This is a genomic window from Alkaliphilus transvaalensis ATCC 700919, assembly GCF_000621485.1.
GTDB lineage: Bacteria > Bacillota > Clostridia > Peptostreptococcales > Natronincolaceae > Alkaliphilus > Alkaliphilus transvaalensis.
The window spans coordinates 346,030-403,700 of the sequence record NZ_JHYF01000001.1 but is presented as its reverse complement, the minus strand read 5'-3'; the positions used below and the strand labels follow the sequence as shown (position 1 = coordinate 403,700).

Annotated in this window: 62 protein-coding genes (2 of these 62 only partly in view); 1 reads left to right on the top strand and 61 read right to left on the bottom strand. The window is 34.3% G+C overall.

The features are described 5' to 3' along the window. The 43 genes from T335_RS0101825 to T335_RS0101615 all read right to left on the bottom strand — a co-directional run. Nucleotides 1-339: the 5' portion of a chemotaxis protein CheW gene (locus T335_RS0101825; protein ID WP_026476024.1), read on the bottom strand. Its footprint begins 108 nt before the window's first position; the window shows 339 of its 447 coding nt (coding positions 1-339); its start codon is at nucleotides 337-339; the stop codon falls past the left edge of the window. Nucleotides 340-351: 12 nt separating this feature from the next. After that, nucleotides 352-2,427: a chemotaxis protein CheA gene (locus tag T335_RS0101820; RefSeq protein ID WP_026476023.1), complete on the bottom strand. Its 2,076-nt coding sequence runs from the start codon at nucleotides 2,425-2,427 to the stop codon at nucleotides 352-354. Between the two features lies 1 nt (nucleotide 2,428). Beyond that, on the bottom strand, nucleotides 2,429-3,580 hold the full coding sequence (locus tag T335_RS0101815) for a protein-glutamate methylesterase/protein-glutamine glutaminase (protein WP_026476022.1): 1,152 nt from the start codon (nucleotides 3,578-3,580) through the stop codon (nucleotides 2,429-2,431). Further along, on the bottom strand, nucleotides 3,581-4,234 hold the full coding sequence (locus T335_RS0101810; RefSeq protein ID WP_026476021.1) for a flagellar brake protein: 654 nt from the start codon (nucleotides 4,232-4,234) through the stop codon (nucleotides 3,581-3,583). An 11-nt stretch (nucleotides 4,235-4,245) separates the two neighbouring features. Then, a complete protein-coding gene (locus T335_RS0101805) occupies nucleotides 4,246-5,142 on the bottom strand; it encodes a MinD/ParA family protein (RefSeq protein ID WP_026476020.1) in 897 nt (298 codons plus the stop codon). A 2-nt stretch (nucleotides 5,143-5,144) separates the two neighbouring features. After that, entirely contained in the window at nucleotides 5,145-6,365 is a 1,221-nt protein-coding gene (flhF, locus tag T335_RS0101800; protein ID WP_026476019.1) for a flagellar biosynthesis protein FlhF, read from the bottom strand. Then, nucleotides 6,366-8,390, bottom strand: coding sequence for a flagellar biosynthesis protein FlhA (flhA, locus tag T335_RS0101795; RefSeq protein WP_026476018.1), 2,025 nt, complete (start codon nucleotides 8,388-8,390; stop codon nucleotides 6,366-6,368). An 11-nt stretch (nucleotides 8,391-8,401) separates the two neighbouring features. After that, nucleotides 8,402-9,487: a flagellar biosynthesis protein FlhB gene (gene flhB / locus T335_RS0101790; RefSeq protein WP_026476017.1), complete on the bottom strand. Its 1,086-nt coding sequence runs from the start codon at nucleotides 9,485-9,487 to the stop codon at nucleotides 8,402-8,404. A 4-nt stretch (nucleotides 9,488-9,491) separates the two neighbouring features. Further along, the gene (fliR, locus tag T335_RS0101785) at nucleotides 9,492-10,283 is read right to left on the bottom strand and encodes a flagellar biosynthetic protein FliR (RefSeq protein WP_026476016.1); all 792 of its coding nucleotides are present in this window, start codon (nucleotides 10,281-10,283) and stop codon (nucleotides 9,492-9,494) included. A 13-nt stretch (nucleotides 10,284-10,296) separates the two neighbouring features. Then, nucleotides 10,297-10,566, bottom strand: coding sequence for a flagellar biosynthesis protein FliQ (gene fliQ, locus T335_RS0101780; RefSeq protein ID WP_026476015.1), 270 nt, complete (start codon nucleotides 10,564-10,566; stop codon nucleotides 10,297-10,299). Nucleotides 10,567-10,580: 14 nt separating this feature from the next. Then, nucleotides 10,581-11,372, bottom strand: a complete 792-nt coding sequence (fliP, locus tag T335_RS0101775) for a flagellar type III secretion system pore protein FliP (protein ID WP_242837234.1) — start codon at nucleotides 11,370-11,372, stop codon at nucleotides 10,581-10,583. Beyond that, nucleotides 11,362-11,763 carry a flagellar biosynthetic protein FliO gene (locus T335_RS0101770; RefSeq protein ID WP_026476013.1) on the bottom strand — a complete coding sequence of 134 codons (402 nt, stop codon included), beginning with the start codon at nucleotides 11,761-11,763 and terminating at the stop codon, nucleotides 11,362-11,364. Before T335_RS0101770 ends, fliP begins: the two co-directional genes overlap by 11 nt. A gap of 13 nt (nucleotides 11,764-11,776) precedes the next feature. After that, nucleotides 11,777-12,139 (bottom strand): response regulator, encoded by a 363-nt coding sequence (locus T335_RS0101765; protein WP_026476012.1) that lies wholly within the window; start codon nucleotides 12,137-12,139, stop codon nucleotides 11,777-11,779. Between the two features lie 166 nt (nucleotides 12,140-12,305). Beyond that, on the bottom strand, nucleotides 12,306-13,466 hold the full coding sequence (gene fliY / locus T335_RS0101760) for a flagellar motor switch phosphatase FliY (RefSeq protein WP_026476011.1): 1,161 nt from the start codon (nucleotides 13,464-13,466) through the stop codon (nucleotides 12,306-12,308). Continuing rightward, nucleotides 13,459-14,457 carry a flagellar motor switch protein FliM gene (fliM, locus tag T335_RS0101755; RefSeq protein ID WP_026476010.1) on the bottom strand — a complete coding sequence of 333 codons (999 nt, stop codon included), beginning with the start codon at nucleotides 14,455-14,457 and terminating at the stop codon, nucleotides 13,459-13,461. The genes fliY and fliM overlap by 8 nt, the downstream gene beginning before the upstream one ends. Before the next feature lie 12 nt (nucleotides 14,458-14,469). After that, entirely contained in the window at nucleotides 14,470-14,886 is a 417-nt protein-coding gene (locus T335_RS0101750; protein ID WP_026476009.1) for a flagellar basal body-associated FliL family protein, read from the bottom strand. Nucleotides 14,887-14,901: 15 nt separating this feature from the next. Continuing rightward, nucleotides 14,902-15,648: a flagellar motor protein MotB gene (locus T335_RS0101745; RefSeq protein ID WP_034327506.1), complete on the bottom strand. Its 747-nt coding sequence runs from the start codon at nucleotides 15,646-15,648 to the stop codon at nucleotides 14,902-14,904. Next, nucleotides 15,641-16,432 (bottom strand): flagellar motor protein, encoded by a 792-nt coding sequence (locus tag T335_RS0101740; RefSeq protein WP_026476007.1) that lies wholly within the window; start codon nucleotides 16,430-16,432, stop codon nucleotides 15,641-15,643. Before T335_RS0101740 ends, T335_RS0101745 begins: the two co-directional genes overlap by 8 nt. Nucleotides 16,433-16,447: 15 nt before the next feature. After that, nucleotides 16,448-16,657, bottom strand: coding sequence for a flagellar FlbD family protein (locus tag T335_RS0101735; protein WP_026476006.1), 210 nt, complete (start codon nucleotides 16,655-16,657; stop codon nucleotides 16,448-16,450). Between the two features lie 80 nt (nucleotides 16,658-16,737). After that, nucleotides 16,738-18,174, bottom strand: a complete 1,437-nt coding sequence (locus T335_RS0101730; RefSeq protein ID WP_051569081.1) for a flagellar hook protein FlgE — start codon at nucleotides 18,172-18,174, stop codon at nucleotides 16,738-16,740. Nucleotides 18,175-18,206: 32 nt separating this feature from the next. Next, a complete protein-coding gene (locus T335_RS0101725) occupies nucleotides 18,207-18,584 on the bottom strand; it encodes a TIGR02530 family flagellar biosynthesis protein (RefSeq protein WP_051569080.1) in 378 nt (125 codons plus the stop codon). 29 nt (nucleotides 18,585-18,613) lie between these two features. Beyond that, a complete protein-coding gene (locus tag T335_RS19625) occupies nucleotides 18,614-19,057 on the bottom strand; it encodes a flagellar hook capping FlgD N-terminal domain-containing protein (RefSeq protein ID WP_084280850.1) in 444 nt (147 codons plus the stop codon). 15 nt (nucleotides 19,058-19,072) lie between these two features. Continuing rightward, nucleotides 19,073-20,386, bottom strand: a complete 1,314-nt coding sequence (locus T335_RS0101715) for a flagellar hook-length control protein FliK (RefSeq protein ID WP_026476003.1) — start codon at nucleotides 20,384-20,386, stop codon at nucleotides 19,073-19,075. 70 nt (nucleotides 20,387-20,456) lie between these two features. Next, nucleotides 20,457-21,695, bottom strand: a complete 1,239-nt coding sequence (locus tag T335_RS0101710; protein WP_026476002.1) for a hypothetical protein — start codon at nucleotides 21,693-21,695, stop codon at nucleotides 20,457-20,459. A gap of 10 nt (nucleotides 21,696-21,705) precedes the next feature. Beyond that, on the bottom strand, nucleotides 21,706-22,149 hold the full coding sequence (gene fliJ, locus T335_RS0101705; protein ID WP_026476001.1) for a flagellar export protein FliJ: 444 nt from the start codon (nucleotides 22,147-22,149) through the stop codon (nucleotides 21,706-21,708). A gap of 18 nt (nucleotides 22,150-22,167) precedes the next feature. Continuing rightward, nucleotides 22,168-23,484 carry a flagellar protein export ATPase FliI gene (gene fliI / locus T335_RS0101700; protein WP_026476000.1) on the bottom strand — a complete coding sequence of 439 codons (1,317 nt, stop codon included), beginning with the start codon at nucleotides 23,482-23,484 and terminating at the stop codon, nucleotides 22,168-22,170. A gap of 5 nt (nucleotides 23,485-23,489) precedes the next feature. Beyond that, nucleotides 23,490-24,266: a FliH/SctL family protein gene (locus T335_RS0101695; RefSeq protein WP_026475999.1), complete on the bottom strand. Its 777-nt coding sequence runs from the start codon at nucleotides 24,264-24,266 to the stop codon at nucleotides 23,490-23,492. Next, a complete protein-coding gene (gene fliG, locus T335_RS0101690) occupies nucleotides 24,259-25,278 on the bottom strand; it encodes a flagellar motor switch protein FliG (protein WP_026475998.1) in 1,020 nt (339 codons plus the stop codon). Before fliG ends, T335_RS0101695 begins: the two co-directional genes overlap by 8 nt. Nucleotides 25,279-25,288: 10 nt before the next feature. Next, nucleotides 25,289-26,830, bottom strand: coding sequence for a flagellar basal-body MS-ring/collar protein FliF (fliF, locus tag T335_RS0101685; RefSeq protein WP_026475997.1), 1,542 nt, complete (start codon nucleotides 26,828-26,830; stop codon nucleotides 25,289-25,291). 25 nt (nucleotides 26,831-26,855) lie between these two features. Then, a complete protein-coding gene (gene fliE / locus T335_RS0101680) occupies nucleotides 26,856-27,164 on the bottom strand; it encodes a flagellar hook-basal body complex protein FliE (protein ID WP_026475996.1) in 309 nt (102 codons plus the stop codon). 13 nt (nucleotides 27,165-27,177) lie between these two features. Then, nucleotides 27,178-27,621: a flagellar basal body rod protein FlgC gene (gene flgC, locus T335_RS0101675; protein ID WP_026475995.1), complete on the bottom strand. Its 444-nt coding sequence runs from the start codon at nucleotides 27,619-27,621 to the stop codon at nucleotides 27,178-27,180. Between the two features lie 3 nt (nucleotides 27,622-27,624). Further along, nucleotides 27,625-28,023 (bottom strand): flagellar basal body rod protein FlgB, encoded by a 399-nt coding sequence (gene flgB / locus T335_RS0101670; RefSeq protein ID WP_026475994.1) that lies wholly within the window; start codon nucleotides 28,021-28,023, stop codon nucleotides 27,625-27,627. A gap of 537 nt (nucleotides 28,024-28,560) precedes the next feature. Further along, nucleotides 28,561-29,340 (bottom strand): GTP-sensing pleiotropic transcriptional regulator CodY, encoded by a 780-nt coding sequence (gene codY, locus T335_RS0101665; protein ID WP_026475993.1) that lies wholly within the window; start codon nucleotides 29,338-29,340, stop codon nucleotides 28,561-28,563. Between the two features lie 303 nt (nucleotides 29,341-29,643). Further along, nucleotides 29,644-31,722 (bottom strand): type I DNA topoisomerase, encoded by a 2,079-nt coding sequence (gene topA / locus T335_RS0101660; protein WP_026475992.1) that lies wholly within the window; start codon nucleotides 31,720-31,722, stop codon nucleotides 29,644-29,646. Nucleotides 31,723-31,807: 85 nt separating this feature from the next. Continuing rightward, nucleotides 31,808-32,896 carry a DNA-processing protein DprA gene (gene dprA / locus T335_RS0101655; protein ID WP_026475991.1) on the bottom strand — a complete coding sequence of 363 codons (1,089 nt, stop codon included), beginning with the start codon at nucleotides 32,894-32,896 and terminating at the stop codon, nucleotides 31,808-31,810. A 257-nt stretch (nucleotides 32,897-33,153) separates the two neighbouring features. Then, nucleotides 33,154-33,945, bottom strand: a complete 792-nt coding sequence (locus T335_RS0101650) for a lysophospholipid acyltransferase family protein (protein WP_026475990.1) — start codon at nucleotides 33,943-33,945, stop codon at nucleotides 33,154-33,156. Nucleotides 33,946-34,379: 434 nt separating this feature from the next. Then, nucleotides 34,380-35,000, bottom strand: a complete 621-nt coding sequence (lepB, locus tag T335_RS0101645) for a signal peptidase I (RefSeq protein ID WP_051569079.1) — start codon at nucleotides 34,998-35,000, stop codon at nucleotides 34,380-34,382. A gap of 344 nt (nucleotides 35,001-35,344) precedes the next feature. Beyond that, nucleotides 35,345-35,683 carry a DUF6054 family protein gene (locus T335_RS0101640; protein ID WP_026475988.1) on the bottom strand — a complete coding sequence of 113 codons (339 nt, stop codon included), beginning with the start codon at nucleotides 35,681-35,683 and terminating at the stop codon, nucleotides 35,345-35,347. A gap of 30 nt (nucleotides 35,684-35,713) precedes the next feature. Next, a complete protein-coding gene (locus tag T335_RS19620) occupies nucleotides 35,714-36,304 on the bottom strand; it encodes a YdcF family protein (RefSeq protein WP_051569078.1) in 591 nt (196 codons plus the stop codon). 25 nt (nucleotides 36,305-36,329) lie between these two features. Next, entirely contained in the window at nucleotides 36,330-37,037 is a 708-nt protein-coding gene (locus tag T335_RS21450; protein ID WP_051569077.1) for a hypothetical protein, read from the bottom strand. Nucleotides 37,038-37,065: 28 nt separating this feature from the next. After that, complete coding sequence (locus tag T335_RS0101625; RefSeq protein WP_026475987.1) at nucleotides 37,066-37,269, bottom strand: hypothetical protein; 204 nt, start codon at nucleotides 37,267-37,269, stop codon at nucleotides 37,066-37,068. Nucleotides 37,270-37,404: 135 nt separating this feature from the next. Beyond that, the gene (locus T335_RS0101620; RefSeq protein WP_026475986.1) at nucleotides 37,405-38,931 is read right to left on the bottom strand and encodes a YifB family Mg chelatase-like AAA ATPase; all 1,527 of its coding nucleotides are present in this window, start codon (nucleotides 38,929-38,931) and stop codon (nucleotides 37,405-37,407) included. Nucleotides 38,932-38,992: 61 nt separating this feature from the next. Continuing rightward, a complete protein-coding gene (locus T335_RS0101615) occupies nucleotides 38,993-39,514 on the bottom strand; it encodes a GNAT family N-acetyltransferase (protein WP_026475985.1) in 522 nt (173 codons plus the stop codon). A 652-nt stretch (nucleotides 39,515-40,166) separates the two neighbouring features. Between T335_RS0101615 and eam the strand changes: the two genes are divergently transcribed. Beyond that, nucleotides 40,167-41,432, top strand: coding sequence for a glutamate 2,3-aminomutase (gene eam, locus T335_RS0101610; protein WP_026475984.1), 1,266 nt, complete (start codon nucleotides 40,167-40,169; stop codon nucleotides 41,430-41,432). Between the two features lie 95 nt (nucleotides 41,433-41,527). Here eam and T335_RS0101605 read toward each other — a convergent pair whose 3' ends face one another. From T335_RS0101605 to fabD, 18 genes are all read right to left on the bottom strand, one after another. After that, on the bottom strand, nucleotides 41,528-41,878 hold the full coding sequence (locus T335_RS0101605; RefSeq protein WP_026475983.1) for a YraN family protein: 351 nt from the start codon (nucleotides 41,876-41,878) through the stop codon (nucleotides 41,528-41,530). 11 nt (nucleotides 41,879-41,889) lie between these two features. Further along, nucleotides 41,890-42,507 carry a ribonuclease HII gene (locus T335_RS0101600; protein ID WP_026475982.1) on the bottom strand — a complete coding sequence of 206 codons (618 nt, stop codon included), beginning with the start codon at nucleotides 42,505-42,507 and terminating at the stop codon, nucleotides 41,890-41,892. A 69-nt stretch (nucleotides 42,508-42,576) separates the two neighbouring features. Beyond that, nucleotides 42,577-43,485 carry a ribosome biogenesis GTPase YlqF gene (gene ylqF / locus T335_RS19610; protein ID WP_051569076.1) on the bottom strand — a complete coding sequence of 303 codons (909 nt, stop codon included), beginning with the start codon at nucleotides 43,483-43,485 and terminating at the stop codon, nucleotides 42,577-42,579. A gap of 244 nt (nucleotides 43,486-43,729) precedes the next feature. Then, entirely contained in the window at nucleotides 43,730-44,080 is a 351-nt protein-coding gene (rplS, locus tag T335_RS0101590) for a 50S ribosomal protein L19 (RefSeq protein WP_026475981.1), read from the bottom strand. Between the two features lie 146 nt (nucleotides 44,081-44,226). Then, the gene (gene trmD, locus T335_RS0101585; RefSeq protein WP_026475980.1) at nucleotides 44,227-44,973 is read right to left on the bottom strand and encodes a tRNA (guanosine(37)-N1)-methyltransferase TrmD; all 747 of its coding nucleotides are present in this window, start codon (nucleotides 44,971-44,973) and stop codon (nucleotides 44,227-44,229) included. Then, nucleotides 44,973-45,470: a ribosome maturation factor RimM gene (gene rimM / locus T335_RS0101580; RefSeq protein ID WP_026475979.1), complete on the bottom strand. Its 498-nt coding sequence runs from the start codon at nucleotides 45,468-45,470 to the stop codon at nucleotides 44,973-44,975. Before rimM ends, trmD begins: the two co-directional genes overlap by 1 nt. Nucleotides 45,471-45,681: 211 nt before the next feature. Further along, a complete protein-coding gene (locus T335_RS0101575) occupies nucleotides 45,682-45,909 on the bottom strand; it encodes a KH domain-containing protein (RefSeq protein ID WP_026475978.1) in 228 nt (75 codons plus the stop codon). 26 nt (nucleotides 45,910-45,935) lie between these two features. Next, complete coding sequence (gene rpsP, locus T335_RS0101570) at nucleotides 45,936-46,181, bottom strand: 30S ribosomal protein S16 (RefSeq protein ID WP_026475977.1); 246 nt, start codon at nucleotides 46,179-46,181, stop codon at nucleotides 45,936-45,938. Nucleotides 46,182-46,216: 35 nt separating this feature from the next. Then, a complete protein-coding gene (ffh, locus tag T335_RS0101565; RefSeq protein WP_026475976.1) occupies nucleotides 46,217-47,560 on the bottom strand; it encodes a signal recognition particle protein in 1,344 nt (447 codons plus the stop codon). 26 nt (nucleotides 47,561-47,586) lie between these two features. Next, on the bottom strand, nucleotides 47,587-47,952 hold the full coding sequence (ylxM, locus tag T335_RS0101560) for a YlxM family DNA-binding protein (RefSeq protein WP_026475975.1): 366 nt from the start codon (nucleotides 47,950-47,952) through the stop codon (nucleotides 47,587-47,589). 107 nt (nucleotides 47,953-48,059) lie between these two features. Further along, nucleotides 48,060-49,394: a signal recognition particle-docking protein FtsY gene (gene ftsY / locus T335_RS0101555; RefSeq protein WP_026475974.1), complete on the bottom strand. Its 1,335-nt coding sequence runs from the start codon at nucleotides 49,392-49,394 to the stop codon at nucleotides 48,060-48,062. Nucleotides 49,395-49,405: 11 nt separating this feature from the next. Further along, a complete protein-coding gene (smc, locus tag T335_RS0101550) occupies nucleotides 49,406-52,987 on the bottom strand; it encodes a chromosome segregation protein SMC (protein WP_026475973.1) in 3,582 nt (1,193 codons plus the stop codon). 105 nt (nucleotides 52,988-53,092) lie between these two features. Beyond that, nucleotides 53,093-54,121 (bottom strand): elongator complex protein 3, encoded by a 1,029-nt coding sequence (locus T335_RS19605; protein ID WP_034327409.1) that lies wholly within the window; start codon nucleotides 54,119-54,121, stop codon nucleotides 53,093-53,095. A 1-nt stretch (nucleotide 54,122) separates the two neighbouring features. Further along, entirely contained in the window at nucleotides 54,123-54,833 is a 711-nt protein-coding gene (gene rnc, locus T335_RS0101540; protein WP_026475972.1) for a ribonuclease III, read from the bottom strand. A 372-nt stretch (nucleotides 54,834-55,205) separates the two neighbouring features. Next, complete coding sequence (gene fabF / locus T335_RS0101535; RefSeq protein WP_026475971.1) at nucleotides 55,206-56,447, bottom strand: beta-ketoacyl-ACP synthase II; 1,242 nt, start codon at nucleotides 56,445-56,447, stop codon at nucleotides 55,206-55,208. Nucleotides 56,448-56,503: 56 nt separating this feature from the next. Further along, entirely contained in the window at nucleotides 56,504-56,734 is a 231-nt protein-coding gene (gene acpP, locus T335_RS0101530; RefSeq protein ID WP_026475970.1) for an acyl carrier protein, read from the bottom strand. A gap of 70 nt (nucleotides 56,735-56,804) precedes the next feature. Beyond that, nucleotides 56,805-57,548, bottom strand: coding sequence for a 3-oxoacyl-[acyl-carrier-protein] reductase (gene fabG, locus T335_RS0101525; protein WP_026475969.1), 744 nt, complete (start codon nucleotides 57,546-57,548; stop codon nucleotides 56,805-56,807). A 19-nt stretch (nucleotides 57,549-57,567) separates the two neighbouring features. Next, a protein-coding gene (fabD, locus tag T335_RS0101520; protein WP_026475968.1) for an ACP S-malonyltransferase crosses the window boundary here: on the bottom strand, nucleotides 57,568-57,671 show its 3' portion. The gene runs 835 nt beyond the window's last position; the window shows 104 of its 939 coding nt (coding positions 836-939); its start codon lies off the right edge, out of view; it ends in the stop codon at nucleotides 57,568-57,570.

Sequence of the window (57,671 nt, the reverse complement as noted above, 5' to 3'; positions counted from 1 at the left end):
TACCAAGCTAGATGTGTGGTCAATAGCTTCATTGTCAATTGTTAAAACTTCTGATGAACTATCCACTAAAATACCAACTATCATTTCATCTACTGAAAGAATGATAATTCTTGATTCATCTGTAATCTCTTTTTTAGATAACTGAAATCTCTGTCTTAAATCAATTACAGGAACAACTTCACCCCTTAGGTTAATTACTCCTTTAAGATAAAAGGGAGCATTAGGAACTCTTGTAATCTCAGAAATTCTTTCTATTGTTTCTACATAATTTATTGGTATACCATAATTCTCGTTTTCTAAACGAAATATTACATATTGATTATTTGTTAGATTACTCATTGTTGTCCCCCCCTAAAAAAATGAATTTGTATCTACGATTAACGCTACAGAACCATTACCTAAGATTGTTGCTCCTGCTATTCCTTTAATATTAGACAGGAACTTACCTAAAGATTTGATTACAATTTCCTGTTGACCAATTAGATGATCTACGACAATTCCTACTGTTTTATCACCCTTCTTCACAATTACTACTACATATTCTTCATCATTTTCAGTAGTAGATGTACCGTGGAGAAGATTTGATAACTTTAATATTGGTAAAGTTGTGTTACGATATAAAACAACTTCATTGTTTTGTACTTTACGGATGGCATTTGATTGTATTGTGGTAATTTCTTTAATAGTGTTTAGTGGTATTGCATATTTTTCAGGTCCTACATTTACTAGTAATGCCTGAATAATTGCAAGTGTTAGAGGTAGGCGAATCGTAAATTTACTTCCATTACCTGCCTTAGTATCCACCTCTACTACACCACCAAGGGACTCTATTTTTGTCTTAACAACATCTAAGCCTACACCCCTTCCAGAGATGTCGGAAATTTTATCGGCTGTACTAAAGCCTGGGTGGAAAAGAAGTTGAATAATATCTTTATCTTCCATGATTTGACTCTGTTGTGGTGTAATAATGCCTCTTTCAAGTCCTTTATTTTTCACCTTTTCTATATTGATCCCTCTACCGTCGTCTTCTACTTCTATAACAACGCTGTTACCATCTGGATATGCAACCAGTCTAACCGTACCATTCTTTGGCTTGTTATTGTTTAATCTAGTTTCTGGATCTTCTATCCCATGATCAATAGAGTTTCTAATAAGATGGATTAGTGGATCGCCAATTTCATCAATAACCGTTCTATCAACTTCTGTTTCTTCCCCACTTAAGAATAAAGAAATATCCTTTCCTAATTCTTTAGAAAGATCACGAACCATCCTTGGGAAACGATTAAATACTCTTTCAATTGGTACCATTCTAACCTTCATTACGGCATCATGAAGACTAGTTGTAATTCTTTCTAGATATTCAATTGCATCATGCATATTTTGGCCGGTAGCATTTGTATTGCTGGCACCATCGATATCCTCTAACCTTGTTTTAATGATAATTAACTCACTAACAAGGTTCATGAGGTTATCTAAACGATCGATATCTACCCTAACAGTTTTACCTGTTTTGCCTCTTTTATTTTTAGTTTCTTCGTTTTTATTAGCTGTTGGAACTTCCTCATTATTTTCTAATGTTAGTAATTTTTCAACTTTATTTTCATCTGCTTCTTCTATGGATATTTCTTTATTTACTGAATAATTTTCTTTAAGAGAAATAATATCAAAGGCTTCAATTTCTGAAACATCCTTCAACTCTTTACTTAATAATGAAGCATCTGCCTTCGTAACTAAAATCAACTCAAAATCTAAGTCAAATTTTTCATCCTCTAAATCTTCAATACTGGGATTAGAATAAACAATTTCTGAAACCTTCTCTAACGTATTGATTATGATGTAGGCACGGGCAGATTTCAACATGCATTTAGGGTTTAATGCTACTTTTACTAGATATGGGTTTAACTCATTTTGAATGGCCTTTACAATGACATTGTGGACAAACTCATTTACTTCAACACTAGACCCTTTAGCAGACATTTCCACCTCTTCAAGTACACAAGCAACCTCTTCTACACTGGCAGCGACCTCATCAGGAACATAGGCTTTCCCATCCCGGATAGCTTCTAGTTCTTTCTTTAGTTCTGCAGACGTATCTTCTCCTTCTGACCCTTGAGTCTCAATGTGATTCACGTAACTTTCTAGTTCATCGAAACACTTGAAAAGGATATCAATAATATTACCATTAACAGTAATTTTACCACCTCTAATTAAGTCTAATACGTTCTCCATTTCATGGGTTAGGTGGGCAATGTTTTGGAATCCCATAGTACTTGACATTCCCTTAATGGTGTGGGCAATTCTAAAAATTTCATTAAGCATATTCATATCATCAGGGTTGTTTTCCATTTGAAGCAGTATTTGATTCATGTTTTGCAAATGTTCCTTCGACTCTTCAAAAAATATATCGATATATTGATTCATATCCATATTACAGCACCTCCAGCCTATTTAATATTGATTTATGAATATTCTCTAATGGAATTACTTCATCTACAACTCCTAATCGAACAGCATTTTTCGGCATCCCATAAACAACACAGGTTTCCTCGTTTTGGGCAATTACAAAGGCATTTCTTGTATCCTTTAATGATTTAAGGCCCTTAGATCCATCGGCCCCCATCCCTGTCATAATCACACCGATAATAGGTCTATTTCTAATTACTGTTAAAGACTCAAACATGGCATCGACAGAGGGTCTATGGCCAGAAACAGGCGGACTTTGGGAAAGCTCTATATATAAATCTTGATTATGTCCTTCTCTAACACCTAAGTGGTAACCTCCAGGGGCAATATAGGCAGTTGATGGAAGAATGATTTCTCCATTTTCTGCTTCCTTAACATGAATTTCTGACAAGCTATTTAATCGGTTGGCTAATGACTTTGTGAATCCAGCAGGCATATGCTGAACGATTAAAAAGGAAGCTTCTACTCCAGCAGGAATTAAAGGAATTACTGATTGAAGTGCCCTTGGCCCGCCAGTTGATGTACCAATTGCAACCAAAGGTATATTAGAGGATCCCTTCATTACTCCTATGGGATTATTCTTTGCCTTGGCTTCATTCTTTACCTTGGTTTCATTCTTTACTTTTGCTTCATTTTTTACCTTGGCTCCATTCTTATCTGTTTCTACAAAGGCGGAAGTATCAATTACTGTTTGTTTCTTTTGTTTTAACTTTACGCTTGATGCCACTTGAATTTTTTCAATAAGCTCTTTTTTTACTGCATCGATATTAATTGAAAAAACACTGGAGGGCTTTTGTATAAAGTCAACTGCTCCAGCTTCGAGTGCCATTATGGTGGCATCGGCTCCATCAGAAGTTAAACTGCTGAGCATAATCACTGGTAGGGGTGCTTCAGACATGATTACTTTTAAAGCCTCTAACCCATTCATGATTGGCATTTCAACATCTAATGTTACAATGTCTGGTTTTAACAACTTAATCTTCTCTACCGCTTCTTGACCATTTCTTGCAATTCCTATTACAGATAAAGAGTCTTGGTCCTTCAGCATATCTGAAATTACCTTCCGCATAAAGGCAGAATCATCAACAACCAATACTTTAATTTTTTCTTGTATCATTTATATCAGCCCTTTTTTTCTAAGTAGACGCTGGCGTTCGAAAATAAATGAAATGATCTTACTTCGAACTGGCTCCTGTATACCTCTATAACTTATTCCAACAACAAATTCATTTTTCTGAGGGTCTTTAAAGCATCTAATTACTTCTCCAGCTACATCTATGATCTCCTTTGAGTCATCATGTAAAAAAATCTTACAATCAATTCTACACCCAATGGGAAGGGGTTCTTTAGTGTAGACCTTTACTCCACCACCACTTATATCCTTAGTAACTCCTTCAATTTGGATGGGTTCATCCCTTAATTCAATCAAGACTTTTCTAACTATGTCTAGACGATAATAATATCTTCTTTGTATTTTTTCTGCTTCCCCTATAGGGGTTATCTCGTAGGTGGTAAGATTTTTATTTATTTTCTTTTTTACTTCAGCTACAAATCTGAAAATCCCTTTGTCTTCTCGATTAAAAATAATTCTAATACGTTGACCTGGATAGAGGGGATAGGAAGCCCCCTGTTTTATTGGATTTATAATGAAAACACTACCTTCCTTAACATCTATTACTTGACTTACAATAGTATAATCGTTATCTTCTGAATTTTCTCGTGGCAGTATTTCTAACTTAACTCCAACCTTCAGCTCCGATAATACATCCATCTCCTTCACTCCTATCTGAATAGACTGATCACCTTATTAAAGAATCCTTTGGTGGTCTGTTCTACATCATTTTCAATTTGATCATTCGTCAGTTTATTAGCTATTAACTCGATATTTTTACTAACGGGACTATTGGGAAATTGAATAACAAATGGCTGCTGAAGCTTTACTGACCTGCTAACATGAACATCTTCCATTAAATATCCAAGTTTTTCAAGTTTTACATTAAGAAACTTATCACTGGCATTCTTTAATTTCTCATAGGTCATCTTACCTTCGTTAATACTTTCAGCTCTATTCACCAGCAATTTTAATTGCTTTCCTTTGTCATTTAATCCAATTGTCTTAATCATTGCATAGGCGTCGGTTATGGCGGTTGGCTCTGGCGTACAAACAACAATCACTTCATGGGCTGCTAATACAAATGAAAGAACAGATTTTGATAGACCTGCCCCAGTATCAATTAAGATAATGTCTGCATATTCATTGATGGCCTCAAACTTATCTATTAGGTTAGTAATTTGCTGTTGTGACATATCAATCAAATCTAATAATCCAGACCCTCCCGAAATTATTTTAATACCATTTGGTCCTGTCACCATTACCTCATCTAGTTCTTTATCTCCACGAATCACATTCAGAAGAGTATATTTTGGTAGAACCCCTAGCACAATATCGACATTCGCTAATCCTAAATCTGCGTCAATGACAACTACTTTTTTGTTTTGCTTACTTAATGCAATTGCTAAGTTAAGGGTAAAGTTGGTCTTTCCAACCCCTCCTTTTCCACTAGTTACACATATTATTCTAGCTGAAGGGGTTGTTTCCCTGCTTTTTTCAGCAATACTATTATTAAATATTCTTTTTTGATTAATTATTTCTCTTAATCTAGAGGCTTGGTCTTGCATTTCTACTCCTCCTTCAATAAGAGGCTTAGAATTTTATCGGCACTAATCACCTCTATGTCGTCAGGAACACTTTGCCCAGTCGTTAAATAAGAAATAGGTTTTTGTGTTTGCAATGCTGTATTAAGAATCGTACCATAGGTTGTTGCTTCATCTATTTTAGTAAGAATAATTTTAAAGTTATCAATAAAACCATAGGCCTTCAATATTTCTCGAATATCTTTGTTTTTTGCTGTACAGCTTACGACTAAATAAATTTCTTTTTCATCCAGCTGATTAAGGAGCAACTCAAGTTCCTTAACCTGCTCATGGTTCTTATGACTTCGGCCAGCTGTGTCTACCATAATAATGTCTTTATGGCTAAGCTTACTGACTGCTTGGTGGATGTCACCTGCCTCATAAATTACCTCAACAGGAACATTTAAAATTTCACTATAAATCTTAAGTTGCTCTACCGCTGCAATTCTGTAGGTGTCTGCACTAATAAAACCAATTTTCTTCCCTTCATTTAGCGAGTAATGGGCCGCTAATTTAGCAATGGTTGTGGTTTTACCCACTCCTGTAGGTCCTACAAAGAAAATTATCTTAGATTTTAAACCTTTTTCCTTACTAATGACCAATTGATCAATCATCGTACGCATTTTGTCTAATATAACCTGATCGTCTATCTCTTCTTGGTCATTCTTCATTAGATCGTTAATGATATTGGTTATTATCTCTTCATCTATTTCTTGCTCCTTCAATAGATGATAGAGTTTTTCGATATCCTTATTTTGAAAGTCTCTAATGGAATTTGGTAAGTCTTTTACATTTACTTTCTTTACAACAGTAGAGAGCATATTCTTAATTTCAGAGATTTCCTTAGTCAATCCTTCTTCAGTTGTTTTAGCCCCCCTCTTCTCTTGAGTTATCTGATTAGTATTTTTTTCAATAATGGCCTTTAATGCTTCTTCATGGGCTAGTGAGGGCTTCGGGGAATTATTTGACGCTAGATGATTATGTCGATTAATCGTCTGTACTGGTGGTCTCATTACTGGCTGTTGCGGTCTTACAGCAGTATCTTCCACAGCGGCAACAATTTCGATATAAGGTTTTTTAAACATTCCAAATAATCCTTTAGGCTTAACTTTTCTTTGGTGTAAAATGACTGCATCAGGACCTAATTCCGAACGTACTTTTGTCATTGCCTCGTGATTATTTGCTGCATTAATCTTTTTTACCTTCATCTATGCATTCACCATCCCTATTGATTCAATCTCAACTGTTGGTTCAACTTCATTATAGGATAACACCACTAAATCTGAAGTTAATTGCTCTGATAATCTCTTAAAGTATAATCTTACAATGGGAGCAGTGATAACGATAGGTTGCTCTCCCAAAGAGGTTAATTTTTGAACCTGATAGGATAAGTTATTTAACATCCTTTGAACAATATCAGGGTCAATAGAAACAAAGTTTCCACGATCTGTTTGTTGTATTGACTCTATGATTCTTTGCTCTAGGGTTTGGTCTAAGGTAATTACCTTTGTTGGCTGATTCATTATAAACTGTTTTGTAATGACTCTGGACAATGATTGTCGTACATACTCAGTTAACATGTCCGTATCTCTTGTCATATTTGAATAATCCGCCAAGGTTTCTAAAATAGTTACCATGTTTCTAATTGAGACACCTTCTTTTAGAAGATTCTTTAGTACTTTTTGTACATCTCCTAAAGACAATTGATTTGGTATTAGCTCGTCCACCAATGCTGGCTGATTTTCTTTAACATTATCAATCAATTTCTTAACCTCTTGTCGTCCAAGAAGCTCATGGGAATGTTTCTTAATAATTTCAGTAAGGTGGGTAGAAATAATTGAAGGTGGATCTACAACCGTGTAGCCAAATACTTCTGCCTTCTCTCTTTCCTGTTCGTTAATCCATTTAGCTGGTAATCCAAAGGCTGGTTCTATCGTATCAATACCCTCTAACTCACCATCAGCCATACCAGGGTTCATTGCTAAATAATGATCAAAGATAATTTCTCCAGCACTAATTTCGATTCCCTTAATTTTAATGATATATTGATTAGGCTCTAATTGTATATTATCCCTCAATCTTATCATTGGAACGATAATCCCTAGTTCTAAAGCACATTGACGACGAATCATCACAAGGCGGTCGAAAAGATCTCCCCCTTGACTCGTATCTGCCAAAGGAATAATCCCATATCCAAACTCTAGCTCAATGGGGTCAACATTTAGCAATGGTAGTACATTTTCAGGTTTTCTTTTTTCATCAGCTGCTTCTTCTATAACATCTGGCATGTCAATTTCTTCAGATTTTTTAATTTCTTTTCTAAGTTGAAAACCAAGATATATGAACATCAATGATAAAAAGAAAAACGGGAAAAATGGCAATGGTGTAAGGGCAAACCCAAATAATACTACTGAAATAATGAACATTACCTTAGGCTGATTAAATAGCTGCTTAATAACGTCAGTTCCTAAGTTACCTTCTGAAGCGGCCCTTGTTACAACAATCCCTGTGGCTGTAGAAATTAATAAAGCCGGGATTTGACTAGCTAAACCGTCCCCTACCGTTAATAGGGTGTACTTTTGAATTGATGAGGCAAAGTCTAGTCCCCCCATCCATCCAATAATGAAACCTGCAATAATATTAATAATTGTTATGATGATACCCGCTATGGCATCTCCTTTAACAAATTTACTTGCTCCATCCATAGCTCCATAAAAATCTGCTTCCCTTTGGGTTTTCTTTCTTCTTTCCCTTGCTTCACGATCATCAATTAAGCCTGCATTTAAATCTGCATCAATGGCCATCTGCTTACCAGGCATCGCATCAAGGGTAAATCTAGCTGCTACTTCTGCTACCCTTTCAGAACCTTTAGTTATTACTAAGAACTGAACAATGATAATAATTAAGAAGACGATGAATCCTACTAGGGCATCCCCTTGCATTACAAAGTCTCCAAAAGTATCAATTAGTCCCCCTGCTGTACCACTTGAAAGAATATATCTTGTAGTGGTAATATTTAAGGCTAGTCGGAACATGGTTGTAATTAATAGGATCGACGGAAAAATAGAAAACTGTAAAGCTTCTTCGGTGTACATGGATATAATCAAAATCAGTAGGGCCAATGAGATATTAAAACTTAATAACACATCCAATGCACCTAAAGGGATTGGGATTATAATAATGATTACGATGGCTATTACTGCTAGAACAACTAATATATCTCCAAACTTCATAATTGCCCCCCTTAGTATTTATTGTTAATCTTATAAACGTAGGCTAAAACTTCTGCCACAGCTTGATATAGTTCTGGTGGCACTGGTTCTCCTATTTCTACACTATCAAAAAGTGTTCTTGCTAAAGGCTTATTTTCCACTAATGGCACTTCATTCTCCTCTGCTATTTTCCTAATTTGAAGTGCGATCAGATCTGCCCCTTTAGCTACAACCCTTGGTGCTTGAAACATCTCAGGGCTATATTGTATTGCTATAGCAAAATGAGTCGGATTTGTGATAATAACATCTGCCTTGGGAACATCTTGCATCATCCGCCTCATGGATATTTGTCGTTGTTTTTCTCTAATCTTAGATTTAATCTGCGGGTTCCCCTCCGTTTGTTTATATTCTTCCTTAATCTCTTGTTTAGTCATTTTTAAGTTTTTGTTATGCTCATATTTTTGATAAATATAGTCTAGTATTGCTAAAAAAACTAGTATAATTCCGGCTCTAAATCCAATACCGATGGCAATTGTTCTTAAAGTCCCTACAATTGTTTCAATCCCCATACCAATCGAATTCATAATCGGATCTATTTGTCCTCTTACATAGCTGATGACAACATAACCAATAAAAATAATCTTTACAAAGGACTTACCAAGCTCAACTAAAGACTTCAATGATAAAATTCTCTTAAAACCTTCTATAGGGTTCAATTTACTAAACTTGATTGCTAAAGTCTTAGTAGTAAAGAGATAACCCACCTGCATATAGCTGGCAATTAAACCAATAAGAAAACAAATACCTGCTATAGGAAGGGTAATAATAAACATGTAATACATTGATGTAAGCATTAGTTGATAGATATTTCTTTGGGAGAATAGGTAATCTAAGTTTAAATATTCTTCAAAAATGTAAATGGTTAAACCCCTCATTGTATTTCCCATAAAGGAAGAAAAAAGACTGAAACCTGCAAAAGCCCCTAAAAGCATAAAGGCTGAGTTAACTTCTTTACTCTGTAAAACCTGCCCCTTTTCTCTAGAATCTTTAATTTTTTTCGGGGTAGGTTTTTCAGTCTTTTCCTCTGAAAACAGCTGTAAGTCAATGATAAATTCCATAACATCATCCTCTAGATAGGATTTTCAATACGTCAAATACTGCTGAAAACATTTTATCAAATAGCAACTCTGTAAATGGTAGTAAAAACTGCAATGAAATCATTACAGTAACAATCCCTACTATGATTTTAAGGGGTAGTCCAACAATAAAAACATTCATTTGCGGCATTGTTCTAGCTAATATTCCCAGTAAGATATTTGCTAAAAGTACCGTTATTAATACAGGAGCACTAAACTTAAAGGCTAAAATAAATACTTCAATCATAATATGATTAAGTTGTCCTATCATGTCGCTACCTATTGTAAAAGTAAATCCTACTGGTAAAAGTTGATAGCTGTCTGCTAAGATCCGAATTAATAAATGATGACCGTTCATTACAATGAATAGTAATGATACTAAATTATTATAAAAGTTACCCATTACAGGAACCTGAGTATTTGTTTGGGGATCAAAAACATTAACCATACCAAAACCCATTTGCGTATCAATGATGGTACCTGCTAAATAGAGGGCAGAAAAATACATAAAAGCTATAAAACCTATTATAATTCCTATCATAAATTCGATTATCGTATAATATGTCAATTGCCAAAATCCATTAATTTCAAGTAAAAAACCATCACCTAAAATAGGTAATAAAATAAAGGATATTGCCACAGAAAAACCAATTTTCATTGGCATTGGAAAGTTATTTCGGGCAAAAACCGGTGCTGCAACAAAAATCCCTGTAATTCTTATTAAAATAAGAATAAATAAGTTAAAATTCATTAATACTAAATCTGTTAATTGTTCCATAGTCAACCACGCTTTACTGTATAAAACTGCTTAGATTATTAAACAAAGAAGCAGTAAAATTTAATATTACCGATAACATCCATGGTCCAAATATAACGATTGAAGCAAATATTGCTATAATCTTAGGAATAAAGGCTAATGTAGCTTCCTGTATCTGGGTGGTTGCCTGAAAAATACTAACTGCCAGACCTACAATCAAACCTACTCCTAACATTGGTGCAGATAAAATTAAAATTGTATATAATGTCTGTTGTCCTAATTCTATTACCATTGCTTCATTCATCAAATCACCTCAAATTAGTTAAAACCTACAATTAATGACCTTATTAAAATATTCCAACCATCCACCATGATAAATAAGAGTAATTTAAATGGTAGTGAAATCATTGCTGGTGGTAACATCATCATACCCATCGACATCAGAGTACTTGCTACAACCATATCAATTACAATAAAGGGTATGAATAAGATAAAGCCTAACTGAAATGCTGTTTTAAGTTCACTAATAATAAAGGCTGGAATTAAAGTCGATGTTGGTATGTCATCAAGACTGTCGGGCACTTCGCTATTAGCTATCTCCATAAATAATGCTAGATCTTTTTCTCTCGTTTGTCTGAACATGAACTCCCTAAGGGGTTTCATTGCTGCGTCTAAGGCTTCAGTGTCTGAAATCTCTTCTGCCAAATAGGGCTGTATCGCATTGGCGTTAATTTCAGAGGCTATAGGAGCCATAATAAAAAAAGTTAGAAATAAAGCTAATCCAATTATCACCTGAGTTGGAGGTGTTTGTTGGGTTGATATGGCATTTCTTAAAAAGGAAAGTACAATAATTATTCTTGTAAAGCCTGTCATCATTAATAAAATTGATGGGGCAATAGATAGTATTGTTAAAATAAATAAAATCTGAATAGAAGATGCTACCTGTTGAGGTGAGTCAGCCGTTTCAATATTTAGACCAATACTTGGAAATGGCACTGAAGGCTGTCCGTATGCTTCCATTGGACCAAAAAAGGATATTATCAATAATACTATTATTAATAGGTTTATCTTTGTCATGTATTTTGTTTTAGTTCTATTTTTAGTCTTCATCTGTATGATCCTCATCACCTTTTTTAAGGGTAGATTTTATTCCTACACTCTTTATCTTATTTAACAAAAGTTCTATTGGTATTGGTTGCTGCTGTGGTTTAATTTCTTCTAATACTTTTGACCTTTTTTGATGCCATTCAACAGAATCAAGGGTGTCTAGCAATATTAACTGCTTCCCTTGATTTGCTAAAATATATACTTTAGAGTTAATTTCAATTATTGTGATGCTTACTTGTAACCCAATACTGGATTTTTCAAGTACTTTTATTGTAGAATTTTTTACAAAGCGATTAGATTTTTTTCCGATGATGATGGTTGTAAAGTAGGCAAGGAAAATCACAAAGCCTACTGCCATCAACATCGAAAAAAATGTAAGTATTTGATCAATCATACCTTCACCGGGCTTAGCCCATTACTTTCTTAACTGCTTCGATAACACGGTCCGCCTGAAAGGGCTTTACGATAAAATCCTTTGCACCTGCTTGTATTGCTTCAATAACCATAGCCTGTTGTCCCATTGCAGAACACATAATTACCTTAGCATTAGGATCAATTTTTTTAATTTCTTTAACCGCTTGAATACCATCTACTTCTGGCATCGTAATATCCATAATAGTAAGGGCTGGTTGAAGCTCCTTAAATTTTTCTACTGCCTTTGCCCCATTTTCAGCTTCCCCTAATACTTCAAACCCATTCTTTGATAATACATCTTTTATCATCATTCCCATGAATGCTGCATCATCAACTATTAAAATTCCTTTAGACATCAGAAACTCCTCCTTGTATTTGTTTTAATAAGTACGTCTAAATAAAATCAATTTCGACAGAAAACGTCTCAATAGTATTATATAATTATAGCTAACCTGTTTTCAATGAATTTTAATAGTATATTAAAATTATTGATATTTTTTATTGGCTAATTGTTACAAAAGCCTATATTTTCCCCAATCTTTTGGAAGAATTAACAATATCAGTAATACGAATACCATAGTTTTCATCGATAACAACTACCTCACCTTTAGCCACATATTGACCGTTAACTAAAATATCTAGAGGTTCTCCTACTAATTTATCAAGTTCTAAAATTGTTCCTGGTCCAAATTCTAGAATCTCACTAATTCTTTTGCTTGTTCGTCCAAGCTCTACAGTAATGTTTAGCGGTACATCTTGGATAAGATCTATATTAACTGGAACTCCTTTAGCACTTGGCTCATCAAAAGATTGAAATTGCAATGGTTGGACATTTACAGGATTAGTAGCCTGAGGTCTTTGTTGTTCTACAACTGCCTCCTGTCTATGTTCTGTCATTGGTGCAGCAGCCCTTGGTTGTTCTTGTTGTGGTTCTCCTCTTCTAACTGGCGGAGGTGTAGCTGGTGATGCCACTGGCTTAGAAGGTGGAGCTATTTCTTGTTCTACACCATAACTACTCATCAACTTTTCAATCATCTCTTTACCAAATTGTAAAGGAATTAACTGCATAATCTCACTATCAATTAAAGTGCCAATTTCCATTCTAAAGGAAATCTTAATAAAACTCATGGTAAACTCTGGGAATATCTCAGTGAAACTCTCAGAATTAAAGTCCATGCTGAATACCCTAGGGGGATAAATATCAATCTTTTTAGAGAACATTTCAGATAATGAAGTTGAGGCAGAGCCTACCATTTGATTCATAGCTTCGCTAATGGCACTTAGGTGTAGCTCTGACAAAGGATCAGGGCTAATACTACCACTACCACCCATCATTAAATCTGTTATAATTTTTACATCATCCTCTTGAAGAATTAAAACATTTAACCCTTCTAAACCCTCTTTATATTTAACGTCTACAGCCACAAAAGGTAAAATATGTTGATTGGATAGTTCATTAATATCTATTATCGATACCTTTGGAGTTGTAATGTTTACTCTATTACCTAATAAAGTAGATAACGCTGTTGCAGCAGTTCCCATACTTATATTACCAATTTCTCCTATGGCATCCTTTTCGTCTTCAGTAAAGTACTCTTCTTCTACATCATTTTTGCTGCTGGTGGATGACCCACTTCCAGTTAGTAGTGCATCTATTTCTTCTTGGGATAGCATATCACTCATCATCTAGTTCATCTCCTTTCTTGTCAATCCTTGTAATCCTAACAGCTAATCTGTTTTTAGCAGTTCCAGGCACACCATAATATTTCTGTTTATTTCCTACTAAAAGTTCGATTTCTCTATTAACTAGATTATCTAACATAATGACATCGCCTTTTTGTAGCTCCAGAAAGTCTTTTACAGTAATACGGGTACTACCAAGCACAGCAGAAATGTTAATATTACTTTTCTCAACCCGTTTTTTTAGGGTAAGTTTATCTGTTTCTGTAACAGATTTGCTGATACTAGAAAACCAAAACTTAGTACTTAATTTTTCTAGTATTGGTTCTATTACTATATGGGGAATACAAACATTCATCATCCCTTCAACTTCACCTATTTTTAAACTAAGGGTAATTAAGGCTACAGTTTCGTTGGGTGAGACAATTTGTATAAACTGGGAATTGGTTTCAATTTTATCCAGTTTTGGTTGAAGTTCAATTACATTCTCCCAAGGATCAATCATCAAATCTAATATTTGCTTCATTAATTTCTTGATTAATGTTGCTTCTATTTCTGTAAAGGAACGCTTTTCATCAAAGTTTTTTCCAAGTCCCCCCAATATACGATCTATGAAAGTAAAAGCAATTGATGGCGATATCTCTAGTACAATTTGACCTGACAATGGATAAGGATTTACAACCCCAAGAACCGCAGGATTAACAATTGAGTTACTATATTCATAATAAGATAATTCCTCAACATTTAATACCTCTGTGTGAATATAGCTTCTTAGGTATCCTGACAGGAAGGTGTTTAAAACCCTTGAAAAATTCTCATGGATAATTTGAAGGGTTCTAAGTTGATCTTTAGCCAATTTTTTTGGACTCTTAAAATCATAGGACCTTACCTTTTTTTCTTGCTTATCTTCTTTGATTTCTTCTACGTCAACCTCTCCAGTGCCTATAGCTTTAAGCAAGGCGTCGATTTCATTTTGTGATAATATGTCCGACAACTACTTCACCTCCTACTGGATAATGTAGTCGATAAAATAAATATTCGTAATTTCATCTGAATTCACTACCCTAATAACTAGCTCTTTAATTTCATCCCTTAAATCATCTAGTCCTTTTTGGTCTAAAAGATCCTCAGGTTTTTTTGCTATTAACGTTTGTATAACGCCATCTCTTAACTCTGTATTCTTCTCTTCAAACTTGCTTACTAACCTTTTATTGGTGGTCTCTATTATAATAGATCCTCTAAAATGAGACCGAGTACTACTTAAATTTGTTGTAAAATCTTCTAAAGCATATTCATAGGTTTTTACAACCCGATTAACACTTTCTGTATTCCTAAAAAATGCAAAGTAAGCTATTGTTCCGAAAAATATACCAGAAAACACAAATCCTATTAGAGCATAAGTAATTAATTTTTTAGTATCCATAAATCATCCTCCAATTTATCTAGGGTTAGAAATTGAATCTTCTGACCTTAAAATAACAATGTCAACCCGTCTATTTTTAGCTTTTCCTGTCTCAGTTTCATTACTGGTTACTGGATGATATTCTCCGTATCCAGAAGCTGAGAAACGACGGGGCTCTAGTTCCATCTCCTCTACAAGGAAACGTACGACATTGGCAGCTCTAGCAACGGATAATTCCCAATTGGTTTCAAACCTAGAATTACGCCGCAAAGGATCTGTATCAGTATGGCCCTCGATTCTAACAAACTTCGATTCAAATTCTTCATCCTCTAGAAATTCTGATAAGTAAATTAAAACTTCTTTCGATGGTTCCTTAATAATGGCACTCCCTGAATCGAAGAGAACATTATCTTGAAACCTAAGGACTAAGCCTCTCATTTCAAGAGTAACTAAGATATCCGTATCTAAGCCTCTTTCAATTAAGAATTCCTCTAATAGGTCCTTCAGTTTTAACAAATCCTCTTCTTGCTGTTCTTGACTTCTTTCATCTGTTGGAAGTTCACCAGCCAATGTATCTGGATTAACTGATCTTCCTGAGTCTAAAATGCCTAACGAACCTTGAAAGGATTGTATTATGGCCTGAAACTTTTGAACATCTATTTCTGAGAAAGAAAACAGTAGTACAAAGAAACATAGAAGTAGTGTTACCATATCACCATAGGTAGTCATCCATAATGGTGCACCTTTTGGTGCTTCTTCTTCTCCACCTCTTCTTCTAGCCATTTTCACCAACGCCTTCCTGTTTAGCAGCTAAACCTTCCCTTAACTTTGGTGGTAGGAATGCTTTAAGCTTTTCTTCTATAATTCTAGGATTCTCCCCAGCCTGTATTGAGAGTAACCCCTCCACCATAATCTCTTTTCTTAAAATTTCTTCTCGACTTCTTAATTTAAGCTTGTTGGCAATCGGAAGAAATAGTAGGTTCGCTAGCAAAGAACCATAAAAGGTTGTAATTAATGCAACTGCCATAGACGGACCTATGGTTGAAGGATCGTCTAATGCCCTTAACATATTTATTAGTCCGATAAGGGTACCTATCATACCAAAAGCTGGTGCATAAGCCCCCATGGCTTCAAAAATTCCCTGTCCATTTTTATGACGTTCTTCTGCGAAGGCAAGCTCTGTTTCCAAAAGATTTCTAACCAACTCGGGGTCAGTACCATCGACGATTAACATAACTCCCTTTTTAAGAAAAGAATCGTCAACATTTTCTGAAGCTTCTTCTAATGCTAATAAGCCTTCTTTACGGGCAATATTAGCCAAGTTAATGATCTTTTGAATAATATTACTTGGGTCCTCTTGTTTATGGGTAAATGCTTTAGAGACAACCTTCATGGCCTCTAAAACTTTTTGCATTGGATAGGCTACGAATGTAGCTGCAACTGTTCCCCCTAATACAATCAAGATAGAAGATAGGTTAAAGTACATTGAAATATCTCCATCTGTTACAATCCCCATTACTACAAACGCTAATCCTACTAAAATCCCAATTATCGTTGCTAAATCCAAAACTACACCTCATTTCTATGGTTCAATATTTTTTAATGAATGTCCGGCATAAATTTTTTGTTTGTAAGCTATTACTTTGTTTATAATATCAGTGCTTGAGTCCAAAACTAAAAATTTATGTCCATTTGTTAGGGTGATTATCGTATCTGGTGTTTCCTCCACTAGCTCAATTAGTTCTGCATTAATAATAACATCGGTTCTATTAAGCCTTTTTACTTTAATCATGAACATCTTCCTTTTTTATTCCCTGGGTGACTAGCACCCAGGGAATTAACTATAATCAAAAGCTAAACCATTAAATTGGCTTATCGTTTCATGTTTACAACTTCTTGTAACATTTCATCGCTAGTACTGATGATTCTTGAGTTAGCTTGGAAACCTCTTTGGGTGGTAATCATGTTTGTAAATTCTCTAGACAGGTCTACGTTAGACATTTCTAAAGCCCCTGGAACCAAGTTACCGAAACCGCCAGCCCCTGGAACACCTACCATTGCTTGACCAGAGTTAGCAGTTGTTCTATAAAGGTTTGAAGCTGTTTTCTCAAGTCCTGCTGGGTTTTTAAAGTTAGCTAATGCAATTTGACCTAATAATCTTCTTTGTCCATTATCGAAGACTCCAATAATTTCACCTGTAGAAGCTATTGTAAAATCATCTAATGTTCCTTGTTTATAACCATCGATATCGGTAGCAGATGCTGTAGAAGTATTGGCAAACATCGTTAACTTTGAAAAATCTATTTCAAAATTAACTGGACCGGCGCCATTGGTCAAAGTTTCTCCAATTTCTAAAGTCAATGTTGTTGTACCACCAGTATCAATTCTACCGTTTGTACCAAATCCTATTGAAGGATTAACCCCTGTAAATGGATCTGCTCCTTCTGCGTGATACATACTTCCGTCTGGATGAATATAGAAGGATTCAACTGCGAATTCACTTGGATCATTACCAGTTTTGATAAAGACTTGCTTAATTCTATGGATTCCCCCAAGGTTGTCGTAAACTTCAAAAGTGGTCTCCCTTGCTACAGTATTCTCAAATTCTGGATTGATTTCGTAAATAAACCCACTTTGTCCAGGATGGGCCTTCACTATGTATACAGCATCTGTATCGGCTACATCACCAGAAACTGTATTGCCTGCAGTACTTACTTTCGTTTCACTATTTAAATTCCCCTCGAAACCTACTTTTTCAGTAATTTTAGCATCAAAGGTAGTAGCCTTCGAAATTTGTAAGCCCTCAATATTAGACTTCAGCATACCATTTTCATCAGCCATATAACCTAAAATTCTATAACCATCAGCAGTTACTAAGTTTCCTGCTTGATCTAAAGCAAAGTTACCTGCTCTTGTATAGCTTCTATTTAAGAAATTAGCGTCATCTGAAACAATGAAGAAACCATCTCCATTTACCATTAAATCGGTATTGTAGTCGGTTCTTTCAACTGCCCCTCTAATATGAAAAGTATCCATAGAAGCTACATTGATTCCTAAACCAACTTGTTGTGGGTTAGTCCCACCACGTCCATCTTGAGGAGAACCTGCTCCACGAAGGGTTTGACTAAATACTTCTTGGAAAGTAACTCTCGAACCCTTGAAACCTACAGTATTTACATTGGCAATATTATTACCGATAACATCCATTCTAGTTTGGTGGGCTCTTAATCCCGATACAGCAGAAAACATTGATCTCATCATAATTAACGACCTCCAATCATTTAATTGGTGCTCCATTCCCTCCTTCATTCAGAAATGGTAAGCCTCCTAGTAGGTCCGGCTTAGACAATTACAGCACCGTCTATATTTGTAAAAACATTATCCTTTAACTGTTCTTCTACAGCTGCAGTTATTACTGTTTTGTTTGAGACACTCGCAACAAACACCCGATTATCCATCATAATTAAAGTCTCTTTAATTCCTTTTTGCGATGCAATATTTAAAGCTTGATCTAGCCTTCCAAGATCTTGAGGTGTTAGTTGAATATTTCTTTTCTCAAGTCTTTCCATCGCATGCTTCGAGAATTTCAAATCTTTATTTTGATTAACCTTCTGTTGAAGTATCTTATCAAAATTTGAATGATCCTTATAACTATGTTTAGCTTGATTAATCTTAGATTGTTGTAAGGAGTTAGCTTTGATTTTAATATCATTGTACAAGGGTATCCCTCCTAACACTTCCTTTGTACCTATTCCCCCTGTCCTTCTTCCACTTCTCCATTTGACCCATCGGATTCGTCTGGTACCTCAACCTCAACATGGTCGATATTCAGCTTATCAGCAATTGCCTTCATATTTGCATTAATCGCATCTAAGGTGCTTGCTATCGTTGTTTGACTCTTAACCATGTTATTGTTCATTTGGGTAATATGATCTATCACTGTTAACTGTGTGCTGGATAAGGTATCATTTAAATTTTGCATTTGTTCTAAAGCAGAGAATTGAGCCATTTGGGCAATAAAATCTCTATCTTCCATTGGATTTAATGGATCTTGGTTTTGCATCTGAGTAATTAGTAACTTTAAAAAAGCATCTTTACCGATATCATTATTCTTGTTACTACTGTTTTTGGTACCATCATATAAGTCTTTGTAATACAAGTCCTTAGTTTCATTGGTTACATTAGTTGGCATTTACGTTTCCCTCCTTTATGCTAGTCCATTAATTTTCGATGTTACTAAGTATGGATTAGTTGTACTGGCCTCTTGAAGGTACTCCATACTATGTAATCCGTTGTTGATCTCTGCTTTATTCACTCTTTTAAGCTTCATCTTACCTTTTTGTTGATGAAAAGATTTAGCACCACTAAAATCCTGCTGATTATGGCCAACTGCAACTTCTAATTTAGTAATACTGATTCCTTTATCCCCTAGGGCAATCCGTAGTTGATCAAGATTAGCATCAATCAATTCTTTAATCTGTTGGTTTTCAGCATACATTTTAGCAGTTACATTTCCCTTCTCAACTGTAATGTTAATGTGTAGGCTACCAAGATTTTCTGGCATAAGTTGAATCTTCATTTCACTTTTACCATTCTGTGTTAGAATCTTTGCCTTATTTGCCACTTCTTCTATTAGTACTTTTGGATCGACATTGATACTTTCATCATCTACTAGTTGTTGAATGACCTGTTGAAATTGTTTACTACCATCTACAGGTATTTCTCCAGTTAAAGGAGATGGTTCACTGCCCTCTTCGATACTGATGTTGTCATTATTATCGATGTTTTTTTCATTCTTCATGGATTCCTTCTGCTGAAGATTAATTTCTGTCTCAATAATACCTTCATAGCTTTCAATAAACCCTTCTGGTAGACCTTCTCCCTGAAGGGACCCAGTAGTTTGAGGGAGTATTTCCTGCTGTGGAAGTAGTTTCGTTTCATCTATACTCTCTTTAACAATCGGCGTAGTTAAGATTTCTTTCACTTCATCTTGTAAAAGGAATTTGTCAAGTAATGGAGCTATGTCTTTAATGGTTTCTAAGTCAAGATCTAGGTCTTGAACTAAAGATTCCATTTCTAGGAGTATTTGTTTAAGTCCATCATTACTTTCCTTTAACTGATTCTCCATCAAACTTAGATCAACAGTGGCTAAAATCTCATTAATTTCCTCTAATCCATCTTCTAATGAAACATTTTCCTCCTGCACCTGAATCAAAATTAAATTTAGCTGCTGAATTAAAGCTTCTACTTCAGTGATTTCTTCATCCTTAAGAGGACTATTTTCTTTTTCTACTGTAGCTATTTCTTTAGAAACTTTTGAATCTTTATTGGTTTGTTGCCTTTGTTCAACTGAAGTGTTGGAAGAGGAAGTAGTGGCTGTTGCTTCCTGACTTTGATTTGACTCGCTTAACTTTTGAGTAAATAAGTCAGCAAAGGTTTTATTTGATTCAGCCCCTTTGACACCTTTAAGGGATTGTTGGTTCCCCATTGACATTGAAGATAATAGCATATCTATTTTCATTTTTTCACCTCCTTTCAATAATTTTTATTTAAGCTTAATTATTTTTTAACTTAATTATTTTAAGACTTAACTAATTGGTTACTAATTTTTTTGATAAATCTACTGCTTTGGAAGTATCTAGGCTTTCTAGAAGATTAGCCACCTGATTAGGTCTAAATCTCCGTAAAATATCAACTACTAATTGTTCCTGCGTAAAAACAATCTCTACCCCTTGTCCTAAATTATGCCTTTGATATACAGGGTTACCACTTAACATCTGGTTGACGATCGTCGTTAACTCTGAAATTGGCATTCTTTGATAGGCTAAGGCAAGCTCTTCTAATTTTTCTTCGTAGCTTTGGTAAATCTGAACTGCCGCAGCAAGTTTATTAGTTAAACCACTTGTTGTAGCATTTAGTTTTTCTAACTCATTAATTGCTTCATATAATCTTAGAATGAACTCTTGGTCTTCTACCCTTGCCAGTACTTGTCCCGTTTTAGTTACTGGTAAATTTTGATAAATTCTGGCTAAGTCCCTATGATTAAACTTATTATTAGAACCTAATTCTTCAACTAATTCTTCTAACTGACTCTCTTTATAAACTTCTGCAAGTTCAACTAATTGTTGATTTTTAATCTTATTACCTTCTATTCGTTTTTCAATTTCTGTCCGCTTTGAAGGCGTTAGTCTAAATTTAATTTTTTGCTGTAAATCATCATTAATATATTGTAAGTATAGAGCACTTTGATCTACAGGCAATTTATTAAAAATTAAAGGTAATAGTTCTAATGTAAGTTCTCCTGAGTCAAAGCTTCGCTCAATTTCATTTACAGCGTCACTTGTCAGTAGTGATGTATAATAGGAAACTAGTTCATCGGCAACTGTTTCTTGTTCTAAATCAAGATCAGCTATAATTCGCTGTAGTAAATCACTTTTTAGTTCTGCATTTCTAATAATTTCCCTAACCCTAGACATCTTAGAAGAGTTTTCTCTGCTTAAAAGTATAACTAAGTCATTGTAGAGCTGCTGATCTTCTGCCTTTATAATTTGTAGTTTATCGGCTAGTCTATCATCCTCATATTTAATGTACTGTTTAGCAATATGTAATTTAAGCTGTTGTAGTTCTTCTTTTGTTGGTTGCTTAGCAAATTGTGTCCCTAACCTACCTGGTAAATGGGCCGATAAGACTTCATTGGTTTTATATTTAAAACCTTCATCTACATAATATGCTATGGCTACTGTCAAGGTAGGAACCATTAAAAAAGCTAGTAAAATAATTATAATTGGCTTTATGATTCCTGATTTTTTTGCATCTTCACTAATGGCCATTTTATCCTCCTTATTTGCTAGCAATTTTGTAGGATACCAGTTGATCTATAAACATTTCTTCATCCTTCAATTGCAAATAATTATACTCTTCCTTATCTTTTTCTTTCAAAAGATCAAAAACTTTAACTTGCTTTTTAGCTTCTACTAATTGTCTTCTGCAATGATCAACTTGATTTTGACATTTGTTTACCGATTGTTTCTGTCTATTAATTAATTCATCGATAAACTCTATCTTACTTGAAAAATGTTGCAAATCTTTTATTTGTAATTTACTCTGACTTCTTTTTTTAATTTCTTCATTAATTTTTATTTTTTGTTGCAACAAATGAGTTAGATGCTCTTCCTCTTGTCTTAAAGCTTTTGCGGCAACTCCTAAGTCTGCTTTTTTGTTCTCTTCTTCTTTTTCTCTTAAATTGAGAATTGATTCAAAACGAAAGGAAAATTTTCTAGCCACTTTGTTACCTCCTTAAAATTAATCATCTAAAAGTGTCTTCAAGTTTTCTAAGGTTGTTTCAAAAGAAGTTTTCTCGTGGGTTCTTTGCTTTAGAAAACTATTAATTTTCTCTATTTGACTTATGGCGTAATCTAGTTTTGGGTTTGTCCCCCTTACATAGGCGCCAATGTTAATTAAATCTTCAGACTCTCTATAAATAGACATTAATTCTTTGATTCTATTTGCAATTAATTGATGTTCTTCTTCCACAATATTAGCCATAACACGGCTAATACTGGCTAATATATCAATAGCTGGATAATGATTTTTATTTGCTATTTTTCTTGATAATACAATGTGTCCATCCAGGATGCCTCTTACCGCATCAGCTATTGGTTCATTCATATCATCCCCATCAACTAATACAGTGTACAGTCCTGTAATTGATCCTTTATCGGAGGTTCCAGACCGCTCTAATAATCTTGGTAATATTGCAAATACCGAAGGAGTATATCCCTTAGTTACAGGTGGTTCTCCTATTGCTAAACCAACCTCCCTTTGGGCCATAGAAAACCTGGTTAAGGAGTCCATCAATAACATTACATTCTTTCCTTGATCTCTAAAATACTCGGCTATAGATGTAGCAAGTAGGGCCCCCTTCATTCTTACTAAGGGTGGCTGATCTGACGTTGCAACAATAACAACTGACCTTCTCAAACCTTCTTCTTGTAGGTCATTGTCAATAAATTCGCCAACTTCTCTACCCCGCTCGCCAATAAGGGCGATAACATTTACATCAGCCTGGGTATTTCTTGCAATCATCCCCAGCAAGGTACTTTTACCAACTCCACTTCCTGCGAAAATACCGATTCTTTGTCCGTTACCGCAGGTTAGAAGACCATCTATTGATCTAACACCTAGAGATAAAGGTTCTCTAATTTTTGTACGGGCTAAAGGGTTAGGGGGTAATCCCATTACAGGATAAGTTTTATTTGTAGTGATGGTTCCCTTCCCATCGATGGGGTTACCTAACCCATCTAATACCCTACCTAAGAGGGCTTCTCCAACTTTGACTTCTAAAGAAGTTCCTGTGGCCTCAACTTTACTACCAGGACCAATTCCCTCCATCTCACCTAGGGGCATTAGTAGTACATTTTTTTCCTTAAACCCAACTACCTCTGCTAAAACTGGAGTCGTCCCTTTTAAGGTATATATGATACAGACTTCCCCCATTTTAACAGCAGGACCCTTAGATTCAATTGTTAGACCAATAACTTGAGAAACCCTACCGGTATATTTAATTAAATCCGCCTCTAGTAGAGACTCATTATATTTATTTAATGGTATACTTTTCATTCTTCTCACTCACTTTGCAAAAGCTCATAAAAGAGTTTTTCAACGGTTTTTATTTGGGTCTCAATGCTAGAATCAATGGTGCCTGATACAGTATCAATTAATACACTTCCTGCTTCCATTGATGGTTCGCATTTTATTTCAAGCTTTTCTATCCCATCAGTCATCATGTATATTTTATTTTTAGCTGAGTTGACCAAGTCATAATCTACTTCACTTACTCTAATGATAAGGGACTCGGAAAAGGTTGATTTCTTAAGCCCCTCCTTAATTAGATTAAGAAGTAACTCTTGGTCTTCTTTTACTTCGTGGTCAATAACTTTTCTTACAGTACTGATTACCAGTTGAATAATCTCTTTTTCCATCTCTTTTGCCATGGCTTCTTTATCAAGAATTGCCTGCTGTTTAATCTCGCATGCTTCTTGAATAATCTTTTCAACTTCTTGGTAACCTTTATTATTACCCTCTATTAGTCCAGCTTCGTAACCATCTCTTTTAGCCTTTTCAAAGATTCCTTGACTATCATTGTAGGCTTCTTGAAGAATTAACTGTGCTTCTTCATTAGCTGCCTCAACTATTCTTGTGCTTTCTTCTTGGGCCTCTGTTAGAAGGGCCTCAGCCTGCTGAGAAATCTCTTCAAGGTTTAGTTCTTCTTGTGGTTCTTCCTCAATCTTCTGAAATTCTTCTTGTTTCAATTTAATGAGGTTTTCAAGCTCTGCCAAACTAATTTCTTTTTTTTCACCTATTACGATATTGGTGGACTTAAATACTCTTGGTTTAGACAACTATCTCATCTCCTCCACCACGGGCAATAATAATTTCACCAGCTTCTTCTAGTTTTCTTATAATGTTAACAATTTTTTGTTGAGCCTCTTCTACATCCCTTAATCTTACTGGACCCATGAAATCCATATCCTCTTTGATCATTTCAGCCATACGCTTAGACATGTTAGAGTAAATAACACCAGATACTTCCTCTGTAGCACCTTTTAATGCAACAGCCAGGTCCTTATTATCAATTTCTCTAATAAATCTTTGAATTGATGTACTATCAAGACTAATGATGTCTTCGAATACGAACATTCTTTTACGAATTTCCTCAGCTAATTCAGCATCTTGAATCTCTAATGTATCCATAATATTCTTCTCTGTACCTCGATCAACTGCATTCAGAATGTCAACAATAGATTGAATGCCTCCAGCAGATGTATAGTCTTGACTTACCAATGAAGATAATTTACGTTCAAGAACCATTTCAACCTCTTTAATGATTTCAGGTGAGGTACGATCCATCACTGCAATTCTTTGGGCTACCTCAGATTGTTTAGCCTGTGGCAGGGCCGAAAGAATTTGAGCAGATTGGGCAGAAGGTAAATAAGATAATATAAGTGCAATCGTCTGAGGATGCTCATTTTGGATAAAATTCAGCAATTGACTTGGATCTGCCTTTCTAGCAAAATCGAAGGGCTTCACTTGTAGCGAAGCAGTTAATTTGTTAATAATATCCATTGCTTTTTGAGAGCCTAAAGCTTTTTCTAATACATCTTTAGCGTAGTTAATACCACCTTCTGAAATATACTCTTGAGCAATGCAGACCTCATAAAACTCAGATAGTATCTTTTCCTTTTCTGCTGGGGAAACCTTTCTCATATTTGCGATTTCCAACGTTAGTTCTTCAATTTCTTCATCATTTAAGTGTTTAAATATCTGTGCAGAAAACTCTGGACCAAGGCTGATTAATAAAACAGCAGCCTTTTCCTTCCCAGTCATTTCTGTTTTTGATGGTTTCCTAGACATCCTTTCACCTCTACTCTTCGCTTAACCAGTTTCTTAGCAACTGCGCTACAGCCTCAGGATTTTTGTTAACTAACTTTTCAATTTGTTGCTTTGCTTGAGAACCCGAAAGTTCTAAATCAATTTCTTCTAACTCTTCCTGTGGAATAATTTCCTTTACTGGTGGTAATTCCACTTTATTTCGTTTCTTAAGCTGAGTTACTGCTAAAAACACACCCGCAATAACTAAAGTAGCAATTAATCCTAATAACCATAGTGGTATTCTACTAGCTCCTGATCCGTCAACAGTCTCTAAAGCCGTTCTTAATTGATCTTCTAATGAGTTATTAAATTCTTGTACACCAACTTGAACAACTCTTGTATCTAACCCTGCAGCAGCAGATATAATATTTTGTAGATCTCTTCTTTCTTCATCCGACAATTCACCATTGCTTAAACTTCTACTGTTAACAAAAACTGCTACAGTAATATCTTTAACTTGCCCCTCTGCTTTAACAATTTTTCTACGTAGTTCATTAATTTCATAATTAATCGTCTCATTTGCTTCTTCATACCTTGACTCTGTTTCTTCTGCTTCAACATATTGAGGTATTTCTCCATTGGTGTCGGTTCCTGGAACACCACCTACACTCTGATTAACTGCAGTACTATGTAGTCTTTGCATACTTCTTATGATACCAGTGGTCTCTCCCTCAATAGGTGGTGAAAACTCTTTAATTTCTGTTACTTCACTATCAAAGTCCAAACGTACACTAGCCTTAACTGCTATGTTTCCGTATCCGTATACGGTTGATAGAAAGTCATAAATACTATCTTCCAGCTCTTTTGATACTACTTGATTAAGGGCTATTTGGTCTGATACATCGAAGGTATCGCCTTCGTGTCTTTGAGAATTTAAAACACGACCATCACTGCCATGAATTGTTACATTATCTATTTCTAAACCTTCAACTGAATTTGCAACTAAAGTTGCCATTCCATTGATACTTTTAGCATCTACCGTAGAAAAAGTTTCGAAATCTAACCAAACTGCAGCCTTCGAAGAGCTATCATTACCACTAAATACAAAGCCGCTTTTCTCTGGTACTGTTAATAAAACTACTGCTCTTCTAACCCCAGGCATTTCTTCTAATGTTTGAGCTAAGTGATTTTGTTGAGCCACTAAAAATCTTTGAGATCGCTCTTCACTAGTCATCATAAAGGAGTTTGAGAAGGCATCTTCATACGTAAATCTTGCTGATGGTAGCCCTTGAGTGGCTACGACTACCTGAGCACGGTTTAAATCTTCCTTTGCAACTAAAATGGTGCTGCTGTTTTCACCAAACTTTGCCTTAATATTGCTAGATTCTAAAACATTTAATACATCCCCCGATTGCCTAGCTTCTAAATTATTGTAGAGAACAACATAGTCTGTTTTAGTAAAGTATAAAATTAGTCCTGTAAATGTAACTAGAATAAATAGTGCCGATAGTCCAATCTTAATTTTCTGTTTCTTTTCTAAACTTTGAAAGTACTCAGTAAATTGCCCACCGACCTTTCCAAATGCCTCCGCCATTGAATCACCCCATCTCTGCTATAAATTAAATCTGCATTCTTGTAATTTCACGATAGGCATCTAATACTTTGTTTCTAATTTGCACCATATATTGTAATGAGATGTCAGCCTTCTGGGCTGCTATCATTGCTTCGTGAATGTTTTCCAAATCGCCTGAAGCAAGTTTTAATGAGTATGTTTCACTTGCCTTTTCAAGTTGATTTAAGTTATTGATTGCTCCCGTAAGTAGATCCTGAAAGGAGCCACCTGTAACTTTTTGGGACTCAGAATCAAAAAGACCTAACCCCTTAACGCTATGTACTTGACTATTTATTATATTCGGATTTATCTTCATCATTATTCCTCCACTATCTTCCTAATTCCAAGGCCTTCATAGCCATGCTTTTAGTCGTATTTAATGCTGTAATATTAGCTTCATATCCCCTCGAAGCAGAAATCATATTAGCCATTTCTGTAATAACATCTACATTTGGCATTTCAACATAGCCATTTTCATCTGCATCAGGGTGTCCTGGTTCGTATACCATTTTAAATGGAGAAGCGTCGTTTTTGATTCCTACTACTTCAACCCCGTTCATTTTAGGTTGATTTCCATTAGCTCTATTTAAGTGTTGTGAGAAAGGGCCATGGTCATCTTTGTTTTTAAAAACAACAACCTGTCTTCTATAGGGTCCTCCATTGCTTGTTCTAGTCGTATTGGCATTAGCAATATTTTTCGAGATGGTATCTAATCTTAACCTTTCTGCGGTTAATCCTGTAGCACTAACATTAATTGAATTAAATAATGACATAATCTATCTCTTCCCTTCATTAATTGCTATTTTTAGTCTTGCAAAATGATTATTTAATTGGGTAGATAAGGTATTAAATGTAATTGTGTTTTTTGCCATCTCTGCCATTTCCACATCTACATCTACGTTATTCCCATCTAGTCGGGTGCTAAAACTGTCATTTTTAACCACTCTGTGTCGAACTTCATCAAGAGATTTCATACCAATTGGAATATGATTCTGATGGGTTCGATCCCCTGCTAACTTATTACCTTTTAGATATCCCTCTAGTAATTTTTCAAACTCTACATCTGATCGTTTAAAATTCGGGGTATTTGCATTAGCGATATTATTAGCAATTACTTCATTACGTTTCCAAGATGCGTTAAGGGCATTGGTTAGTAGATTAACTTGATTATACATATATTTACCTCCCTAATTTTACTTCTATAGTAAAGGAACATTCGACAAGATAAAATAAATATCGTCATGTATCCCTAAAAAAACACGTATTATCGTATTTATATTTAATCACATAATAACTATTGGATAAATTTCTCTATTCTCCTGCTTTTTTTTTCGTTTTTTCTACAAAAGGGACTAATTACCTAGCCCATTACAAAAGCTAGAATTATCTTTAAATTCCAACATTTCTTTTTACACTTTCCTATTTCAACCCCATTCATTAACAGTTATGTAGGCTATTTAATTTCTGAGAAAAATGTCGTATTTTGTAATTATTATTATAAACCATCTTGCACTAAATAGCTACCATTGAAGTATTAAAATTTAACTATACCATTATTTACATTGGGATAAAACTGCTAATTATTACAGCATTTAAGCAATTTTTGTTTCATATTTGTCAAAGAATTACATTTTTATATATATAACTTAGAGTGTATATATATAAAAAAAGGTGCTTCCTTTTCAGGTAGCACCTTTTTAGTTGCTTAGATATTATTTTTTAATTTTTCTTAGTTCTTCAAGTAATCGATCATTTAAAATTTTGATATGAGTACCCTTCATCCCTAATGATCTAGATTCAATTACTCCAGCACTTTCAAATTTTCTTAAGGCATTAACGATTACTGATCTAGTAATCCCTACTCTATCGGCAATTTTACTTGCTACAAGTAATCCTTCATTTCCATTTAACTCGTTAAATATATGTTCAACTGCCTCTAATTCTGAGTAAGAAAGGGTACCAATTGCCATTTGAACAACTGCTTTCTTTCTTGCCTCATCTTCAATTTCTTCAGTTTTAGCTCTTAAAATTTCTAGACCTACAACTGTTGAACTGTACTCTACCATAACAAGATCTTCGTCGGTGAACTCATTTGCATGTCTAGCAAGGACTAGTGTTCCTAATCGTTGTCCACTTCCGTTGATGGGTACAATTGTCACTAACTTATTATAGCTATCAACATCATATCTAAAGATTTTAAGTAATTCGTCTTGAGTAATATTAGAATTTGTTTCATTAATTCTTAATAGTTGCTCGTTGTACTCTTCAGGAAACCTTTTTTCTCCCGACTTCTCGTCAACAACAATTGGACAATCGGAAGCATCTGTTAAGCTCACACCTAGAACCTTTCCTTTTGAGCTAGCTACGTAAACATTTGCATCTAAGATTTCACTTAAAATTCTTGATAATTCATTGAAAGATATGGACTGTTCTCCAGATTTTTGTAATATTCTATTTATTCTTCTGGTCTTTTCTAATAATGCGCTGGCCATTTTAATTCCTCCTTTTGTATCGCTTCTTTAATATTTTCTAAATATTAGAAATTCTTATCACAATAACTTATTTTAAGGCTGAGTCTATAATATTTCATTAATTTTAAATTCTTCGCTAGAATATGTAAGATGAACTAACTTCTAATTATTTTCCTCTTTATATATAGCATTTTCTATAAAAGAAAATTTTATACTTTCCTATACCTTGAGGTCTGTATCTACCCTTTATGAAGTACAATAAACTAAACCCAAATGACATCTTAACACAGATGAAAATTATATTCAATAGTTATTTTAGCATATTTAGCTGTTTTCATTCTCTACTACTTCTTCAAACTCACAATCTTTATTGCTACAAAGGATTTTTTCGCCCTTTTTGTTCTTTTTATGAACCAAAATATGGTTGCATTCTGGACATTTTCGGTCTATTGGCCTATCCCAAGAAACAAATCGACAAGATGGAAAACCACTACATCCATAAAATAATCGTCCTCTTTTTGATCTTCTTTCTATAATTTCTCCTTCTTCACAATCGGGACATTTGATCCCTAACTTATTAACAATTGGTTCGGTGTGGGTACACTCAGGATAATTTGAACAAGCTAGAAATTTACCATAGCGCCCATGCTTGATTAACATTTTTGCACTACATACTTTACAAATTTCATCACTTTCTTCCACTAAGTCAATCTCTTCCATATCCTTGTCTGCAATTTCTAACATTTTTTCAAAGGAATCATAAAAAGATTTAATTAGTCCTCTCCAATCTTGACCACCATCTTCTACTTCGTCTAATCGTCTTTCTAAGTCGGCAGTAAAATTGACATCCAGAACCTCCCCAAAATAATTAACTAAAATTTCTGTGACAATAAAACCTAACTCTGTAGGTTTTAGATTCTTACCTTCCTTTTCTACATATCCTCTTGATAGAATTGTCGAAATAGTCGGAGAATACGTACTTGGTCTACCTATACCCAGTTCTTCCATTGTTTTAACAAGGGAAGCTTCAGTATACCTAGGTGGTGGTTGAGTAAAATGTTGTTTTGGTATTGTTTTTAACACCTGAACCTTTTCGCCTTCCTCTAACAAAGGAAGATTGATATCCTCTGAGATGCTGGCATGGGTATAAACCTTTAAAAATCCATCAAACTTTAATCTTGAACCCGAAGCTTTAAAAATATTTTTTTCAACTTCTAACTCTACCGCCAGTGTATCGAATAGCGCTGGAGCCATTTGACTGGCAACAAATCTTTCCCAGATTAATTTATAGAGTTTATATTGATCTCTAGTTAATGATGATTTGATGGAATCTGGGTCTTTGTCCACATAAGTAGGACGAATTGCTTCATGGGCATCTTGAATATCTTTTTTCTCTTTCTTCTTTGCAGTTTCCTGCCCTAGATACTTGTCTCCATATCTTTCTAAGATTAATTTATGAGTATTTTCTTTAGCTTCTTCAGAAATCCTTGTCGAGTCTGTTCTCATATAGGTAATTAAACCAACAGTACCCTCTTTTTCTAGATCAATTCCTTCATAAAGCTGCTGTGCCACTGACATTGTCTTTTTAGTTGAATATCCCAATTTATTAGAGGCTTCTTGTTGCAGTGTACTAGTTATGAAGGGTAAATAAGGATTCCTTTTCTTTTCACTTTTCTTAATATTGGTGATCAATAGCTGCTTATTTGCAATGTTATTTAAAATAGCCTCTACTTCGACCTTATTATTAATATCCTTCTTGCCTTCATGGTCACTGAAAAATTTTGCTTCAAAGGTCTCTTTTTTCTGGTTAGCGACCTCTAGCATTAAGCTCCAATATTCTTCAGGTTGAAAGTTCTGAATTTCCTCTTCTCGGTCTTTAATCAGCTTAGTTGCAACAGATTGAACTCTTCCAGCACTTAAACCCTTTCTAATATTTCTCCAAAGAAGGGGGCTTATTTTATAACCTACCAACCTGTCTAAAACTCTTCTAGCCTGTTGAGCATCAACTAAACTTTTATTAATTGCCCTTGGTTTCTTTATAGCAGCCTTAATAGCAGTTTTAGTGATTTCATTAAATTCAATACGACAAGGAGTTTCTTCTGATATATTTAAAGCATTGGCTAAATGCCAAGAAATTGCTTCACCTTCTCTATCGGGGTCCGTTGCCAACAGAATTTTACTGGCTTTTTTAGCTTCTTGTCTAATTTCTTTAAGCACCGGCCCTTTACCTCGAATTGTTATGTATTGTGGATTAAAATTATCTTCTACATCTACCCCTAGTTTACTCTTTGGCAAATCTATAATATGACCAATCGAAGCCTTCACCACATAATTTGCTCCAAGAAACTTTTTAATTGTCTTTGCTTTAGCTGGTGATTCAACTATTACTAAAGATTTGGGCAAATACCCCACCTCCTATCTGTAATCTGTAATACTGTGTTGTGTTTATCTTACTATACTTATTAATATACTTATTTATCAAAATTAATCAATTTGCTATAAAAGTTTTACCTGGCAGTTGTGATATAAAACCTTTTAGTTCTAAAATCGTTAAGATACTACTTAATTCATTGACTTTAATTCCGCATTTATAGGCAATATGATCAATCGAAGGTTGCCCTTCTTTGACAGTTAAAAGGATTTTTTCTTCAAGTGGACTTAATTGACCTTTAGCCTTATTTGTATTCTGATGTCTTATTGGATATTTTTTCTCTAAATCCTCTAAAATATCTTCGATTCCTAAGAGAATTTTAGCGCCATCTTTAATCAATAAATTAGTTCCTCTGCTTTGCTGTTGATTAATGTTTCCAGGTAGTGCATAGATCTCTTTACCTTGTTCTAGGGCAAAATCTACTGTGATTAGTGCTCCACTTTTTTCAGCAGCTTCTACAATAATAATCCCATCTGAAATACCACTAATGATTCTATTTCTAGCAGGAAAATGGTGTTTTAGGGGAGGGGTTCCTGGACTGTATTCTCCCATAATGCATCCACTATCAATCATTTTATTCATAATAGCTGTATTCGTTGTAGGGTAACACTTGTCAATTCCACACCCAAGCACTCCAATGGTATATCCATTATTCTCTAAAGCACCCTTGTGGCTGGCGGTATCAATACCAAGAGCTAATCCACTTACTACTCCTATTCCCCATTGACTCAGTTCTTTAGCAAATTGATAAGCAGCCCATTTACCATAAGGGCTTGCCTTTCTAGACCCTACAATCGATATTAGAGGTTTTTCTAAGTTAAGACTACCTTTTATGTATATTACATATGGAGGATCATATATGTCTCTTAATTTATCTGGGTAGTGATCCTCTCCAATTGTGATTGGTTTAATGTTCTCCTCTAATAGTTTCTGTTGTATTTTTTCTAAATATGATTTATTCCTATTTTGGGTAATTTTATCAGCAATTATTCTACGTTTATCCAATACTTGATAAAGGTGCTTTTCATCAACATTCCACAATTCAGCTAAGCTACCAAAGTAGTCTTTAAACGCTTCTATCGTTTTAAGGTTTATACCACCAATATGACTAAGCCATATTAGGATTTCTCTTTCCTGCAATATCAAAAGCCTGCCCCCCTGCAAATAAATATTTTATTCTACTTAACCTTCGTGTTTCTATATAATGGTTATTTATATTATATATTAAATTCATTTAGAAAAAAATATTTATAAACATTCAGACATAACACATTATATACTATGTAAGAAAAATAATAAACATTTTTTATGGTTAAAATTTGGTAACAGTTATATTACTATAAGATTACGAAAAAAATATCTAGATAATTTTTTCTAGATACTTTTTAGTGTCAACTGAGTATTTATTTCTTGTGATTCCATTCATTATGATGAGAAGAAATGAAGTCAATAATTCTTTTATGTTCTTCTCTCCCATTTCCTGTAATATCCATAGGTTCACCAAAGGCTATGTGAATAGGCTCTTCTCTATAAATAGGTCCTAAATCCTTTAGATATTTACCGTTTTCCCAAAAATCTGTTTTAATTGCAACTGGCAGTACTTGTACATTAGCTTTTTTCGCCAGCTTTACCCCAAGAGAATTAAATTCTTCAGGATTAAAACTTGTCGTTCTTGTGCTCTGGGGAAACATAATAATTGATCTACCTTCTTCAAGCATTTGAACCCCTTGAGTCATTACTGTTTGTAAATCTTCCCTTGGATTAACTCGATTTACAACGATTGGCTTTCTAGCCCTCATGATAGAACCAATAAAGGGATGGGTGGCTAAGCTAGCCTTAATAATAAAGCTCGCCTTCATTTTTGAAGCGATTAAACAAGGAAAAATCATTGTTTCTAGGGTACTCATATGATTACTTACAATTACCAGTGGTTTCTCACAATCATCTAAGTTTTTTAAGCCTGTAACATGAAATTTACCACCACAACCTTCAATTACCTTTAATATATCATAGGATGCTTTCACCCATTCTTCTCTGGTAAACTTACCTGCATCGGCTATTTTTTTTGCCCTTAGAATGATTTTAACAAATCGGTAGTGAAAATAATATCGGGTTCCTAAAGAAAGGCGATCTAATAAAAATCTATTGGTATCCTCTGGCGTATAGTATTGATCTTCTGTAAAGATATTCTGCATTTTAATTCCACCTATCTTATATTATTTCTTAGTTTTAATCTGACAATTTACTAACTTTAACTATAAATTTATTAAATCATACTACTAATTGAAGAGACTACATTATTAATATTAATATTAATATTAATTTTAAATTAATACAAAATGAAAACTTCGCTGTTTAGTGTTCAATCAAGATTCAGCTTTAATCTTTACCTACAACTAATATAAATATAGATTAATGATATTATGCAATTCCCTCAGTTTATTATAACCTTAATATTATCTTATGGGAAAACAATTATATTGCCGTGGAAATAGTGAAAATTCAACATTAAGTTAAAATTCATGTCGTATTTTATCAAAATCCCTTTTAATTTTGAGTATATATTGACTATCCTTTTACAATTTCCTTTTGAAATTCTTAAGTATAAATTGATATAAAAGGTGTTTCCTTATATATAATTTTCAAACCTATTAAAGGGGTAAAAGCGCAATAATACCTTTCCTCTAACATTTTCTATCGGAATAGGACCTTCAGAACGACTATCTCTGCTATTTTCTCGATTATCCCCCATGACATAAACATGGTTATCTGGTACAACGATGGTCTCAAAGGAAGAAATCATTTCATCTACAACATAAGTTTCTTCAAGTTTTTCGCCATTCCGATAAATACTGTTATCTTTAAATTCTAACAGATCTCCTGGTTTACCTATTACCCTTTTTATCCAAATATAATCGTTAACCTCTTTTTTAGTTACACGACTAATTAATGCACTATCTTTAAACTCATCTATTAACCTTCGAGTTCGATTAACATTCCCATCTACAATGACAATATCTCCATAATCGGGAGTAGCATTAAATAATTGCCCAAACTTCCAAGCAACCACCTGATCTCCATCATAAAATGTTGGCCACATGGAGGTTTGTCTTACAGTATACAATTCAAAAATAAAAACATTAATCAATAATGCCATTACTACTGCTACCAAAACTGCACTTGTCCATTCTCGAATCTCTTTAACAACTTTATTATTTAATAATTCTGTTATATTTTTATTTACTACCATATTTAATTTCTCGCCCCCTAGTATGTACGTCACCTTAAAACAGTATACCATTTTATCTTCCTTTAATCACCAGATATTGTATTAGTTTATTGTATTAGTTTTTGAGAACTTGTTGGTTATAAGGTAAAGTCTTCCTTTTGTATAAATTTTTCTTCAGATGATTTAAAGAATAATTTTAGTTAAAGAAACTAATCGACTGACACAATTTAGTACAATTAAATTCTTCATCTTCTTATGACAAAACTCGTAATGTTGAAACTCATTAGGTAAAGTTCTTTTATATTAAAATAATTAATGTTGTATTTCCCTATTCATTATAAAAACTTTATAATTAATAAACAAAGTTACGTTATTACCTCAATAATATATTCATCCAAAATTGCAGGTATCATTTCAGCGAAATCCGATGCTGCCCCCCAATCAAAATTTGAAAAAAGGCTTGAAGAACTACCTGTTGCTACCGATCTGATTCCAGTTGTTCCTTCTATGTTTTCAATGATTACTACAAGAGCAACGCTGTTTCCTGCTCTAATGTAGTACTTATCATAAATTAACGTCTCAACACTTCTTCCATCTTCTAAAGTGATACTCTCTTCATGTACTAAATAAGCATCTACATTTTCTTTAACAATTTCTAATGCTTCTTTTGGCGATATATTCACCCTTATATTACATACACTCATTTAATCGCCCCTTTATCTTTAAAATGTATATTATTTTATAAAAGCATCAAAATAATACCTACTAATTGCCAGCACTTCTCTCGCTGTATAACGGAATTTATATAGTTTATTACTATATAAGTGAGTATTTTTTACAGATGCACCATAAGCCTTAATCCCATAATCTGACGCTAATAGAAGTGCCCTTTTCATGTGAAACACATCAGTTACAATAATTGCTGTTTCCCAGCCTTGTTCCTCCATGATTTTTTTACTAAATTTAATATTTTCCCTTGTATTTGTTGCCTGATCTTCTAAAAACAAGGCATTTTCTTCAATCCCCAGGTTACTTAATATCTTTGCCATGGCCTCTGCCTCTGTCGGTGGGTATTTCCCCAGTCCACCAGTAAGTATAAAGGAATTAGAAAAACCTTCTTTATAGATCTCATTACTGCGATATACCCTTGCTTGAAGGGCAGGACTAGGCCCAGTTGGCCATACCGCAGCCCCTAGTACGATAATAACATCTGCCTCTCCCGGCTTTGCCTTTTCTCCTACGCTCGAAATAGAGATATATTGAAAAACACACCAACTAATAATTACCACCATTAAAACCCCTACTACTTTGAATATCTTTTTCATATGAGTACTCCTTAATAAATAAAAATCACCTTTTTCGATAATGGATTTCTCCTACTAATCCACTAACATGATCACTGTAATGGTTTTCCGTTTCTCCATTATACAAAAAAATAATTCCATCGATCCATTCATCTGGATAATATCTCTGCAGGAGAGAATCTATTAATCTAACAGAAGTTATTGCTCCACCTGCTGAACCTTGAAAAAAATTCCCCTTCCAAGATTTCCCTTGATAATTTCTAATATCTTCTTCTCCTATATTAACATCAAACTCCCTTAAATCAAAAGTAGCTATTTTTTCACCTTCAATCAAGTCTATTCCCTTAAACAAAATAGGTAGTTCAGAAAAAAAATATTTAGATAATTGTAGGCCTAATAAAGTTAATTTGTCTTCTACATTATCTACACCATCAGTATCAACATAATAAGCTACATACTTCTCGTAATGATCCACATCAAGAGTATAAATTGGCATCAATGATTCTATCCTGTTGTCTTCCTCAATTATACCATTAATTATTTTAACTTGTTGCCTGTTCATATCTACTAAAAGATTATATGAACTTTCTAATTCACTTAATTGATGCTTCAGCCATTTAGTTTCTTCTACTAGGTTTGATTCATCAGCATCAGTGGGTAAATTAGACACATTTTTTTCACTAGTCATTGTACAGCCACTTATGATTATCATCAGTAGAAGGCTGAGGATTATTAAAGTCTTTTTAAAATTCATTAAACCCCCTCCTTAATATGTCAATTACTCAATATTTCTTTTGGTCTGGTCTAAAGATTAACCATATAATTAGTCCAACGGGCCATGAAACAAAAAAAACTAGAAGGGCTACTAAACACCCCGACTTACCTCTTGCTTCAGCGTCTCCATAAGCCCAAACAATACTCCAGATGATAAGAGCTAAAAATCCAATTCCAAAAAACAATGCGATTGTCAATGCAAAAAATTCCATAAACACCCTCCCTACCAGTTTTATTACTACTATTATATATAATTTCATCAAGATAAATATCTTTTACATAGGATTTATTTTTTTATGAAATTTTACATTAGGAATACGTTTATTGCCTTTACATACATGCCTAGTTTATTTAACAAATGATAGATTTCTATATTGTAATGCTTCTGCCACGTGGCTTTCCAATATATCCACACTGCCATCTAAATCTGCTATTGTACGGGCAACCTTAAGGATTCTGTTATATCCACGAGCACTAAGTTTCATTTTATCATAAGCAATATTCATCAATTCTTCAGAATATCCTTTCAAACTGCAATATTTTTTTACCTCTGATGGTGATAACTGAGCATTAGATTTAGTTTCCTTCCCCTTATACCTTGTTAACTGTAATTGCCGTGCTGTTTCTACTCTTTTCCGAATTTCCTTCGATCCTTCGGTTTTCTTTTTACTTATTAAGTCATCATAAGTAACCGCCGAAGTCTCTAGAATTAAATCGATTCGATCTAACAAGGGACCCGATATTTTATTCATATACCGCCTCACTTCATGGGGGGTACAACTACATTGATTCTCTGTATTACTACCATAATAGCCACAGGGACATGGATTCATTGAAGCAATTAGCATAAACTTCGAAGGATAAGTATAGGAGCCACTAATTCTCGAAAGGCTTATATAACCATCTTCAATTGGCTGCCTTAATACTTCTAATGCAGTTTTGTTAAATTCTGGTAATTCATCTAAAAATAAAACTCCATAATGACTTAAGGTTACTTCACCAGGCTTAGGTATTCTTCCTCCTCCTGTTAATGCTATTATAGAGGTGGTATGATGGGGAGACCTAAAGGGCCTATTCTTAACTAAGCCGCTACTACTATCCAGTAATCCTGCAATGCTATAAATTTTTGTGATTTCAATAGCCTCCTCGAAGGTGAGACTTGGTAAAATAGATGGTAATCGTCTTGCGGCCATGGTTTTTCCAGACCCAGGTGGGCCTATCATTAGTAGGTTGTGACCACCTGCAGCGGCAATTTCCATAGCCCGTTTTAAATGATCTTGTCCTCTTAAATCTTTAAAATCTTCACTGAAAATATCATCCTCCTGCACCATTGAAACTCCGCCTACCTGGGACTCTATTTTCAATTCACCGTTTATAAAATCCACCACTTCTTTTAATGAAGATACCCCTAAACAATCCATCCCTTTTACCCATTTTGCTTCCTCTATATTCCCAGCGGGTAGAATCACCTTTTTGTAGCCCTTCTCTAGCATGGCTAAAAGCATAGGAAGTACCCCATTTACCTTATGAATACTCCCGTCTAAGGCTAGTTCTCCTAAAATAACCACCTGTGAAACCCCTTCTTCTTTAACCTGTCCAGAGGCAGCTAAAATACATAGAGCTATTGGCAAGTCAAAATGACTCCCTACTTTTTTAGTATCTGCAGGAGCTAAGTTAATGGTTATTCTTTTTAATGGAAATATCAAATTACTATTGTTAATAGCAGCCCTTACCCGTTCTTTAGATTCTTTAATCTCTTGATCGGGCAAACCTACAATATTTGAAATTGGAAGCCCGTTAGATAAATCTACCTCTACATCTATTTCTGTAGTTTGAAGTCCATTTAAACAGCAGGTTTTTATTTTTGCTAGCATAGCCTTTCACATCCTAACTTCATAGAAATCGACTAAAGTTCACACCATTAAAGAGTCTAATTTAATCTAGTACCTTTTCAAAATTGACACTATCTTCCCATCTTCCATTTTGATAAATATATTTATTATTTCTACCTGTAAACTGAAATCCGTTTTTGATTAAAACAATTTGTGATCCGATATTATCTGGTGATGTCCCTGCCTCTACCCGATGCAGCTTATGGGTGTCTACTGCTTCCTTTAAAATTAATTTTACTGCCTTTGTTCCGTAGCCCTTTCCTTGATAAGCTTCACCAATTCGATAACCAAGTTCTGCTTTATTTAAGCTGCCCCTAACGACAGAAACAAGGTTGACTCTACCTACAATCTCATCACCTTCATTTATTATTAAGTACATATATACTAAACCTTCCTCTTGCTCTGCCACAATCTCCTTAATGATATCCTCAAAATTATCTATATCATAATAGTGGTCTCCTCTAGAAAAACCCATTCTATCAAAAAAATTACGATTTTGTATTTCAAACTGATAAAGCTTTTCAGTGTCAGATTCCTCTAATAATTTGATTCTGATCTCAGCCATTAGTATGCTCCTTTTCTTTCTCACTTTTTTCTCTAAAATTCTCCTGTTATTGATAACATCAGACTGCTTTTAACACTATATTATAAATTTCGATAATAACAGAAAAAATCCTTCTATTCAGAACTTCAAAATTTTACTAAATTATCTCTCTTTTAATTTAATCTAGTCCTAAAGTCCCTTATAAAAAATTTTTTCTTGGTATATTATCACTAATTTGACATAGACATATATATATGATAAAATTTATTACTAACGATTCTTTTCTAAAAGTCAACTAGGTTTTCATACCTTTCAATGAATTAATATCTACTGAGGGGAATAACCATTAACTCTTATGTCAGCCATAGGCTAGTTTCCTCTCTCTCAAATTAAATCGTAATATTTTAACTCAAAAAAACCCAATATACTATTATGTATTTTTTAGACTTAAAATCGCCATCAATAGATAGACAACCATCTATTTGTTTGAATATATCTTATCTCATTTGATATTTTTTATTAATTAACTATCATTTTTAACATCCTTTTTTAAGGTACTTGCTCTAATCAAATTTGTTTTATTAAACAAAGTATAGTTTAACCCTTTCTAAGCTTATTTGGCAAATTTTTATAATTTGGCTAAACTTATAGATTTTTTTAAGGAGGAGATTGAATGGAAGAAAAAAACAGTCGAGAAATTTCACTACAAAGAGCAGAAGAATTAAAAACTAGAATTGAGGACTTCTTAGTAATTAAGGACACGATTCCTAAAGGGTTATCTGAAGAAAGTATTAGAAAACAAGAAGAGAAGAAAAAGAAAATTTTAAGTTTACTAAATGCTACTGAAGAAGAATGGAAGGATTGGAAGTGGCAATTAAAAAATAGAATTTCTGATGTTGATCTTTTGAGTCAAATGATTAAACTTGATGAAAAAGAAATTAAGGCAGTAAAACAGGTTCAGAAGAAGTTTAGATGGTCTATTTCACCTTACTACGTATCGTTAATTGATGACGACAATAAATATTGTCCGATAAAACTTATGTCTGTACCTACTAAAGTAGAAATAGAAAAACAAGTGGGTAGCATCGATCCTATGGGTGAAGAATTTACTAATCCTGCTGGTTCAATTACAAGAAGATACCCCGACAGACTCATTATTAATGTAACTAATGAGTGCGCTATGTACTGTAGACACTGTCAAAGAAGAAGAAATATCGGAACCCTTGATCAACACACCCCAAGGGAAGCCCTACAGGAATCTATTGATTATATTAGAGCTAATCCGGAAATTCGTGATGTACTCATTACTGGTGGAGATGCCCTCGCCCTATCAGACCATGTTTTAGATTGGCTATTAGGTGAGCTTCATGCCATCCCTACTGTTGATTACATTCGTTTAGGTACAAGAACTTTAGTAACAATGCCTCAACGTATTACGGATGACCTATTAAATATACTAAAAAAATATAGTCCTATTTATATTAATACTCATTTTAATCATCCTTTAGAGATAACGAAGGAAGCTAAGGAAGCTTGTGATAAACTTGCAAATATCGGTGTTCCTTTAGGTAATCAAGCTGTATTATTAAATGGAGTTAATAATGACAAATATGTTATGCGTTTAATGAATCAAGAGCTTTTAAAATGTCGTGTACGTCCTTATTATATATTCCATGCGAAGAAGGTTCTTGGTACAACTCATTTTAAGACCTCTGTAGACGAAGGTATTGAAATTATGGAATACCTTAGGGGTTATACCTCTGGTATGGCTATCCCCACCTATATTATTAACGCACCCAAGGGGAAAGGTAAAACGCCAATCCTACCACAATATGTTATCTCCCATGGTAGAGACTATATTAAGATTAGAACTTGGGAAGGTGAAGTAGTTGATTATCCAAATGTTAAGTCTAAACCCATTGAAGATATTTTAAAATAAATTCTATTAAATATAAAATAAATATCCCTGCCTTTATTATAGTGGCAGGGATATTTTTAATTTTGTCTATCATTTCATTTTGTTTAAGTTAGGGATTAAAAGGCATTTTCAATATGCTCTATTTGGTATTGGTCACCCTTTTTATATACTTCAATGACATCAAAACGGTAATTTGGATCTCCGTGATGCTTATGGTTTTGAATAAAGTGTTCTGCTAATCTATAATAATTCCTTTGCTTTTTATAATTAACGGCTTCCCTTGGTAAACCAAAGCTTTTATTACTTCTGGTCTTAACCTCTACAAAGATAATATAGCCCTTTATTTCAGCAATGATATCTATTTCTCCAAACTTTGTTCTATAATTTCTGTATAATATATTGTAACCTTTATTTCTAAGGTGTTTAGAGCTTAAATCTTCTCCTAAGTTCCCCAATTCCTTCTTCATTACCCAACCACCTAAACTGCTAAAATCTTCTTCAAAAAACTCATTCTATGTAAGTCACTTGGTCCATGGGTCAAAAGGGCTTCTTTATGGAGTTTTGTTCCATAACCTTTATGCTGGGCGATTCCATAAATAGGATACTCTTCTTCCCACTTCAAACACATTCTATCTCTTATAACCTTTGCAACTATAGAAGCGGCTGCAATTCCATGACTGGTATCATCGCCTTTAATAATTGCTTTTTGCGGAATTTTAATATCAATTTCTTCTGCATCTATCAGTAAAAAATCTGGCGTAATTTTATTTCCATCTTGATCTTTTAAGTTGATGACAGCTTTTTTCATGGCTAATCTTGTAGCATTTTTAATATTAATCTCGTCAATAACCTTTGCTGATACTGTCCCTACCCCTATTGCAATGGCTTTTTCTTTTATAATTTCGTAAAGTTCTTCCCTCTTTTTAGGGGTGCATTTTTTAGAGTCTTTAACACCTTCAATATAAAGATCTTTTGGCAAAATTACTGATGCCGCTAAGACACTTCCAAATAAACAACCTCTTCCCACCTCATCACAACAAGCAACATATTCATGTCCAAACTCCCACAGTTCCTTTTCTAGCTCTAGTGTACTCATCTTCTTTCTCCCCTTGTTATTTAAGTTAAGAATATTAACTACTCAGGTATAGGTTTATCACAATCTTAGCTATTCTTCTTTTAATTCTATTTCATTTATTGATTCTAATGTTTCTTCATTATCCTTAAGTAAATCTTCTGGGTACTCTAGGGTGATTCTGCCAATCTTTCCTGCCCTAAATTCATCTAAGATAATATTAGCAATTCTTGTATAATCAAATTCTCCACCCCTAATGATACAACCTCTCCTCTTCGCCATTTCTTCCATTGTTTCTAGGGGCGTACCTAATTCACCTACTAGATTATATCTTTCTTTTAGATTTTCTGGGTGTTTCTCTACCAAGTACTCAATTAACTTCAAAGCTAACGTCTCAACATCTAAAATCTCGTCTCTAATTGCGCCTGTAAAGGCTAGCTTTAAAGCTACCTCTTGATCTTCAAATTTAGGCCACAATATACCAGGGGTGTCTAACAGCTCCATATTCCCTCTTAAACGGATCCATTGCTTTCCTTTAGTTACACCAGGGCGATCTCCTGTTTGAGCGCTCTTTTTTCCAGCTAACTTATTTATAATAGAAGACTTCCCAACATTAGGGATACCTACCATCATAATGCGGGCAGCCCTAGGTTTTCTTCCTTTACTAATTAAAGCATCCATTTTTTCTTTTATGGCCTTTTCGCCTTCAATGGTTACCTGTCTTAACCCAGCTCCTGTTAAGGTATTAATCGGGATTGCAGTAATGTTTCTTTCTTTATAATAGTTAATCCACTTAGCAGTTGCGCCTTCATCGGCCAAATCAACCTTGTTTAATATAATTACCTTAGGTTTAGACCCAATAATATTATCTATGTCGGGATTTTTACTACTAAAGGGTAATCTAGCATCAAGCAATTCAAAAACCACATCAATCAACTTTAGCTGATCCTTCAATAGCTCCCTTGTTTTTTTCATATGGCCAGGATACCAGTTGATATTCATAGCTTCATCTCCTCTTTATTTATTAAACAGTGTGTATGTTATTTTTATATCTTTCTTTAGTACATCTATCTTTAGTATATCTATATTTTAAACATCCTAGATGTTTTTTATCAAATCAAAAGGTTACTTTCAATTATGGATCTTTATTGTTTATTTACGGAACAACATAACTAGCTAACTAAAAATTACCTCATAATTTAGGCTACAAATAAAGGGACTGCTAGCAGTCCCTTTATTGATAAAATTAGTATTTTTTCTTTTCTTTGATCTTGAATGCAGCTTTACCAATTCTGTCTCTTAAGTAGTAGATTCTTGATCTTCTAACTTTACCATGTCTAACTACTTCGATTTTCTCGATTTTAGGAGAGTTTACTGGGAAAGTTCTTTCAACACCAACACCATAAGAAATTCTTCTTACTGTGAAAGTTTCGGCGATACCGCCACCTTGTCTTTTAATAACAATTCCTTCAAAGACCTGAACTCTCTCTCTGTTACCTTCTTTAATTCTAACATGTACCTTAACAGTATCACCTGTATTAAATTGAGGTAAATCAGCTTTAATTTGCTCATTTGTAAACGCTTTTACTAAATCCATAGTTTGTCCCCTCCTTCCTTCCTAGACGTTCATATGTGGTGCATAGAGGACCGCCCGTAATACCTTTGTAATTATATCATACCTATTTTGAAATAACAATAGGTGAATATACAATATTTATATTATATTTATAATAATTTTAGCTCTTACTTTTCAGCTTCTCTATTTATTTCTTCAATTAGTTTTTTATCTAATTTAGTAAGTTCAAGACCATCTATTAAATCTGGTCTTCTTTCCATTGTAATTTCAAGAGACTTTTTACGCCTCCATGTATCAATGTTTTTATGGTTTCCCGACATCAATACCTCTGGAACCTGAAGTCCATTAAAGTCTTTAGGTCTTGTATAATGGGGATATTCTAGTAATCCAGAATAGAAGGACTCTTCTTGATAGGACTCTTCTTGTGACAGGACTCCTGGAATCATCCTAGATACAGCATCTATCATTACCATTGCTGGTATTTCCCCACCTGTTAATACGTAGTCGCCTATGGAAATCTCATCTGTCACCAACTGGTCTATTACCCGTTGGTCAATCCCTTCATAATGTCCACAAATAAAGATCAAAGCTTCCTCTTGGGCTAGCTCTGAGGCTAAATTTTGATTAAATACCTTGCCCTTTGGCGAAAGATAAATGGTTCTAGGTCTTCCCTCTAACTGTAATTCCCTTTGAACAGCCTCATAGCAAGAGAAAATAGGCTGAGGGGTCATTACCATACCAGCACCACCCCCATAGGGGTAATCGTCAACTTTTTTATGTTTATTATCGGCGTAGTCTCTAATGTTTAAACAATCAATATCTAATAAACCTTTCTCCCTAGCCCTTTGAAGGATACTTGAACCTAAGGTCCCTTCAAACATTTGCGGAAAAAGTGTTAAAACCCTGATCTTCATTAAATCATTCCTTCTATTGGGTCTACAACGATTTTACCTGCTTCAAGATCTATAACAGGAATAAATTCCTTCACTGAAGGGATCAAATATTCTTTTCCTTCTTGGCTTTTAATCACATAAACTTCGTTGGAACCTGCCTGTAGTATCTCCTTAACTTTGCCTAAATAAACCCCTTCCACTGTGAAAACCTCTAATCCTACGATATCTGATATATAATAGGTATCTTCGGGAAGATCTCTTTTTTGGGTTTCATCAATGAAAAGATATTTCTTTTTGTACTTTTCCACTAGATTAATATCTTGTAACCCATCAAAAGTAATAATGACACGATCCTTATGATATTTTATAGATTTAATATAGAATTTTTCAGTAGAATCTTCTATATAAACATATTCTAGTTCTTCAAAACGTTCTGGCTCATCGGTTAAAGGGTAAACTTTTATCCCCCCTTGTACTCCATGGGTATCTACGATTTGTCCAACTCTTATTTTTTTCATTGCTTTCCCACCTACTTTTATGAGAATTTGTATATTAATGAAATTGTATAAAATACAATATTATTATTTTGATATAAAGGATTAGAAAAAATACCTTCTATAAATTAAATAACTTACTCCATTATGGAGAAAAAAATCAAAATCCATTAACCATTAGACGGGCTAACATATAAATGGATAATGAAGAAGGATTAGGGTTCCCTAATCCTTACTAAATGATTTCAACAATGACTCTTTTATTATCTTTTGTCGCAGCAGCTTTTACAACAGTTCTAATTGCTTTAGCGATTCTACCTTGCTTACCGATAACCTTACCCATATCTTCTGGGGCTACCTTTAGCTCAACAATGATAGATGAATTTCCTTCAACTTCGTTAACTGTAACTTGTTCTGGAAAATCAACTAAAGCTTTGGCTATAACTTTTACCAATTCGCCCATTTGTAAAACCCCCTAAAAGTACATTATTATTCAATAATGCCATTTTTCTTAAGTAGATATTTTACAGTATCAGTAGGTTGTGCGCCATTATTAAGCCATTTTGTAGCTTTTTCATCATTTATTTTAATTTCCTTTGGTTCGGAAACCGGATTGTAGTATCCTATTTCTTCGATGAATCTACCATCTCTTGGTGCTCTTGAGTCAGCAACTACAATTCTGTAAAAAGGTCTTTTCTTAGCACCCATTCTTTTTAATCTAATCTTAACAGCCATTCTTTCACCTCCTTCAAAAACTATATATTTAAAATTTATCTTCCAAAGAAGGGCATTTTAAATTTGCCACCCTTCTTCATTGTTTTTTCCATATCAGTAAATTGTTTCATCATCTTTCTGGTTTGTTCAAATTGCTTCAACAAACGATTTACATGTTGAACACTAGTTCCACTACCATTAGCAATCCTTTTTCTACGGCTTGCATTTAAGATTGATGGGTTTTGTCTTTCTTCTCTTGTCATAGACTGAATAATAGCCTGTACACGAGCCATTTCTTTTTCATCAACATCCATACCCTTCAGCTGTTTTCCAGCCCCCGGGATCATCTCTAATAATTGACTAATAGAACCCATTTTCTTAACCTGTTGTAGTTGTTCTAAGAAATCTTCAAAGGTAAAGGAAGATGTTTTAATCTTATTTTCCAGTTCCTTTGCTTTTTTAGCATCAAAGTTAGCCTGTGCTTTCTCAATTAAACTTAGCACATCACCCATTCCAAGGATTCTTGAAGCCATTCTATCGGGATGGAAGGGCTCTAGGTCATCTAACTTCTCACCTAAAGCAGCAAACTTAATTGGTTTGTTTGTTACTGCACGAACAGATAAAGCTGCACCACCACGGGTATCTCCATCAAGTTTAGTTAAGATTACTCCGTCAATTCCTAATTTATCATTAAAATGCTCTGCAACATTAACAGCATCTTGACCCGTCATGGAATCTACCACTAATAATATTTCATGGGGCTTAATGGAATTTTTAATGTCTTGGAGTTCTTCCATCAAGTTATCATCTATATGCAATCGTCCAGCGGTATCTACCAATAGTACATCATTACCATTATTATTTGCATGTTCTAGTGCTGCTTTCGCTATTGTAACTGGGCTTTCTTGATCCCCCATAGTAAAGACGGGAACATCTACTTGCCCTCCAACTACCTGTAGCTGTTTGATTGCCGCAGGTCTATAAATATCTCCTGCTACAAGCAATGGTCTTTTACCTTGTTTCTTTAGTAATTTTGCTAATTTTCCTGAGGTAGTGGTTTTACCAGCTCCCTGTAAACCTACCAACATAATTATTGTTGGTGGCTTAGATGAAAATGTAATTTTACTTTGAGTATTCCCCATTAATGAGGTTAATTCTTCATTTACAATCTTAATAATTTGCTGACCTGGTGTTAAGCTTTCCAGTACATCAGCACCAACCGCCCTTTCCTTCACCTTATTGATGAAGTCTTTAACTACTTTGAAGTTAACGTCGGCTTCTAAAAGGGCAAGTTTTACTTCACGCATCGCTTCCGATACATCTTTTTCAGATACTTTACCTTTGCCCTTAAGTTTTGATAAGGTATTCTGGAGTTTTTCTGCCAATCCCTCAAAGACCATCACGAAACCTCCTCGAAAATAATCTATTAATTAAACAAATCTGTCAATAAGCTTTTTATCACTTCTAAATGTTCTTTTAACCCTTCCTTAGGGGCATCTTGTTGAATTTCATCCTCCAAGTGGGCTACCTGATCTAATGCCTTTTGAATTGCTTCTTCTTTACTGGTGAACAATTGGTTTAACTTTAACTTATCTTCATACTCATATAAAATCTTTTCTGTGCGCTTAATGGTATCATATACAGCTTGTCTAGATATTTCAAAGGTTTCTGCTATTTCCCCCAATGAAAAATCTTGATTATAATATAGGTCTATCATTTCCCGCTGTCGCTCGGTTAGTAATTGACTATAAAAATCAAAAAGTATGGTAATTTCAATTGTTTTTTCCAGCATTTCAAACACTTCCTATGCATTCAGTGATTGTATGACTGTAAAGTAACTTTCCTTTACAGTCATATTCTATACTAAATCATCCTGCTAGTCAATGGTTTTTTTGAAATTTATTCTTCTCCAAATAATGCACTTACAAAGGATCTTGAATTAAACTCTTGTAGATCCTCCATTTTTTCCCCAACTCCTATTAATTTCACTGGAATCTGCAATTCTCTACTAATGGCTATTACTACCCCGCCCTTCGCAGTCCCATCAAGCTTCGTTAATACCAGCCCTGTAATATCTGCTACTTCTTTAAATATTTTTGCCTGTTGAATTGCATTCTGTCCTGTTGTGGCATCCAACACTAATAAAACCTCTCTAGTGGCATTTGGATATTCCCTTTCAACAATTTTAAAAATCTTTCCTAACTCATTCATTAGGTTCTTTTTATTGTGAAGACGACCTGCAGTATCGCAAATTAAGACATCAGCATTTCTTGACTTTGCCGCCTGAATTCCATCGAAAATAACAGCGGCAGGGTCAGACCCCTCTTGATGTTGAACCACCTCAACCCCAACTCGGTCTCCCCATATTTTTAACTGATCTGCTGCTGCTGCTCTGAAGGTATCTCCTGCTGCTAAAACAACTTTTTTCCCCTCTTGCTTTAATCTATTGGCTATTTTACCAATAGAGGTGGTTTTACCCACTCCATTAACACCAACTACAAGAATAATTGCTGGGCTAGGCTCTATTTTTAAGGTTTCATCTTCTGCAAATTCATCTAAAATAGATGCTAATTTGTCCTTTAGAAGTTCCTTTATCATGTTTGGATCTGTTATCTTTTCTTTTTTTACTCGATCACGAATGTCATCAATTACCTCCATAGTGGTTTCTACCCCTAAGTCTGCAGTAATTAATATTTCCTCTAATTCTTCAAATAACTCTTCATCAATTTTTTGATAGGATTTAACTAAGTCTTCAATCTTACCTGTGATCCCTTGTTTTGTTTTTGCGAGACCTTCCTTTAAACGTTTGAAAAGGTTGAATTTAGAAGGTGCTTCCTCTTGAACTTCTTCACTAACTTTTTCCTGTGGTTCTTCATTTATGATTTCATCGACTACGACTTCTGCTTCTTCTGCTTCTTTTTTAACCTCTTCTTCTTTAATCTCTTCTTTAATCTCTGCCTCTACAACTTTTTCAAGAATCTCAATTTTTTCTAACTCTTCAGCATGATCAGCTTCCTCTTCTAGGGCTTCTTCCATTTCTTCAATGGCTTCCTCTAGCGATAGATTTTCCTCAGTTTCCTCCATCGGAAATTCCTCTTCAACGATTTCTACTAACTCTTCTTCGTTATTAAGGTTTTCTAGGTCTTCTGTTAAATCCTTTATCTCTTCTGATTCAATGATTTCTTGATTTTTTTTGTCTGTTCCCTTCAGTTTTTCAAATAACTTTTTAAACATTTATACCCCTCCTAGCTTGCTATTACTTCGTTACTATCTGTTAATTTTACTGATACTAATTTTGATACCCCTTCCTCTTGCATGGTTACCCCATATAATACATCTGCTAGTTCCATTGTACCCTTACGGTGGGTTACGACGATAAATTGTGTCGTTTCCGATAGTTCCTTTAGAAAATTTGCAAATCGCTTAACATTTGCATCATCTAAAGCCGCTTCTATTTCATCTAAAATACAGAAGGGACTTGGCTTAACTAAAAGAATAGCAAAAAGTAGTGAAATTGCAGTTAAGGCCCTCTCTCCACCTGAAAGAAGGGAAAGATTTTGTAACTTTTTGCCTGGAGGTTGTGCAATGATATCAATTCCACAATTAAGTATATTGCCATCACTTTCTAAAATTAGATCAGCTTTACCACCACCAAAAAGCTTATTAAAAACCAAGTTAAAATTGCCCTTTATAATCTCAAACTGTTCAACAAACTGTTTCTCCATGGTTGTTTCCATTTCTTTAATCACTTCTACTAAAGAATCCTTTGCTTCAACAAGATCCTCCTGCTGTTGCTTCATAAACTCATAACGCTCTTTCACTTTTTCATATTCTTCAATAGCTTCTAGATTAATGCTCCCCAGGGATTTAATTTCATCCTTAAACTTTTTTATTTCCCTTTGAACAAAAGCTAGGTCTGAGATTTCTTCCCGATACTCTTGGGCTGAGTTATAGGTTAGTTCATATTCTTCCCATAATTTATTATAGAAACTCTGTTGTTGCATCTCTAATCTGGTTCTTCGTAAGTCTAGTTTATGGCTGCTATCTTGCAACCCGCCTATTGCTTCCTCTACATGATTCAGCTTTCTTCTTAGTTCATTTTCTATACTTAAAATTTCATTCTTCTGCTTCTTCAACCCTTCAATTTTTCCTTCTAACAGGGAAGCTTCATTCCTTAGTTTTTCTAAGTCCTCCTGCTGTCTTTGGAATTCTGATTGCAGCTGTTGATTTTTCTTTTGGTTTTCTTTAATTTCATCTTCTTTAACCATTATTAACTCACTAAAATTTTTCAAAGATTTCTTTAAGGCATCTATTTCTAATAATAAAGACTTCTTATGCCCTTCTGTTGCAGCTACTTTAACTTTATCTTGAGTAATGTCATTATTGATGGATTCAAGTATACTTTTTTCAGTTTGAAGATCTTTATGGGATTCCGATACGTTTTGCTGAACACTGGCAATTTTAGTTTCAAGCTTTGTAATTTCTAGGCTCTCCACCTGCAATTTTTCTTCGGAACTTTTTTTAACACCCTCCAGCTGAGTAATCTCCCCCTCTAACTGCTGAAGATTCTCTAGAAGCTGTTGCTTTTCTTTTAAGGCTTGTTCATATTTATTTTTTATTGTTACTTCTTGTATTTTATTTTCTTGTTGCATCTGACTTAATTCTTTAATTTGCTCAAGTACATGATTTTTTTTATGATCAAGCTCTATCATGACTTCTCGCTGAGAATTAAGTTGATTATTGACTGTCTCTATTTGCTGGGTCAGTTCTTCCAATTCTCTTTTTCTTCCTAATATTCCAGAGCCAGTTTTAGGAGCACTTCCTCCTGTCATGGAACCTCCTATATTTAATACATCTCCATCTAGGGTTACAATTTTAAGACGATGTTCAAGTTTTCTTGCCACCTGAATACCCAAGTCTAAATTAGGTACAATTAGCACCCGTGATAAAAGATTAGATAATACATTTTCAAATTTACTTTCCACCTTTACGATATCTGCCGCCACTTCAACCTCATTAAAAGTTTTAATCATTTCACTTTCTTCTTTAGAAATTTTTCTTGGCTGAAGGGCAGTAATAGGTAGTACCGTGATTCGTCCAAGATTATTTTTTTTCATGTAATCAATCAATCTTTTTCCATCGGTTTCAGTGTCACTAACAATATTTTGGATAGATGCACCTAACGCTGTTTCAATGGCCATTTCATACCCTTTTGGCACTTTAATTAAATCTGCGATAACGCCATGAATCCCCTTACCCAACTGAGGATTTTTTCCACAGGCTGTAAGGATATTCTTAACACTTTTATTAAAGCCATCATGATCCTTTTCAAGTTCTTCTAAAAGGTTTTTTCTTGATATTTTTTGGTTAAGTTGATTTTTAAATTCTTCTAACTTTCTATTAGAATTCATTAACTCCTTTTCAACTTCAGAACTGATCTGATTAACTTCAGCATGTTGTTTATTGGTAGATTGAATCATTTTTTCAATATTTTCAATCTCTCCTTCTATCTGCTGAATATGAACTAAATTTCCTTCAATTTTTTCCTGATAGTTCTTTACTTCCTTTTGAACCTGCTCCATTCGATCATTCATGGTTTTAATAAGGGTTCTAAGACTATTTAATTCACTTTTCTTATCGGAAATTTCGTTAAGGGTATCAATAATTAAGGCTTTAGAATCTTCTAAATCCTCTTCCTTAGAAGCATTTGCCTTAGCCTGCTTTTCATATTCAATAACTTTTGCAGCCAAATGAGATTGTAATGCTTCAAGTTCTGCACCAACCTCTTCTAATTCCTTTAGTTTAATTTCTAGCTCTGATGAAGTAATCTTTTCTTGATTCTCCATTTCCTTTATTTCTAATTGAATTCTATGTAGGTTTTCATCATTATGGCTTATTTTCTCTTGGTTTAAAGTAATGTTTCCCTCTTTACTTTTTATATTATTTTCAGCTTGAAAATATTGACTCTGAACGCCTTCTAATTCTTCTTCCCACTGGGTTAATTGACTTTTGATTTCCTCCATCTTGTCAAAGTGTTGTTGTTTAATAATGAGCTGGTCATCTAAGGATTTTTTGATCGATTCAATTTGATCTAATAGTATTTTTAATTCACTATCGATTTTATCAATCTCTCTAATAAATAAATTTACTTCCAGTTTGATTAGTTGATCTTTAAACTCCTTAAACTTTTTAGCCTTATTACTTTGTCTTCTTAAAGGGTCAAGTTGCCCCTCAAGTTCGTGTAGGATATCCGCCACCCTCAGTAGATTATCTTTTGTGCTATTTAATTTCTTTTCTGCTTCGTCTCTTCTGTTTTTGTATTTTACAATTCCTGCAGCTTCTTCAAAAATTAATCTTCTTTCCTCAGGTTTACTGCTTAAAATTTCATCAATTTTTCCTTGTCCAATAATAGAGTATCCTTCTTTTCCTATACCTGTATCCATCAAAAGCTCTCTAATATCCTTTAAACGACAAGAAGATTTGTTTAAATAATATTCGCTCTCACCTGAACGGTATACCCTTCTTGTAATGGTAACTTCTCCATAATCAATAGGTAGCATTTGAGACCCATTATCTAAAGTTAGTGACACCTCAGCCATACCAACAGGTTTTCGGGAGGCAGTACCTGCAAAAATAACATCCTCCATTTTTGCTCCCCTTAGGGACTTTGGACTTTGTTCTCCTAAAACCCATCTAATTGAGTCAGAGATATTACTCTTACCACTTCCATTTGGACCTACAACACCAGTAATACCATTTTGAAAATGCATATCTATTTTATCTGCAAAAGATTTAAAGCCTTGAATATCCAATCTTTTTAAATACAACTAAATCACCCCATGCTTACAATGAAATCTATACTGATTTATTTTATCACAAACCCTTCCGTAACTCTAGTAAAATCAGTCATAACTCCTACCATTGACCCATCTTTAAATTCCAACTTTAACTGTACCTTCTTCAATATCCGATGAAATTCTAATATTGAGATGTTTTAGAGCATATTGATCTATAAAATATTTTCTATTGGACTGTTTATAACCCGCAACCTTAGATGCATCCCTTTGATGACAATAAATCGTGATATTTTGCAAATTTTCTTGCCTCGACTTTAGTAAAATTAATTCTGATTCTATTTTACCTCTAAAAATTTCTGTCTCCACCATTTCTCTAAAGGCGGGATGATAAGGACCAGCTACAATACCCTTTCCATAGGTAATTTCCTCAGTCGATTGAAGGCCTAGTCTAATGACAGGTATATTATTTTCTTGAAAGGATAAAAGAGCATACTTACTTAATTCTACGCATTCTTCAATTGTGAAGGGTGTGTATTCTCCTGTCCTGTAAAGCTTCTCTAACATCGTATCTTTAATAACAATTGTTGGATATATTCTCACAAAATCAGGTTTGTAGGTAATAAAATCAGCTACCGTTTTCAAGATGACCTTCTTTTCATCACCAGGTAATCCAATCATCATTTGAAGCCCAAGTTTTATATTGTATTCTTTAATTAACCCAACAGCTTCATCTACATCTTTTTTTGTATGACCCCTTTGACTTAAATGCAGAACTTCATCGTTTGTGGATTGTACTCCTAATTCAATGGTGGTTACTCCATAATCTGATAAGAATGATAAAATATTTCTTGTGATATAATCGGGTCTTGTAGATAAGCGAATACCATCTATTACACCCTTTTTTACATAGTCGAAGGCAGGGACTAATAGTTCTTCTTGCTTTTCCAAAGGTAATCCCGTGAAACTACCACCATAAAATGCAATTTCTCTATGGTGATTGCCTTTAGGCAATGTTCTAAGATAGTTACTAATTACTTCTTTTACATCTTCGCCTGTGGTTTCTACAATATTTCCTGCAATCCTCTTTTGATTACAAAATATGCAGTCGTGGGGACACCCTTTGTGGGGTATGAATATGGGTATAATATAGTTCTTTCTATTCATCTTATCTCCTTACTTTTTGTATCGCTTCTTGAGCAGCATTTTGTTCTGCCTCTTTCTTGCTTTTACCAGAGCCTGTACCTAAAGTTTGTCCTCCAAGGCATACTTCTACTTCAAAAGTTTTATCATGGTCTGGTCCCATTTCTTTAATTACTCTATAGGCTATCTTTTCGGTTGTTTTGCTTTGAAGCAACTCCTGTAGATGGGTTTTGTAATCTTTATATAATTCACCGTTGCTGGCTAATTCAATTAAATCTAATAAATTATCTAAAACAAATTTTCTAGCAAGTTCTAACCCTCCATCGGTATAAATTGCTCCTATGAGGGCCTCGAAGGCATCGGCTAATATCGATGTTCTTTTTCTACCACCTGAAAGCTCTTCCCCTTTACCTAACATCAAGAAATCGCCAATACTGATTTTCTTTGCAACACTGGCTAAGGAGGCTTCACAAACAACATTCGCCCTTACTTTAGTTAGTTCTCCCTCTGGCAAATGCTTATATTTATTAAAAATATAATCACTAATAATTAAACTTAAAACAGAGTCTCCTAAGAATTCTAGTCTTTCGTTATAGGGAAATTTTCTATTTTTTGTTTCGTTTGCATAGGAACTATGGGTAAGAGCTTCTACCACCAGCTCTGGAGCTTTAAAGTTATATTGAATTTTATCTTGAAAAATCTTAATTTGTTCTTCTTTATTTCTAGAAAAAGGCATTCTTTTTCCCCCATTCTACTTCTTTTAATTAATATCAAAATCATAGTCTAACCATACCAAATCAATAATTACTATAATAGTATTCTTACCATATCTTTCCCTTTCTACTGGAATAAATTCTTCCTCGAAGGAGATGTTAACATATTCGAGGAAATTACATAATAATTTTTTAATTTATATTAATCCAACATGAAGGTATATAAATTTAGGTTGGTATTATGCAGTTTCCTCATTTACTAAACTACTTGCCGAGGATTACAACTCAAAAATAGAGACTACATTTATTATTTGTCTTATATTGGTATTGTTCCTTCTTTTTATATGATAAAAAAATAATTATAGGAAATATTTTCCCTATAATTATTTTTATTATTATTTATTATACTTCTTAAAGACGATTGTTGCATTATGTCCCCCAAACCCTAAGGAGTTGGAAATTGCATAATTTACTTCCTTTTCTTTATACTGATTCGGTACATAATCTAGATCCAACTCAGGATCTGGTGTTTCTAAGTTTATTGTTGGTGGTACTTTACTATCTTGAATAGCCATGATACATGCAATAGCCTCTATACTTCCTGCTGCACCAAGAAGATGTCCTGTCATGGACTTAGTTGAACTAACAGACAATTGATATGCATGATCCTTAAATACTCTTTTAATCGCCATTGTCTCAAACTTATCGTTATAGGGAGTACTAGTTCCGTGGGCATTAATATAGTCTACCATTTCTGGTGTAATGTTAGCATCGTTTAATGCCTCCATCATTGCTCTAGCAGCTCCTTCTCCTTCTGGTGATGGTGCTGTGATATGGTAAGCATCAGCACTCATTCCATATCCTACAATTTCTGCATAAATGGTTGCCCCTCTTTTAATGGCATGCTCTAACTCTTCAAGAATTAGTATCCCTGCCCCTTCCCCCATTACGAAACCATCTCGGTTAGCGTCAAAAGGTCTACTGGCTTTTTGCGGTTCTTCGTTATGGGTTGACATTGCCTTCATTGAACAGAAGCCTGCAATAGATAATGGCGTAATAGATGCTTCCATACCGCCTGTTATAATCACTTCAGCCGCACCTCTTTCAATGGTTTTAAAGGCTTCACCAATAGCATTTGTAGAAGATGCACAGGCTGTAACAATTGTGGAATTAGGGCCTTTAGCCCCTAATGCCATTGAAACGAACCCTGCTCCGATGTTTGAAATCATCATTGGAATAAAGAAAGGACTTACTCTTTTAACGCCTTTTTCTTTTAGCTTTCCATGCTGGTCTTCTAATGTTTCAATTCCGCCAATTCCCGAACCTAATATAACCCCAACCCTCTCAGCGTTGGTTGTTTCCATACTGATTCCAGCATCCGCCATTGCAATGTGGGAAGCTGCAACAGCAAGCTGAGTAAATCGATCCATTTTTCTAGCTTCTTTTTTATCAATATATTTTTCAGCCTCAAAGTCTTTTACTTCAGCCGCAATTTTTGTTGGGTAATCAGTTGTATCAAATTTCGTTATATAATCTATACCAGATTTACCTTCCAATAATGAATTCCAAAAGGTTTCTTTACCTATTCCAATTGGAGTAACACAGCCAATTCCAGTCACAACAACTCTTCTGCTCATAATAAACCTCCTTCATTACAAAGTCCCGAATTCCTCGGGACTTTGCCTTCTTATGCCTACTGATTAGCTTCTACATATTTTACAATATCACCAATGTTTTTGAACTTTTCAGCTTCTTCATCTGGAATCTCTACACCAAATTCATCTTCAATAGCCATGATGATTTCAACTGCATCTAATGAATCTGCTTCTAAGTCATTCATTAATGAAGTTGTAGCCTCGATATTGCTTACATCGTCTAATCCTAATTGCTCACCAATAATTTTAACAACCTTTTCAAATAACATACATATTCCTCCTAAATTTTAGTTTAATTTTTTATTTTTATCTATTTAAATATTTTCTAATTAGCTTAAGTTACATTACCATTCCACCATCAACATGTATAACTTGCCCTGTAATATAGTTAGAAAGGTCACTACTTAAGAATAAAATTAAATTTGCAATGTCTTCTGGTTTACCATATCTCTTTAGTGGGATATGGCTTAGCATTTGATCTTTTACATTGTCTGATAAAACAGCTGTCATATCTGTATCGATAAAACCAGGTGCTATGGCGTTTACATTAATTCCTTTTCCAGCCAGTTCTTTAGCAAGGGCTTTTGTGAATCCTATAACCCCGGCTTTAGAAGCACAATAGTTTGCTTGACCTGGGTTACCCATTACACCAACCACTGAAGAAATGTTGATGATCTTGCCATGTTTCTGCTTAATCATCTTTCTAGCAACAGCTTTTGTTGCTAAGAATGTTCCCTTCAAATTAACATCCATTACAGCGTCCCATTCTTCTTCCTTCATTCGAATAATTAGATTATCCTTAGTGATTCCTGCATTATTAATTAAAATGTCAATTTGAGGGAATACTTCTTCAATTTGATTTATCATTTCATTAACTTCATCACCATTTGAAATATTTCCTTTTACTGCTAACCCCTTAACCCCAAGGGCTTCTATTTCCTTTACAACTGCCTCTGCAGCAGTTGCGTTGCTTGTGTAGTTGATAACAACATTTGCACCTGCACCAGCTAAAGCTAAAGCAATAGATCTACCTATTCCTCTTGAGCCACCAGTTACTAGGGCATTTTTCCCACTTAAATTCAATTAAATCCCTCCTTAATTCTTAACCGTTAATCAATTTCTTAATATCTTCGTAATTCTCAATATTACTTATCTTAACTTTTTGGTTATTGGCTTTAGCAATTCTTTTGATGAAACCTGACAGGG

Excerpts from the sequence above, each read along its gene's own strand:
- T335_RS0101820 (WP_026476023.1), bottom strand. The coding sequence starts at position 2,427 with ATGGATATGAATCAATATATCGATATATTTTTTGAAGAGTCGAAGGAA.
- T335_RS0101815 (WP_026476022.1), bottom strand. The coding sequence starts at position 3,580 with ATGATACAAGAAAAAATTAAAGTATTGGTTGTTGATGATTCTGCCTTT.
- T335_RS0101810 (WP_026476021.1), bottom strand. The coding sequence starts at position 4,234 with ATGGATGTATTATCGGAGCTGAAGGTTGGAGTTAAGTTAGAAATACTG.
- T335_RS0101805 (WP_026476020.1), bottom strand. The coding sequence starts at position 5,142 with ATGCAAGACCAAGCCTCTAGATTAAGAGAAATAATTAATCAAAAAAGA.
- flhF (WP_026476019.1), bottom strand. The coding sequence starts at position 6,365 with ATGAAGGTAAAAAAGATTAATGCAGCAAATAATCACGAGGCAATGACA.
- flhA (WP_026476018.1), bottom strand. The coding sequence starts at position 8,390 with ATGAAGTTTGGAGATATATTAGTTGTTCTAGCAGTAATAGCCATCGTA.
- flhB (WP_026476017.1), bottom strand. The coding sequence starts at position 9,487 with ATGGAATTTATCATTGACTTACAGCTGTTTTCAGAGGAAAAGACTGAA.
- fliR (WP_026476016.1), bottom strand. The coding sequence starts at position 10,283 with ATGGAACAATTAACAGATTTAGTATTAATGAATTTTAACTTATTTATT.
- fliQ (WP_026476015.1), bottom strand. The coding sequence starts at position 10,566 with ATGAATGAAGCAATGGTAATAGAATTAGGACAACAGACATTATATACA.
- fliP (WP_242837234.1), bottom strand. The coding sequence starts at position 11,372 with ATGAAGACTAAAAATAGAACTAAAACAAAATACATGACAAAGATAAAC.
- T335_RS0101770 (WP_026476013.1), bottom strand. The coding sequence starts at position 11,763 with ATGATTGATCAAATACTTACATTTTTTTCGATGTTGATGGCAGTAGGC.
- T335_RS0101765 (WP_026476012.1), bottom strand. The coding sequence starts at position 12,139 with ATGTCTAAAGGAATTTTAATAGTTGATGATGCAGCATTCATGGGAATG.
- fliY (WP_026476011.1), bottom strand. The coding sequence starts at position 13,466 with ATGAGTGATATGCTATCCCAAGAAGAAATAGATGCACTACTAACTGGA.
- T335_RS0101750 (WP_026476009.1), bottom strand. The coding sequence starts at position 14,886 with ATGGATACTAAAAAATTAATTACTTATGCTCTAATAGGATTTGTGTTT.
- T335_RS0101745 (WP_034327506.1), bottom strand. The coding sequence starts at position 15,648 with ATGGCTAGAAGAAGAGGTGGAGAAGAAGAAGCACCAAAAGGTGCACCA.
- T335_RS0101735 (WP_026476006.1), bottom strand. The coding sequence starts at position 16,657 with ATGATTAAAGTAAAAAGGCTTAATAGAACCGATGTTATTATTAATGCA.
- T335_RS0101730 (WP_051569081.1), bottom strand. The coding sequence starts at position 18,174 with ATGAAGGAGGGAATGGAGCACCAATTAAATGATTGGAGGTCGTTAATT.
- T335_RS19625 (WP_084280850.1), bottom strand. The coding sequence starts at position 19,057 with ATGCCAACTAATGTAACCAATGAAACTAAGGACTTGTATTACAAAGAC.
- T335_RS0101715 (WP_026476003.1), bottom strand. The coding sequence starts at position 20,386 with ATGAAAATAGATATGCTATTATCTTCAATGTCAATGGGGAACCAACAA.
- T335_RS0101710 (WP_026476002.1), bottom strand. The coding sequence starts at position 21,695 with ATGGCCATTAGTGAAGATGCAAAAAAATCAGGAATCATAAAGCCAATT.
- fliI (WP_026476000.1), bottom strand. The coding sequence starts at position 23,484 with ATGAAAAGTATACCATTAAATAAATATAATGAGTCTCTACTAGAGGCG.
- fliG (WP_026475998.1), bottom strand. The coding sequence starts at position 25,278 with ATGTCTAGGAAACCATCAAAAACAGAAATGACTGGGAAGGAAAAGGCT.
- fliF (WP_026475997.1), bottom strand. The coding sequence starts at position 26,830 with ATGGCGGAGGCATTTGGAAAGGTCGGTGGGCAATTTACTGAGTACTTT.
- fliE (WP_026475996.1), bottom strand. The coding sequence starts at position 27,164 with ATGAAGATAAATCCGAATATAATAAATAGTCAAGTACATAGCGTTAAG.
- flgC (WP_026475995.1), bottom strand. The coding sequence starts at position 27,621 with ATGTCATTATTTAATTCAATTAATGTTAGTGCTACAGGATTAACCGCA.
- flgB (WP_026475994.1), bottom strand. The coding sequence starts at position 28,023 with ATGTATAATCAAGTTAATCTACTAACCAATGCCCTTAACGCATCTTGG.
- codY (WP_026475993.1), bottom strand. The coding sequence starts at position 29,340 with ATGGCCAGCGCATTATTAGAAAAGACCAGAAGAATAAATAGAATATTA.
- T335_RS0101650 (WP_026475990.1), bottom strand. The coding sequence starts at position 33,945 with ATGCAGAATATCTTTACAGAAGATCAATACTATACGCCAGAGGATACC.
- lepB (WP_051569079.1), bottom strand. The coding sequence starts at position 35,000 with ATGGTAGTAAATAAAAATATAACAGAATTATTAAATAATAAAGTTGTT.
- T335_RS0101640 (WP_026475988.1), bottom strand. The coding sequence starts at position 35,683 with ATGAGTGTATGTAATATAAGGGTGAATATATCGCCAAAAGAAGCATTA.
- T335_RS19620 (WP_051569078.1), bottom strand. The coding sequence starts at position 36,304 with ATGAAAAAGATATTCAAAGTAGTAGGGGTTTTAATGGTGGTAATTATT.
- T335_RS21450 (WP_051569077.1), bottom strand. The coding sequence starts at position 37,037 with ATGAATTTTAAAAAGACTTTAATAATCCTCAGCCTTCTACTGATGATA.
- T335_RS0101625 (WP_026475987.1), bottom strand. The coding sequence starts at position 37,269 with ATGGAATTTTTTGCATTGACAATCGCATTGTTTTTTGGAATTGGATTT.
- T335_RS0101620 (WP_026475986.1), bottom strand. The coding sequence starts at position 38,931 with ATGCTAGCAAAAATAAAAACCTGCTGTTTAAATGGACTTCAAACTACA.
- T335_RS0101615 (WP_026475985.1), bottom strand. The coding sequence starts at position 39,514 with ATGGCTGAGATCAGAATCAAATTATTAGAGGAATCTGACACTGAAAAG.
- eam (WP_026475984.1), top strand. The coding sequence starts at position 40,167 with ATGGAAGAAAAAAACAGTCGAGAAATTTCACTACAAAGAGCAGAAGAA.
- T335_RS0101605 (WP_026475983.1), bottom strand. The coding sequence starts at position 41,878 with ATGAAGAAGGAATTGGGGAACTTAGGAGAAGATTTAAGCTCTAAACAC.
- T335_RS0101600 (WP_026475982.1), bottom strand. The coding sequence starts at position 42,507 with ATGAGTACACTAGAGCTAGAAAAGGAACTGTGGGAGTTTGGACATGAA.
- ylqF (WP_051569076.1), bottom strand. The coding sequence starts at position 43,485 with ATGAATATCAACTGGTATCCTGGCCATATGAAAAAAACAAGGGAGCTA.
- rplS (WP_026475981.1), bottom strand. The coding sequence starts at position 44,080 with ATGGATTTAGTAAAAGCGTTTACAAATGAGCAAATTAAAGCTGATTTA.
- trmD (WP_026475980.1), bottom strand. The coding sequence starts at position 44,973 with ATGAAGATCAGGGTTTTAACACTTTTTCCGCAAATGTTTGAAGGGACC.
- rimM (WP_026475979.1), bottom strand. The coding sequence starts at position 45,470 with ATGAAAAAAATAAGAGTTGGACAAATCGTAGATACCCATGGAGTACAA.
- T335_RS0101575 (WP_026475978.1), bottom strand. The coding sequence starts at position 45,909 with ATGGGCGAATTGGTAAAAGTTATAGCCAAAGCTTTAGTTGATTTTCCA.
- rpsP (WP_026475977.1), bottom strand. The coding sequence starts at position 46,181 with ATGGCTGTTAAGATTAGATTAAAAAGAATGGGTGCTAAGAAAAGACCT.
- ffh (WP_026475976.1), bottom strand. The coding sequence starts at position 47,560 with ATGGTCTTTGAGGGATTGGCAGAAAAACTCCAGAATACCTTATCAAAA.
- ylxM (WP_026475975.1), bottom strand. The coding sequence starts at position 47,952 with ATGCTGGAAAAAACAATTGAAATTACCATACTTTTTGATTTTTATAGT.
- ftsY (WP_026475974.1), bottom strand. The coding sequence starts at position 49,394 with ATGTTTAAAAAGTTATTTGAAAAACTGAAGGGAACAGACAAAAAAAAT.
- T335_RS19605 (WP_034327409.1), bottom strand. The coding sequence starts at position 54,121 with ATGAATAGAAAGAACTATATTATACCCATATTCATACCCCACAAAGGG.
- rnc (WP_026475972.1), bottom strand. The coding sequence starts at position 54,833 with ATGCCTTTTTCTAGAAATAAAGAAGAACAAATTAAGATTTTTCAAGAT.
- fabF (WP_026475971.1), bottom strand. The coding sequence starts at position 56,447 with ATGAGCAGAAGAGTTGTTGTGACTGGAATTGGCTGTGTTACTCCAATT.
- acpP (WP_026475970.1), bottom strand. The coding sequence starts at position 56,734 with ATGTTATTTGAAAAGGTTGTTAAAATTATTGGTGAGCAATTAGGATTA.